Below are 54,823 nucleotides of genomic sequence, written 5' to 3' on the forward strand. Positions count from 1 at the left end.
GGCCAGCTCGAAGAACTTGCGCCTCGCATGGGCGAAGCAGCCTGCCTCGAGCACGGGGCCGGGGTCGCGTCCTTCGCGATAGAGGTCGTTGTAGCCGCTATAGGCATCGGCCTGTAGGATCCCGGACCAGCCTGCGAGATGGGCTTGCGGGTGCTCGCCGCGCCGATCGCGCGAGTAGTGGAACAGCGCCGCCGGTGGATCAGACCCGGCGAACGGCCGATCATCGCGGACGTAGACCCATAATCGGGCCACATCGGTCTTGCCCTTGGCCATGACCGGCACGGTGGTATCGTCGCCGTGGATGCGGTCTGCAGCCAGAACGTGCGCCTCGATCAGCTTGTAGATCGGCATCAGCGCGTGAGCAGCGGCGCCGACCTGATCGGCCAGGGTCGAGAGACTGAGCGGCACGCCTTCGCGAGCGAACCGCTCGGCCTGACGGTTGAGGGGCTGATGCTGCCCATACTTCTCGAACAGCAGCATGGCGAGAAAGCTGGGCCCGGCCCATCCGCGGGGCACCACATGGAAAGGAGCGGGGGCCTGAGCGATCTTCTCGCAGTCCCGGCACGCAAACTTCTCCCGGACCGTCTGGATCACCTTCCACGAGCGCGGGATGACCTCGAGCGTCTCGGTGACGTCCTCGCCGAGCTTGGACAGCCGGTCCCCACCGCAGGCCGGGCAGGAACAGGGGGCAGGCACCACCACGCGCTCGCGGGGGAGGTGCTCGGGGAACGGCTTCCTTGCCGGGCGCTTGCGCTCGAAGGCAGTGACCGTGGTGGTCTTCGCTGCCGCTTCCTCGGCAATCAGATCGTCCTCGGTGGCGTCAGCCTCGAGCTCTTCGAGCTGCAGCTCCATCTGACCCAGCAGGCGTCGGCTGCGCTCGGCGCTGGGGCCATACTGCTCGCGCTTCAGCTTGGCGATCTGCAGCTTGAGGTGAGCGATCAGCGCCTCGATGGCGCTCTGGTGGGCCATGGCGTTGGCGAGCTTGGCCGTGGCAGTGGCAGCGTTCTGCTCGGCCTCCTCGGCTCTGCGGGCCATCGTCGCCACCAGCGCCTTGAGCGCTTCAACGTCGTCTGGCAGGGGCGAGATGGCGGCTTCCACAGGAGAGATGGAATCATGTTCCACCCTCTGCCGCAAGGGCAAAACACCGCCTTGCGACGATTATCCTGCGCTCTGCGGCCGCCACGTATACTGGGGGTTCCTCCAGTCGATCCCCTCCAGCAGGCAGGCCAGCTGCGAGGGGGTCAGCGACACCGTTCCCTCCTTGGCCGACGGCCATACGAACCGGCCCTTCTCGAGCCGCTTGGCGTAGAGCGACATGCCGATCCCGTCGTGCCATATGATCTTGATCAGCGAGCCCGCGCGGCCGCGGAATACGAACAGATCCCCGCCATGCGGATTACGCTTCAGGCCCTGCTGCACCAGCAGTGCCAGGCCCTGCATGCCCTTCCTCATATCCGTGTGGCCCAGCGCGATCCACACCCGCGCGCCGGAAGGGATCATCGCAGAGCCTTCAGCGCGGCAGCGACCAGCGCCGGCGATGCCGCAGCGAAAACGCTCAGCCGCTTGCCGCGTGGCAGGTCGATGATCATCGCCGGGTGCTCGGCAGCGCTGACCGGCACCGCGTCCCCGTCGATCACCGCTTCGGCGAATACCGGCGTGGGAAGCGCATCCGGCGCCTCGGCCTCCTGCGCCGCGCCTGCATCGAGCAACTTGCGCCGCCAAGTGTAGATCAGCGCCGAGGAGATATCGTGCCGCCGACACACCTCGGCAACGCAGGCGCCAGGCGCGAACGCCTCGGAAAGGATCCGCAGCCGTTCTTCCTCGCTCCACCGGCGCCGCCGCTCCGGCCCCGAAAATACCGTCACCTGACCCATCGACCACTCCTAAGCGCGCTCAAAAGAGCACGCTAAAGAGCGCTCGCTACCTACCCGCGCAAGGCGGCCCCGCTAGCGTCCGCGCTCGTGGTGTAATTTCTGGTGTAGATTGAGGTGATCGCATGGGGTGGGGCATGCCCCACCCCATGCGATTTCGATCTCGGTGGCCACCGGGCTCATTGGTAAGGTGGAGTTTCCAGACTTCACACCAACCAAGGAGTTGATCCCGATGACCGAAGACAGACTACCGCTTGCCGAGCTTTTGGCGAAGAGCGGAGATGGAGATTTTCTGCGCACCATTGCCGAGAGCGTATTGCAGATCATCATGGAGGCCGACGTCGAGGGCCTGGTCGGCGCCGCCCGGCACGAGCGCTCCTGCGAGCGCACGACCTGGCGCAACGGCTACCGCGACCGCAGCCTCGATACCCGGCTCGGCACGCTCAATCTGAAGATCCCCAAGCTGCGGACCGGCGCATACTTCCCGGGCTTCCTGGAGCCGCGCAAGACGGTGGAGAAGGCCTTGGTCGCGGTGATCCAGGAGGCATGGATCGCCGGCGTCAGCACCCGGCGCGTCGATGATCTGGTGCAGGCGATGGGCATGACCGGCATCTCCAAATCCTCGGTCTCGAAGCTGTGCAAGGACATCGACGAGCGCGTCCATGCCTTCCTCAAGCGTCCGCTCGCAGGCGACTGGCCCTATCTCTGGCTCGATGCCACTTACCTGAAGGTGCGCCAGGGCGGCCGGATCGTCAGCGTTGCCGCGATAATCGCCGTTGCCGTCAACACCGAAGGCAAGCGCGAGATCGTCGGCCTGCATATCGGCCCTTCGGAGGCCGAGGTGTTCTGGTCGGACTTCCTCAAGGACCTCGCCCGCCGCGGGCTGACGGGGGTCAGGCTGGTCATCTCGGACGCCCACGAGGGCCTCAAGGCCGCGATCACCCGCGTGCTCAGCGCCACCTGGCAGCGCTGCCGCGTCCACTTCATGCGCAATGCGCTGGCCTACGTTCCCAAGGGGCAGAACACGGTCGTTGCCGCCGCCATCCGTCAGGTCTTCCTCCAGCCCGATCATGCCGCTGCGACACAGGTCTGGCGTCAGGTCGCCGACCAGCTGCGCGCCCGCTGGCCGAAGCTTGGCACCTGCATGGATGAAGCCGAGCATGACGTGCTGGCCTACATGACCTTCCCTGAGCAGCACCGGGTCAAGCTCCACAGCACCAATCCGCTCGAACGGCTGAACAAGGAGGTCAAGCGCCGCGCCGATGTCGTCGGCATCTTCCCCAACGAGGACAGCATCATCCGCCTCGTCGGCGCCGTCCTGCTCGAGCAAAACGACGAATACCAGCTCCAGCACCGCTACATGCAGATCGAGGGCATGGCGGCGCTCGCCACACCAACAATCGAGGAGGCTCAGCCGCTACAGGTTACACAAAAGGCCGCCTGAAAATGCCGCCCGCTGGCCACACCCGAATTTACACCACATTGACGGACACGACCGCGGCCCCCGCCGGATGGATACGATACAGGCTCTTAGCCATAAGGACTTCGACACATAACGAAGTCCTTATGTGCGGCGCATGGCCCCTGATTGTGGGTAGGGTGGTGGGCGAATGCCGCGCCGCTATCTCAAGCATCGGTAATGCCGATGGGATCTTGCCGAGTTGGGCGGACGGGGCAGCGAACACATTCAATTCTGGCTATCGAACCGACGTCGATCAGTCCAATCATCTCTCGCGAATGCTGCCTTGTAAGCGTCCGATCGCCAGTGTGTGAGATGATGGCCGCTTTTGGGACCGCGCGCGGGCTCCGCTTATGGCCGCACATGGGTGGTTTGCTGCCGCTTCTAGCGGGAGCGATAGGATTGCACTGCCTCGGCCACCAAGGCTTGCTCGGTCTCTTCCATGTTGGTGCCGATGTAGGCTTCCATGCGCCACGTTCCGTCGAGGTAGTGCTGCCCGACCGCGGAGTCGAAAAAGGCGATCATTTGCCTAAGCTCGTCCTCTGTGAACTCCCAGTTCAGGTGTTCCTCGTATTCGCTCTGGTAGGCGGGACGGTATCTCTCATAGACAGCTTTCAGAGCCTCGATCCGTCCGGCGAAACCATCCAACAGGTTGGATTCTGCCCTGTTATCTGACCCAATCTCGTGCCAGCCAAGCTCGGGCACAAATGCGTATCGTTCCAAGAAGCTGCCGCTGTCCAAGCGGCTCTGGATGCCGACAACTGTCATGAATCGCCGGACCAGCTCAAGCTTCTCCGCAGTCGGGGGAGTTTCAATGCGAGCTGATGGGGCAAGCGAGGTTCTGTGGTTAGGGGCTTCGGCCATTGCTGGTGACAATGGAGCACCAAGTAGCGCGGCTGCCAAGACGATCTTTTGCATCGTGAGAGCTTAGCGCGTGGATGTATGACCACAATGGGGTCGCTTGCTGAAGGGCAGCATTTTTTCGCCGATGGGGCAAAGCGGACATGGACAGAGGCCACCGCCACCCGCCGCTGAACGAATGCCGAAGCGGCTGGCAGGCGACCGGATCCGCGAAACAAGCGGGCCGACCGCGTCCACCAATCGCGTTCGCCGATCAGCGCACTACCTACTTGTATTCGGCCCTTGCAGTGGGATTCGTCGTGTGTCACATGCTGGTCCACACGCCCTTCTTGGCGTGCTGCAACCCGCGGTTTTCCGGGCTTTGCGAGTGGTCGGAAAAGTGGACTCGCATCCTGTCTCCCCGACCATTTTTGCCGCCCGCGTTCGGGCTAGCATTACTTCTCCATAATCGCCGGTGCAGCCGGGATAGGGGTTCCGGTGAGGATTGCGGTCTCCTCGCTGGCGAGCAGCCCGACGACCTGCGTCCACACCGCGACATTCTGGCGCAGCTGGGCGATGTCGATCTTGTCGAGCGTGTCATCCGGCGTGTGGTGGAGATCGAAATAGCGGGTGCCGTCCTGCTGCAAGTCGATCAGCGCCCCCTTCTGGTCGCGCACGATGTTGAGGTCCGCCCCGCCGGTGGCGACATCGCTGCCACTCGACACGCCGAAACGCGCGACGGCAGAGGCGATCTTCTTGTGCAGCGCGGGATTGGTCTCGCGGAAATTGCTGTCGAAGCGCCAGATGCGATCGGCACCGAAATCGCTCTCGAGGCCGACCGCGATCGGCTCGTTGATGTGCGCCGCGCTATAGGCCTTTGAACCCCACAGCCCGGTTTCCTCAGCCCCGGCCAGCAGCACCCGGACGGTGCGCAGCGGGCGACCTGCATTGGCGACCCTGCGAGCAGCGGCGATGATGATGCCGCAGCCTGCCGCATCGTCGAACGCCCCCGGCCCATTCCACCAGCTGTCGAGATGGCACGCGAGCAGCACTGGCGGGAGCGAGGGATTGCGCCCGACGATCTCGCCAACCACGTTGCCGCTCTCGGTCATCCCGAGCCGGCGGGGATTCATCTCGAGCCGCATCGTGATCGGACGCCCACGGGCGCGGACGAACATGCGTTCAAGGTTTGCGGCATCGGGCAGGCTCAACGCGCCTGCCGGTATGGCCGCGACACCATCGGGAAAGCTGGTGCTGCCGGTGTGCGGATTGCGATGATTGTCGGTGCCGACCGATTTGATGACGGTCGCCACTGCGCCCTTGCTCGCCGCAATCCCTGCCCCGACCCAGCGCGCGGGACCGGCAAAGCCATACTGGCTGCCATCCTGCGTGCGCGACATGGCGTGGCTGATGTAAGCGATTTTGCCCTTGAGGCTGCCTTCAGGCGCGGCGCGCAATTCGTCGACCGTGCGGAAGAACACCACCTCCGCCTCGATCCCGCCCGCAGGCGTTGCCGCGCTATCGCCCAGCGGTAAAACCACAAGATCCTGCGCGAAGGGAGCGGTTACCCGCGCGCGCGCAATATCGCCTGGCACCCAGGTGTCCATCATGAAAGGCTCGATCGCGATGTTCTCGAAGCCATACTGCTTGAGCCATTCCACCGCCCATGCCCGCGCCCGCGCCTCGGCCTCGGTTCCGGCCTGACGCGGGCCGACCTCGGTGGTGAGCCCTTCGACGAAGGCATAGGCATAATCATCGCTCGTCAGCGCCAGATCGGCCTGCTGCGCCAGGTCGAGCGGCGGCGGGGGAAGGTTGGCGGCGGCGGGGACACAGAGCGAAAGAGCGGCCAGCGCGGTCAGGGTGCGGTTCATGGGCCGTGTTGCTATCGGGCCAAGGCGCGCAAGTCTAGCCGCTTGCCCTTGCCCCGCCGCTTGCCTATCTGCGCACGCAAACATCCCACCCAATTTCACGATCCCGAAGGACCCATCCGATGGCCGCCCAATACGCCTATGTCATGAAGGGCATGACCAAGACCTTCCCCGGTGCGCAGAAGCCGGTGCTGAACAATATCAACCTGCAATTCTATCAGGGCGCGAAGATCGGCATCGTCGGCCCCAATGGCGCGGGCAAGTCGACCTTGATCAAGATTATGGCCGGGATCGACAAGGATTTCACCGGCGAGGCCTGGCCGGGCGAGAACATGACCGTCGGCTATCTGGAACAGGAGCCGGAGCTCGATCCGACCAAGACTGTGCTCGAAAACGTTCGCGAAGGCGCCAAGGAAATTGCCGACCTGGTCACACGTTTCAACGAAGTCAGCGCGCTGATGTGCGAGCCTGACGCCGATTTCGAGGCGCTCGGCGCGGAGATGGGCGAGCTTCAGGACAAGATCGACGCGGTTGACGGCTGGACGCTCGACAACCAGCTCGAAGTGGCGATGGAAGCCCTGCGCTGCCCGCCGGGCGACTGGCCAGTCACCGACCTTTCCGGCGGGGAAAAGCGCCGCGTCGCGCTCACCCGGCTGCTGATCCAGAAGCCCTCGATCCTGCTGCTCGACGAGCCGACCAACCACCTCGACGCCGAGAGCGTCCAGTGGCTCGAAAATCACCTCAAGGATTACCCCGGCGCGGTGCTGATGATCACCCACGACCGCTATTTCCTCGACAATGTGGTCGACTGGATCCTCGAGCTCGATCGCGGCTCCTACTACCCCTATGAAGGCAACTATTCGACCTATCTCGAAAAGAAGGCCAAGCGTCTCGAGCAGGAGAGCCGCGAGGAAAGCGGCAAGCAGAAGGCGCTCCAGCGCGAACTTGAGTGGATCCGCCAGACCCCGGCCGCGCGCCAGACCAAGTCCAAGGCGCGTATCCGCAAGTTCGAGGAGCTCCAGAACAGCCAGGAAAACCGCCAGATCGGCAAGGCGCAGATCGTCATCCAGGTGCCCGAGCGCCTCGGCGGCAAGGTTATCGAAGCCAAGAACATCTCCAAGGCCTATGGCGACAAGCTGCTGTTTGAAAATCTCTCCTTCACCCTGCCCCCGGGCGGGATCGTCGGGGTGATCGGGCCCAACGGCGCGGGCAAATCGACCTTGTTCAAGATCCTCATCGGCAAGGAAAAGCCCGATAGCGGCACGATCGAGATCGGCTCGACCGTGCGGCTGGGCTATGTCGATCAGAGCCGCGACCAGCTCGATCCGACCAAGAACGTATGGGAGGAGATCTCCGACGGGCTCGATTACATGAAGGTCAACGGGCAGGATGTGTCGACGCGGGCTTACGTTGGGGCGTTCAACTTCAAGGGCGCCGACCAGCAGAAGAACGTCGGCAAGCTCTCGGGCGGCGAGCGCAACCGCGTGCACATGGCCAAGATGCTGAAACAGGGCGGCAACGTGCTGTTGCTCGACGAGCCGACCAACGATCTCGATGTCGAGACGCTGGCGGCGCTCGAAGACGCGATCGAGAACTTCGCCGGCTGCGCGGTTGTGATCAGCCACGACCGCTTCTTCCTCGACCGGCTGGCGACCCACATCCTCGCCTTCGAGGGCAACAGCCATGTCGAATGGTTCGAAGGCAATTTCGCGGCCTACGAGGAAGACAAGCGGCGCCGTCTAGGCGACGCGGCCGACCGCCCGACGCGCCTCGCCTACAAGAAGCTGACGCGATAAATGGCCGGAAAGACGGGCGTTTGTGACAGCGCCCGCCGCTCCTTTACGATCCCCTGACGTGGGCCGTGTCATTCTGCCGCCTGACAGCGGGTTCGCAGGGGACATCGGGGGCGTGATAGCTGGAATCGCAGTGCCGCGCGAAGCGGCGACGACGGCGACTCTGGCGTCTTTGTCGCCCGGCATCCTGGTAGAGCAGGAACGCAAGAGGCGCAGCCTGCCCGATCCGCTCCCGGGCCGGTTCGCCCCGGCCAAGCTCGCACCATCCGGCAAGCACGCCGATCGCCGCTTTATCCGCCGCATCGCCACGCAGGCGGTGCGGCACGCGCAGATCGACCAGATCGCGAGCCTGCGCCCCGGCCGGGACGCGCAAACCCGCGAAGAGGTGCTAAGGCGGATCGCGGGGGGGGTGATACGGGCCGGGATCCGGCGCGAAGACAGCTGTGCCCGGATCGAAGGCGACGCGTTCACCATCGTCATTCAGGGCGCCGACGAGCGCGCCGCAATCGGCGTGGCCGAGCGCTTGCGCCGCGCGCTGGCCCGGTTCAGACTGCCGCGGCCGGGCACGAATAATCCCTTCACCACCAGCTTCGGGGTTGCCGCCGGACGGGTGAATGACAGCCGCGACAATCTCGTCTCCCGCGCCCGCGCCTGAACGTTCGGTCGACTGCGCCTAGTCGAGCGGGTTCAGGGCGCGACCCAGCGCCCTTGCCAGGCTCGGTCAGCGCGAACGAACTGCGCGCGGACATGGCCGGTATGTGCCAGATAAAGCCAGTCGAGCGATTCGATACTGATCAGCAGCACGGCGAAATTCGCGCGCGCGGGGACAAGCTGGGCATCGTCCGGTTCCACCCCTTCGAATTCGGGCGGCAGGCCCGAAGTGGCGACCGGCGAAGCTGCGCCCGGCCCTTCGCCGAGATAGCAGCGCCGGGCGAAATTGGTGCTCGCCGCCCAGGCGGCATCCGCCACCGGCCCGTGCGCCTCGATCCGGCCGCGCCCGCGCACGCGGATCTGGATCTTCGCACCCTTGTCGTAGAACACGCCGGCCACGCGCGGATCGGCGATCACCGCCTGCGCCTTGGGCGCGCGGGTATCGGTGTGCAGCCGCAAGGTCCATGTCGTCGGATCGAAGGCGCGCAGCACCATCACCCGCGCATCGACATCGGCGGTCGCAATCACCGGCGTGTGCATCGGTGACTTGCGATCGCGCGCTGCGCGGATCAGGCGACTGGCACAATCGGCGCAAATCTCGTCGAGCGTTTCAAACATTTCAATCGCCTTTGGCTGCTCTTGGTCCGGCGTCAAGCCAGGGCATTTTCATTCACATTGATCGCTTTTTTTCTGAACGTCGGCAAAGCGGTTCATCCCTGCGACAGTCTGCGGCGGTTAATTCCGTTCTATCAACAAGCCGCTTGTGGTGGGCGGGCGACACTGGAGGCATTGATGACCAAGACCCTGATTGGCAGGGGCGGTGCGCTTTCGGCTCTCGCCCTTGTGCTTGCCCTTGCCGCACCCCTGGCTCCCGCCGAGGCCCAAAGCCGCGGCGAAGCGCGCGCCGAGCGGATGCAGATGCGCGGCGAGCGGGCGCAGGTGCGTTTCGAGCGCCCCGCGCCGCCACCCCGAGCTGAACGCGCCGACCGGGCCGAGTCCCCCTTCCGGGTCGAACGTCCCGCTCACGCTGAGCGGGCGCCGCGGCACGACCGCTTCGGGGCCGAGGTCATCGGCCGGGCCGAGCGTGCCGGCGAACCCGATGCCCGCCCGGTCGGGATGCTGCGCGGCGATGCCCCGGCGCGCCGCGCCGAGCAGATCGATCGTCGCAGCGAACGCCGGGCTGACCGGATCGACCGCGGCAGCGAGCGCCGGGCCGAGACTGTCGAGCGCCGCGGGGAACGCCGCGCCGAGCGGTTTGAATGGCTGGGCCGTGACCGTGCGGCGGAGCGCCTCGAACGCCGGGCCGATGCCATCGAGCGTCGCGGCGATAGCCGGGCCGAAGAAATCGCGGGTCGCGGTGATCGCCGCGCCGACCGCGTCGAACGCCGCGGCGAGCGGTGGGGCGACGGCGTGCGCGAGGCCTATCGCGATAGCCGCCGCGATGGCGACTGGCGCGACGCGCGCCGCGATGGCGACTGGCGTGATGACCGGCGCGACTTTCACCGCGATCGGCGTAACTGGCGGCGCGATGACTGGCGCTGGAACTATGGCGGCTGGGCCGGTTGGGACAGCCGCGACTTCCGCCGCTGGGACCGGCGCTGGCGCAGCAACCGCAACTATGACTGGTGGTATTACCGCAACGCCAACCGCTTCCATTATCGGCCCGGCCCCTATTTCGCCCCCTATCGCAGCCACCGCTACAGCCGGCTGGAGATCGGGTTCTTTCTCGATAGCCTGTTCTTCCAGCCGCGCTTCTTCATCAACGATCCGTGGGACTACCGCCTGCCGCCCGTCTACGGCCCCTATCGCTGGGTGCGCTACTACAACGACGTGGTGCTGGTGGACGTCTATACCGGTGAAGTGGTCGATGTGATCTACGACTTCTTCTGGTGATTGCCGGCGGACGTGCGGTGCGGGATTGCACCGCACGCCCGGCTTGCTAACAGGCAGGGCATGACCGCCGCCGATACCGTTCCAGACCAGCAGGCCCTCGCCCGCGTAGGTAGGCAGGTGCGCGAGCGGCTGGCCGCAGATCCCGGGGTATATCGCATCGAGAACGATCACTGCGAGCTGTTCGCGGTGGGCGATTTCCTCACTCTTGCCGAATGCGCGAAGCTGTGCGCCATGATCGACGCGGTCGCCCGTCCCTCCTCGCTGCACGAGCTCGACTACGCCAGCGGCTTTCGCACCTCCTATTCCGGCGACCTCGATCCTTGCGACAGCTTCGTCAAAGGCATTTCGCGCCGGATCGACGATCTGCTCGGCTTGCCGCCGGAAATCGGTGAGCCGGTGCAGGGCCAGCGCTATCTTCCCGGCCAGCAGTTCCAACCGCATAATGACTGGTTCTACACCTCTGAGAAATACTGGAAGCTCGAACAGGCGCGCGGCGGGCAACGCAGCTGGACGGCGATGGCCTATCTCAACGAGGTCGAGCAAGGCGGCGCAACCCACTTCACCGAAATCGGTATCCAGATCGAACCCAAGCCCGGCGTGCTGCTGCTGTGGAACAACGCCCTGCCCGACGGCCGCCCCAACGAAGGCACGATGCATGCCGGAATGCCGGTGATCCGCGGGGCGAAATACGTCATCACCAAATGGTATCGCACCCGCAAGTGGCGCTAGGATAAACCCAGCGCCCTATTTCTCCTGGGCGGTCCGCACTGTCTCGCAGTCCCGCCTGATCGCCCGCACGTCCTGCGCGAGACGCTCGACGCGGTGCGCCAGCCGCAGGATTTCCAGCTGGGTGCGCAGATTGACCTCGTAATCGTGGCGCGCGGTGATGCGGTCCTTCATCGCCTGCCGGTTCTGGCTCATCAGGATCACCGGCGCCTGCACCGCCGCCAGCATCGACAGCATCAGATTGAGGAAAATGAACGGATAGGCATCAAAGGGCCTGAAGCCCATTGCCTGCAACACCCCGCTGTTGAGCACCGCCCATGTCGCCATCACCAGACCAAAGCCGAGGATGAAGCCCCAACTGCCGCCCACCGCGGCGACCCGATCAGCCAGCCGGTCCTTCCACGTCTCTTGTGCCTGCGCTAGCTCGTCCGCATCGCGCCCGGTAAAGGTGCCCGCCGCCACGCGCTTCAGCACCCGCTGTTCGGCCGGATCGAGCTCGTCGAAGGCACGCCCCAGAAGATCGTGGGCCAGTTTGTGCGGATCGGCCTCGCGGGTCATGCTGGCACCCTAGGCTTTCGCCAGCGCCTCGGCAATCAGCTGGCGGGTGGGCGCGATGCCGTAGAGCGCGATGAAGCTGCCCATGCGCGGCCCCTGCGCGCTCCCGAGCAGGGTCTCGTAGAGCGCCTTGAACCAGTCGCGCAGGGATTCGAACCCGAACTGCTCCTGCTTGCCGATCTCGTAAACGATGGTCTGCAAGTCCTCGGCGCTCATGTCCGCCGGCGCCTCGGCCAGCGCCGCATCGAGCGCCCGCAGTGCTGCCACCTCGCCGCCGACAGGGGCGCGCTTGGCGAGCGTGAGCGCGATGAAATCGCGGTTATAGGCAAGCGCCTTCATCACCAGCACATCGAGCGCGGGGTGCGATGCCGGATCGGCATCGGCGACATAATTGCCGAGATAGGACCACACCGCCTCGCGGGTTGCCCCCGCCCCCAGCACGCCGACCAGATTGAGCAGCAGGCTGAAGGGCACGGGCAGCGTATCGCCCTGCCCTGGCGCATCGGCGCCCTCGTGGTGCCGGTTCGCGCGCAGCAGGTGCCACACCGGATTGCCGAGCCGCTTATCGATATCCTGCGAAGGGATCGCGGCGCGGAACTGCCAGTAATCGTCCACCGCCTTGGGGATCACGCCGGCGTGCAATTGCTTGGCGCTCTTGGGATTGGCGAAGATATAGAAGCCGAGGCTCTCCTCGCTGCCATATTCGAGCCATTGCTCGATCGACAGACCATTGCCCTTGGACTTGGAGATTTTCTCTCCGCGCGCATCGAGGAACAGCTCGTAGATCAGGCCTTCGGGCTTGTTCCCGCCGAGCACGCGGGCAATCTTGCCCGACTGGATGCCGCTGTCGGTCAGGTCCTTGCCGTACATCTCGTAATCGACGCCAAGCGCCACCCAGCGCATCGCCCAGTCGACCTTCCACTGGCACTTGGCCATCCCGCCCAATGCTGATTGTTCGATGATGCTGCCGTCCTCGTCGGTGAAGCGGATGATCCCGGCGGCCGCGTCCACCACCTCGATCGGCACCTGCAACACCGCGCCGGTGGTGGGCGAAATCGGCATCACCGGGGAATAGGTGCGGCGGCGCTCCTCTCCGAGGGTCGGCAGCATGATGTCCATGATCGCGCCGAAATTGGCGAGCACACCCTTGAGCGCTTCATCGAACCGGCCCGAATTGTAACAGTCCGAGGAGCTGACGAATTCATATTCGAAGCCGAAGCGGTCGAGAAAGTCGCGCAACATCGCGTTGTTATGCGCAGCGAAGCTCTCGAACTTGCCGAAAGGATCGGGGATGCGCGACAGCGGCTTGCCGAGGTGCTCGGCCAGCATCGCCTGATTGGGGACGTTGTCGGGCACCTTCCTGAGGCCATCCATGTCGTCCGAAAAGGCCACCAGCCGCGTCGGCGCGCCGCCGGTCAAGGTCTCATAGGCGCGGCGCACCAGCGTGGTGCGCAGCACTTCCTGAAAGGTGCCGATATGCGGCAGGCCCGAGGGGCCATAGCCCGTCTCGAACAGCACCCCGCCCGGCTTGCCTTCGGGCAGACGTCGGGCAAGGCGCTGCGCTTCCTGGAACGGCCAGGCCTTGGAAGTTCGGGCAGCGGCGATAAGGGCGTCTTGGGTAATCGTCATGGCAGGGGGGCTATTAGGGATGGCCGTCAAGCTTGCAAGCCCAATGCCGAGGGTAGGGTTGACAAAGGTGACAGCTTGTCAACTTTGAAATGAAATTACGTTCTGTGAAAAATCAGAAGGTTACATTGCATTTTTGCTCGGTTTGTTGCCCGGACGGACATCACGACTACGCGCAGAAATGGCGCGCGGCCCTGATTGGTGCAGACTTCTAGCGGGCTGGCCGCCTGTAGGACAGACTGCGGGACACAGCCCGATCGCAGTGCGTTTACATCGGCGCGCGGCTCGCGCATCGTTCTGGCTGTGACTCTCCCCGATCCTCTCCCCCTTCCTGCGCTCCATGCCAGCCATGGCGGCCACTGGCTGCGCACCGGATCGGGCGCGACCCAGGCCGTGTCGAAGGGCGATGCGATCATGGCTGCCGCCGATACCCCGGTGTTGCTGATCAACGCCCCGCTGGTGGCCAGCCGGCTGGGATACCCTGACCTTTCCGGGCTCGATCTGCTCGAAGCCTTCGCCTTCATCCACCCCGCGCGTTTCTGCGTGCCCACACCGCGTGGCCTTGCCGAAGCGCTGGGCCTGCCCGTGCCTGAAACCGACGCTGCGGTGCCCGAACTGCTCCAGCGCGCCGCCGGGGCGCTGATCGCGGCGGTGCGCGATCCCGCATGGTTCGCGCGCGAAGGCGCATGGAGCGCGCTGCAATCGCTGGAGCGTCTGCGCTGGCCCTGGGCGCAGGTGCTCAAACCTCACATCGCCAGGCCCGAGAAGGCCGAACGCTGGCTGTTCGCACGCCTGCCCGAATGGGAGGAAGCCGGCGAGCGCCCCGCCCCGCGGCAGGTGGAACTTTCGCCCGAGGCGGTGCAGGCGCAGCTGGCACGGCTCACCGGCGAAGGGGCCGAGATCCGCGAGGGCCAGCGTGCCTATGCGCAGGCCGTGTCGCGCATCTTCGCCCCACGCTCTGCCCCCGGCCGTCCGCATCTGGCGCTGGCGCAGGCGGGCACGGGGATCGGCAAGACGCTGGGCTATCTCGCCCCTGCCTCGCTGTGGGCGCAGCGCAGTGGGGGCACGGTGTGGGTTTCAACCTTCACCAAGAATCTGCAACGCCAGCTGCGCAGCGAAAGCCGCCGGGCATGGCCCGCAAGGCGCCCTGACGGCACCCCGCCGGTGGTGGTGCGCAAGGGGCGGGAGAATTACCTCTGTCTGCTCAATCTGGAGGACGCGCTCCAGGGCGGGTTCGCGGGCCGGGCGGCGGTGCTGGCGCAGCTGGTGGCGCGCTGGGGCGCCTATACCCGCGATGGTGACATGATCGGCGGCGATCTGCCGGGCTGGCTCGGCACGCTGTTCCGCAAGCGCGCGATCGCGGCGCTGACCGACCAGCGCGGCGAATGCATCTTTGCCGGGTGCCCGCATTATCGCAAATGCTTCATCGAGCGCGCCGCAAGGGACAGCGCGCAGGCCGATCTGGTGATCGCCAATCACGCGCTAGTGATGATCAACGCGGCGCGTGCGCGTGACCCGAACCAGCGCCCCACCCGCCTGATCTTCGATGAAGGCCACCACGTGTTCGAAGCAGCGGATGCGACCTTTGCGGCCACTTTGTCGGGGCAGGAGGCGATCGAGCTGCGCCGCTGGCTGATCGGCCCCGAGCGCGAGGCACGCGGGCGGCGGCGCGGGCTTTCGGCGCGGCTCGCGGATGTGGCGAGCTATGACGAGGCGGGCGCAGAAGCGATCGCGGCGGCGTGCAAGGCCGGGCAGCTGCTTCCCACCGACGGCTGGCTCCAGCGGCTTGCCGACAATAGCCCCTTCGGTCCGCTCGAAGCCCTGTTCGCGGCGGTGCGCACCGCCACCTATGCTCGCGACGAGAGCGGCGGGCATGAGGCTGGCTACGGCCTCGAGACCGAGGCTTCGGGCCTGCCAGGCGCGGTAATCGAGGCGGCCAGCGCCGCGGGCGAGGCCCTCGCCAGCATCCGCGTGCCGCTGATCCGGCTGGGCGGGCGGCTTGAGGCCATCCTCGCCGAACCGCCCGACTGGCTCGACGCGCAAGGCCGCGCGCGGATCGAGGGGGCGCGGTTTGCCCTGGCCTGGCGGATCGAGCTGATCGCGGCGTGGGAGGCGCTGCTCGACCGGCTGGGCGGCCCGGCGGACCCGCAATTCGTCGACTGGCTTGCGGTCGACCGCTCCGAGGCGCGCGAATTCGACGTCGCCATCCATCGCCGCTGGCTCGATCCGATGAAGCCCTTCGCCCGCGTGGTGCTCGAACCGGCGCACGGGGTGCTGCTGACCAGCGCCACGCTCACCGACCGCACCCTGGAGGAAGACCGCTGGGCCAGCGCGATCGCGCGTTCGGGAGCGGCGCATATCGAGGTTACCCCGCAGCTCTCCACCGCCGACAGCCCCTTCGACTATGCGAGCCGCGCCGAGGTGCTGATCGTCACCGACATCGCCAAGGGCGATCTGCCCGCGCTGGCGGGGGCCTATGCCCGGATCATCGAGGCGTGCGGCGGCGGCGTGCTGGGCCTGTTCACCGCGATCCGCCGGCTGCGCGCGGTGCATGGCCGCATCGCCGACCGGCTCGCGCGGGCCGGGCTGCCGGTCTATGCCCAGCATGTCGATCCGATCGACACTGGCACGCTGGTCGATATTTTCCGCGACGATCCGCGCGCCAGCCTGCTCGGCACCGATGCCCTGCGCGACGGGGTGGACGTGCCCGGCCACAGCTTGCGCTGCGTGGTGATGGAGCAGGTGCCCTGGCCGCGTCCCGACATCCTGCACAAGGCACGCAGGCTCGCCGCCAGTAAAGCGGGGGGTGGCGGCAGCGCCTATGACGACCGCATCATCCGTGCGCGGCTGGCGCAGGCATTTGGCCGGCTGATCCGCAGCAAGGAGGATGCCGGCCATTTCATCGTGCTTTCCCCTGCCTTCCCCTCGCGCCTGCTGTCCGCTTTCCCGCCCGGCACGCCGGTCTTGCGCGTCCGGCTTGATGAGGCTTTACAACGCGTCGCCAGTGGTGTTCTGGACAGGCAGTCCGATCCCCAGCCAGGAGCCTTGCAGCCTTGAAGATCCTCGGTCTCCTGCGCCACGCAAAATCCGACTGGGACGATATGAACCAGCGCGATTTCGACCGCGGGCTGAACGCGCGCGGCAAGAAGGGCGCGCAGCTGATCGGCGCGCATATCCGCGATCACGGGATCAAATGGGACAAGGTGATTGCCTCGCCCGCGGTGCGGGTGAAGCTGACGCTCGAAGGCGCCCTGCCCGACGTCGCCCCGGAATATGACCACAAGCTCTATCTCGCCAGCTACGACACCATCATCGAGACGATTGAGGCCCATGCTGGCAGCGGCGATGCCGAAGCGGACGCGATCCTCGTCGCCGGGCACAATCCGGGCTTGCAGGACGTGCTGCTCGAACTGGTCGCGCCGGGCAAGGAAAACGCCCTGTTCAAGCAAGCGGTGGTGAAGTTTCCCACCGCCGCCTACGCCGTGCTCGAATGCGATATCGACCACTGGTCGCAGCTCAAGCGCTACTGCGCGGGGCTGGTGCACTTTGCCCGGCCCCGCGATCTCGATCCCGCGCTGGGGCCGGAAAATTAGGCCGCCGCCGGGCGCAGGGCGGGGTTACTCGCCCTTGCCCTCACCCTCTCCGCCTTCCAGCCCGCGCGCCGCGAGCAGCGGCTGGATGTCGGGCTGGCGACCGGCGAAGTTCTGGAACATCTCGAAATAGTCCATCGTCCCGCCGCGGCTCAGCACGGTCTTGCGGTAGTGATCGCCGTTGGCCCTGGTCAGGCCGCCGTTGTCGCGGAACCACTTGCGGCTGTCGTGATCGAGCATCTGGGTCCACAGATAGGAATAATAGCCCGCCGAATAGCCCGCCGGATCGCTGAAGATGTGGTTGAAATAGGTCGAACGATAGCGCGGCGGCACCAGCCCGACTTCCAGTCCCAGCTCCTCCAGCGCCTTGCGCTCGAAGGCATCGACTTCTTCCGGGGTGTCGATCGCGGCGGCGGCTTCGGGGGTGAGCGCGGCCCACTTCATGTCGAGCAGCGCGGCCGCCACGACCTCACCGAACTCGTAGCCCTGGTTGAACTTCGAGGCTGCCTCGATCTTCTCCACCAGCGCCATGGGGATGGTCTCGCCGGTCTTGTAATGCTTGGCGTAGTTCTGGAGCACCTGCGGATCAGTTGCCCACATCTCATTGATCTGGCTAGGATATTCCACGAAATCGCGGGCTGTGGCGGTGCCCGAGATGCTCTCGTAGCGCTGATCGGCAAACAGGCCGTGGAGCGCGTGGCCGAATTCGTGGAAGGCCGTGTTCACGTCATCGAAACTCACCAGCTGCACCTCGCCCGGCGCGGCCTTGGGGATGTTCAGCACGTTGTAGATCACCGGCTTGGTGCCCCACAGGTGGCTCTGCTCGACGAAATTGCTCATCCACGCCCCGCCGCGCTTGGAGGGGCGCTGGAAGGGATCGAAGTAGAACAGGCCAAGCTCCGAGCCATCGGCATCGAACACGGTATAGACCCACACGTCGGGGTGATAGACCGGCAGATCGGTGCGCCGCTTGAAGGTGAGGCCGTAGAGCTTGTTGGCGGCGTAGAACACGCCGTCTTCCAACACCTTGTCGAGCTGGAAATATTGCGCCACCTCGTCCTCGTCGAGGCCGTAGCGTTCGGCCTTGATCCGGCTCGCATAGCGATACCAGTCCCATGGCTGGACGGTGTGATTGCCGCCATCGGCCTTGATCGCCGCGTTGAGCATCGCCGCTTCGCGGCGCTGGGTCGCGGCGAGCGCGGGGACCAACTGCTCCATGAAATCGAGCGCGACCTTGGGGGTCTTGGCCATGCGATCATACATGGTATAGCTGGCCCAGTCCGGCGCGCCGAACAGCGCCGCCTTCTGCGCGCGCAGCGCGGCGATCTTCGCCAGCAGCATGCGGGTATCGTGTTCGGCCACCGTCCCGTCGGCGCGATTGTAACTCAGGCGGAACAGCTTCTCGCGGGTGGCGCGGTTTTCCAGCGCGGGCAGCTGCGGCTGCTGCGTGGTGTTCTGGAGCGCGATGGCATATTTGCCCGGATGGCCCTTTTCCGCCGCCAGATCGGCAGCAGCCCTGATGTCAGCTTCCGACAAGCCTGCGAGTTCGGCGGCGGTATCGACGATCAGCGGCTGGCTGTTGGTCGCCGCGCGCACCTTCTGGGCGAATTCGGTGGTGAGCGTGGAAAGCTGGCTGTTGATCGCCTTGACCTGCTCGCGCTCGGCCTCGGTCAGCAGCGCACCGGCGTGGACCATGCGCTTGTAGGTCTCCTCCAGCAGCCGCGCGTCCTCGGTGCTCAGCGTCATCGCTGCGCGCTTGTCATAGACCGCCTTGACCCGGGCAAAGAGCGCCGGATCGAGAAGGATCGAATCCTGATGGGCCGAAAGCTTCGGGCTGATCTCGGTGTCGATGGCGTCAAGCCGGTCGGTGGTGTTGGCTCCGGTCAGGGCATAGAACACCCGCGCCACGCGGCCGAGCATCCGGCCCGAGGTCTCCAGCGCGACGATGGTGTTCTCAAAGCTCGGCGGTTCGGGGTTGGCGATGATGGCGGCGACTTCGGCCTTCTGGATCGCCATGCCCTGCTCGAAGGCGGGGATGTAGTCGTCTTCCGAAATCTTCGTGAAATCAGGAGCGAGGAAGGGCAGCGTGCTGTCCGCGGCGAAATAGCCGGTGCCCTGCGGGATCGTGGGCGCGGCGGCGGGCATGCTTTCGCCGAGCGCGGGCTGCGCGGCAGGGCCAAGACCGATCACCAGCGCGGCAGCAGAAACGGTGGACAGGACAGGGATAAGGTTACGCGGGATCATGTCGTGGCTTTCTCTCGGTTCGGTGTCGCAGGCCTCGGCTGGGGGCAGCGGTGCGACAGGCTCATGCATGGGCGTCCTTGAACAGTGTCTGACCGGGAATTGCAAGGTCACCGGTCGAAAGCCCCCGGCCGATCAGCTTGCGTAGCCCCTGCCCCTCAGCGCCGATCCGGCCCTGCGGTGTCGCGGTCGGGAAATACGCAAGGCTGCGGCAACCGCAACCGGGCGGTGAGACGCTCCCTTTCGGCAATGAGCGGGACGACATCGCGCGCGACACCAAGCGCGCTTCTGCGTCTTCGCCTCGGACTGGATCGCGTTCGAGAAGGTGAGCCAGGCTCAAAGCAGCCCCGGCTGCCAACTTGCGCCTTTGGCCCAAGGCTCGTCGGTGCGGTCGATGGCGATCGACCCGTTCCACGGACGGCACAGCGCCAGCGCATCGCCAGGCGGGCCGCCAGTCCAGCTTGCGTAGTCGTCAGGCGCAAGCAGCACCGGCATGCGTTCGTGGACATCCGCCGCAGCGGTGCCGGCGCTGTCGGTCATCACCATCGCAAAGCATGCGCCCCATTCGTCCGATTGCCGCCAGACCCCAGCGGCGGCGAAGATCGGCGTTTCGGGGAGCGAGAGCCACGTGCGGGTCATGCGGCCTTTGGCTCCCTGCGCCTCGGCCCAGCCGGTGAGCGGGATCAGGCAGCGGCGCTGCGCGAAGGACGGGCGCCAGAAGAAGGTCTCCAGCTTGTCAGCCCGTGCGTTGTTGACCGGCTTGGGCTTGAGCTTCTGGCCCTGCTTGCCGGTCAACACCAGCGGGAAGCCCCAGGTCATGGCGCGCACCTGCCCTTCGGCGACCACGAGGCCGGGATAGCCGGGATAGACCTCCTCGGCGAAATTCGCGCCCTGTGTGGCTTCCACCGCATCGAACCACGCCGCCACTTCGGCCGCGTTCTTCGTCATGCGGTAGAGGTTGCACACCGGCTAGGCTCCCGCGTTGCCGACCACGAAGCACGCCGCCGCCATCAGCGCCCCCGCCCAGCGGTTGGAGCGGAAGCGGGCGAGGGGGTTCATCGGATCATCGGTGTCGAGCGTTGCCACCTGCCACGCCAGATGCCCCGCCACCGGCACCAGCGCGGCGAGCGCGACAGGATCGGCGCGGTAGAGCCAGAAGCCCAGCCCCCACAGGCCGACAGCCGCGAGATAGAACCCCGCGATGCCTGCCTGCACCCGCGCCCCCAGCGCCAGCGCCGAGGAGCGGATGCCGACCATTGCATCGTCCTCGCGGTCCTGCAGGGCGTAGATCGTGTCGTAGCCGATCACCCAGCACACGCAACCGGCGTAAAGCGCCGCGAGCGCATCCCAATTGTCCCAGCGCAGCTCGGCCCAGGCGACCAGCAGACCCCAGTTGAACACCATCCCGAGCCATGCCTGCGGCCACCAGGTGATGCGCTTCATGAAGGGGTAGGCGGCGACCAGTGCCAGGCTGCCGAGCGCCACGACCTGCGCCTCCCCGCGCAGTTGCAGCAGCACCACCAGCCCGACGAGGCACAGGCTGACGAGCCACGCCCACGCCGCGCGCTTCGACACCCGCCCGCTCGCGACGGGGCGCAACGCGGTGCGCGCCACCTTGGCGTCGAGATCGGCATCGACGATGTCATTATAGACGCAGCCCGCCCCGCGCATCGCGATGGAACCGAGCAGGAGCCAGCCGAGCAGCGCGAATTGCGGGCCGGACCCTGCCAGCCATACACCGAACACACAGGGCCAGAACAAGAGCCACCAGCCGATCGGCCGGTCGAAGCGCGCCAGCAGCGCAAGATCGCGCGGGAATTGCGGCAGGCGGGCAACGATGCCGCGATGCTCGCTGTCGGGGACGATGTGCTCGCTCACGCCCGTCCCTCCCGCAGCCGCAGAAACACGGCGGCGATCAGGAATTGTGCCGCAACGGTCAGGCGGCGCGCAGCAAGCCCGCCCGGGGCACAATCGGTGGAAGTAGAGGCAGTCACCCGCCCCCACTAACCGACCGCAATCAGAAATTCATTACCGAAACGCTGAGCTGGTAGGGATAGGCCTTGCCCGAGGTTTCGGCGGCGCCCATCAGGTAGACGCGGATGGTGTAGTCGCCCTTGACCGTCTTGATCCCGGTCGCATCGCGTCCTTCGACCGAGCTGTTGAACACGGCCTCGCCCTTGCTACCGGGCGGCAGGATGTTGAAATTGACCGAGTTGCTGCCCGTCAGCGACACCGCCATGGTCTGACCATTGCCGACACCCAGCTTGTAGTCGCGATAGGCCTTGCCCTTGATCGTGCCCTTGACCGATGCGTTGTCGTTGCCCTTGGCAAAGGTGATCCGCGACACGCTCTGCGCCAGCAGCGGCGCAGCAACCACACCCCCCACGAGCGCAAGGCAGGCCAAGGGCATCAGGAACTTGTTCTTCATAAGATTTCTCTCCCCCGTCAGCGAATGCGAATTGCCTTGGCAGGACTATAGACGTGCTCCTTGTGGCGACCTACAGCTTTGACCTGAAAAGAATGACCGAGCCGCCCCGCCCCCGCACCCCCGCCTGGCCACCCAGGAGCGCCCCGCGCCTGTTTGTGCCTGACGAACTGGCCGAGGGCCGCACCGTCGCGCTCGAAGGGCCGCAGGCGCATTACCTCGGCAAGGTGATGCGAATGCGCACGGGCGACAGCGTGATCCTGTGCGACGACGTGAACGGCGAATGGGCCGCGTGGGTGATCGCGGCGGGCAAGCGCGACATGGTGCTCGAGGTGGCGGAACTGCTCCGGGAGCGCGAGGCCGTGCCCGATCTGTGGCTGTGCCCCGCCCTGCTCAAGAAGGACCGCTTCGATTTGGTGCTCGAAAAGGCGACCGAACTCGGCATTGCCCGGATCGCCCCCGTCATCACCCGCCGCTGCGTCGCCGACCGGCTCAATCCCGAACGCGCCCGCGCGATCACTATCGAGGCCGCCGAGCAATGCGCCCGCACCGCCCTGCCGGCGCTGGCCGAGCCGGTAAAGCTCGACGCGCTGCTGGCCAATTGGCCTGAGGCCCGCGCGCTGTATTTCGCCGACGAGGCGGGCGGCGAACCGGCGGCGGCCAGCTTCGCGCGGCATGAAGGCCCCGCCGCGATCCTCACCGGCCCCGAAGGCGGGTTCGACGATGCCGAGCGCGCCGCCATCCGCGCCCATCCGGCGACGCGCCCGATCAGCCTCGGCCCGCGCATCCTGCGCGGCGAGACCGCCGCCATCGCCGCGCTCGCGGTGTGGATGGCGCAAGCGGGCGACTGGTAACCGCGGTTCGTCCACCCCAAGGCGTTTTCGCTTTCCACCGCCAATTCGGTTTTCTATGGCAACCGGCCAGAGAAGGGCCCCCTTGCAATGAGCACACGCGAAGCATCCAGCGCCGATGATCCGGTGATCGAAAGTTTCGACCAGCTGGTCGCGCCGATGATCAAGGGCGAGAAGCCGCCCGAGCGCTGGCGCATCGGCACCGAGCACGAGAAGCTGGTCTACAAGCGCGACGATTTCCGCGCCCCCTCCTATGCCGAACCTTGCGGCATCCGCGATCTGCTCAAGGGTCTCGAAGCCTTCGGCTGGACCCCGATCGAGGAAGGCGGCAATGTCATCGCGCTGAAAGGCGCGGACGGGGCTGTGAGCCTCGAGCCGGCCGGCCAGCTCGAACTGTCAGGCGCGCCGCTCGAAAACCTGCATCAGACCTGCGCCGAAACCGGCCGTCACCTGGCGCAGGTGAAGGAAGTGGGCGAGAAATGCGGGGTGGGCTATCTCGGCCTCGGCATGTGGCCCGACAAGACCCGCGAAGAGCTGCCGATCATGCCCAAGGGCCGCTACGACATCATGCTGCGCCACATGCCGCGCGTCGGCTCGATGGGGCTGGACATGATGCTGCGCACCTGCACCATCCAGGTCAACCTCGACTATTCCTCCGAGGCCGACATGGTGCAGAAGTTCCGCACCAGCCTGGCGCTGCAACCCCTGGCGACCGCGCTGTTCGCCAATTCGCCCTTCACCGAAGGCAAGCCCAATGGCTACCTGTCCTACCGTTCGCACATCTGGTCGGATACCGATCCGGCGCGCACGGGGATGCTGCCCTTCGTGTTCGAGGATGGCTTCGGCTATGCGCGCTGGGCGGAATATATGCTCGACGTGCCGATGTATTTCGTCTTCCGCGACGGGAAATATATCGACGCGGCGGGTCTTTCCTTCCGCGACTTCCTCGACGGCAGGCTCAGCGTGCTGCCCGGCGAACGCCCGACCCAGAGCGACTGGTGGGACCACCTCTCGACCGCCTTCCCCGAAGTTCGCCTGAAGAGCTTTCTCGAAATGCGCGGTGCCGATGGCGGGCCGTGGAGCCGCATCTGCGCGCTGCCCGCCTTCTGGGTCGGGCTGCTCTACGACCAGAGCGCGCTCGATGCGGCCTGGGATCTGGTCAAGGGCTGGTCGGTGGAGGAGCGCGCACGGCTGCGCAACGAAGTCCCGCGCCTCGCATTGGCCACCAAATCGCCCAGTGGCGGCACCTTGCAGGATCTGGCGCGCGAGGTGCTCAAGATCGCGCACGCGGGGCTGAAGGCGCGCGCGCGGCTCAATGCGGCAGGCGACAACGAGACCGGCTATCTCGATACCCTCGACGAAATCGTCGCCAGCGGCAAGGTGCCGGCCCAGCGCCTGCTCGATGCCTATTATGGCGAGTGGAACGGCGACATCACGCGGGTCTATGAACAGTCCTTCTGAGAAAGGACAATGATATGCTGATCGTTCTGGCCAAGGCTAGGCTGGGTGGGGGTGTGAGCGTGGCGGCGCGCGCCGCGATTGCCGCCATGGTGGCCGCTTCCAATGCCGAGGAAGGCTGCATCGCCTATGCCTTCACCGAGGATTTGCTGGAGCCGGGGGTGATCCACATCGTCGAGAAATGGCGGGACGAAGCCGCGCTCGTCGCGCATTTCGCCACCCCGCACATGGCCGCCTTCCAAGCCGCGCTGGCGGGGCTCGATTTCCAGGTGATCGAGGCGCTCAAGTATCACGCCGATGATGGCGCGCCGGTGATGTAATCCCTATTCGGCGGGGAAGGCGTGAAGGCTGTCGCCCTGCGTCGTTCCGCCGCCGCCGGTGATCATCCGCTTGAGCCTCGCCAGCGGCGCGGTGATGAGGCCGTGCTGCTCCATCCATGCGTGATAGGCGGCATATTTCGGATCCTCGGCGAGCAGATGCGCCTCCTCGGTGCGCGCGCGCCAGTAGTAGATGCCATTGACCACCGCGAGGAACACCGTGTTGCGCACCGCGTCGACGGTGGTGCCGCTGGTGACGAGGAAGGGCAGCACGCTCGCCCACCAGAACAGGTTTTTCGACAGATAGGCGGGGTGGCGGGTGAGGCGATAGGGCCCGTGGGTCAGCACCCCGCGATAGGTGAGGTTGGAAAAGCGGATGCCGAACACCACCGTCGCCCAGGCATAGATCGCGGTCAGCAGCACCAGCAGCGCGCCCCACGCCCACAGCAGCACCGGCGATCCGGCAAACCAGTGCGACCAGCCGGGGGTGCCGAACTCGTAGCCGAGCACGAGATTGTCCGGCCCGATCAGCCCCCACACGAAAGGCGGATAGCACAACAACGCCGCCAGCCAGCCGGCGAGGAAGGGATTGCCCGAACGGATGTGCGAATCCAGCGGGCGCAGGGTCAGCAGATAGCCCACGGTGCCGATCTGCACGTCGATCACGAACAGCAGCGTCACCAGCATCATCGCCAGATCGACCGGATTGGCAAGCAGGCGCACAGGGTCTGCCTCGACCACCTGGGCAAAGCCGGGGGGCAGGATCGAGATCATGAAGGCGCCGAAAAAGCCCTTGATCGTCCACGCCCGCCAATGCTTGGCGATTTCCTCGTTCCGCCAGCCTTCGCGCCCGATCACGCCGAAGCCGAGCACGAAGGCGCCGAAATGCCAGCTGCCGTCACGCGGCTCCACCATGTGCCGATCAAGCCAGATGACATAGGGGATCGACAGCGCCACCAGCGGCGCGACAGCGAAGCTCAATACCTCCATCGCGAACAGGTAGGATCCGGTCCAGTACCAGCGCGCAAGCCCGTAAAATGCCGCGAGGATCGCCCAGGTCGCCCACAGGCCCGACAGCTTGACCACCGAGATCGGCAGGGATTGATCGAGCGGACGCTTGAGGCTCCAGTCGATCCCGGTCGAGGGGCGGCGGTGGACCTTGTCGACCAGCACCGACCACAGCGCCATCGGCACGGCGGTGAACAAGAGCGCGGCAAGCGCGGCATATGGCCCGGACAGCACGCCGCGTTCGGGTGAAAGCGGGCCGCCCAGCCCGATCATGGCAGCGATATCGGGATAGGTTCGGCACACGGCGATCCACGCGAACAGCCCCGCAAGGCCCGCAAAGCCAACGCCCGCCGACACGTCGCTCGGCGGCGGGGCGGGTCTAGCAGCGGGACGGGGCGAAGCGGCGGGGCACATCAGACCTGCCGCCTTAGCGCAAAAGGGTTAACGCCCTGCTCAGCGCCGCAAGCCTCTTACGGGCGCCTCAGCGCCAGGCGTGCACCGTGCCGCTGTCGTCGAGGATATAGAGATAGCCGTCGGCCACCACCGGCGCGAGGCTGACCGGCTGGCCAAGATCGGCGAACAGCGCGGCCGAACCCTCGCCCACGCTGACCTTCCACACTTCCCCGCGCGAGCTGGCCACCCACAGCTGGCCGCCCGCAAGCACCGGGCCGGTCCAGAAGATCGGGCCCTTCTTGTCTTCCTCGTCCTTGTAGCGCTGGAGCTGGGTGATCCAGCGCACCCGTCCGCTCGAGCGGGCGATGGCGAGCAGGCGCGCATCGTCGGTGAGCGTGAAGATCCACTCACCCGCGATCGCCGGGGTGGAGATGCCCGCGAGGTTCAATTCCCAGATGCGCTGGCCGGTAAGCAGTTCGTAGGCGGCCATGCGCCCGCCCTGCCCGAGCGCATAGACGCGGCCGGAATCGATGATCGGATCGGCGTCGATATCGGTGATCGAGCCGACCGTGGTCGAGATATTGGTGCGCGCCAGCGCGTCCGACCACAGCGTGCGGCCGTTCTCGTAACGGTAGGCGCTCAGCTCGCCGCTCGAATAGCCGGCGATCACCGTGCCTTGCCCGGCGGCGGGCGCGGCGACGCCGAACACGCCCGACTGCGTGGCCGAGCCGCTTTCGTCCCACACGAGCGAGCCATCAGCGATGCTGAGCGCGATGATCTGGTTGTCCTGCGTCATCACGAACAGCTGCCCGAAGGCGATCGTCGGCGAACCGCGCAGCGGGCCGGCGGGCGTCACCTGCCACAGCACCTCGCCGGTTTCGGCGTTGAGCGCCTTGACCATACCCACCCCGTTGGTGGCGTAGAGCTTGCCCGCATCGTAGCTGACCCCGCCGCCGAAGGCCGACGGCGCCTGGTCCTTGGTGATGTCGTCATCGCCGCGGGTCCACAGCCGCGCGCCGGTGTTCTTGTCGAAGGCGTGGATCACCCCGTCGGTGCCCTCGACGAACAGCTTGTTGCCGCCGATCACCGGAGCAGCGGCAAGGCGCCGGCGGTTGTTCGAACCGGCGATCTGCGCGGTCCATACCTTGCTCGGGTTCTCGGCCAGCGCGAGGTGGCCGTAGGACTTGCTCGCCGAGCCGCCGGCCTGCGACCATTCGGGATTGAGCCGCGCGGGCGGCAGGACCACGGCGATCGCGGCCAGCGCCGGATCGACCTCGGTCCCCCTTTCGATGCGCGAAAGGATCGGCATCCGGTTGCCCACGGTTGGCGTGGTCTTGTCGCCGCCGCCGAACAGGCCGCCCTTGCAGCCGGTCAATCCGGCCGCCATGATCCCGGCCAGCAAGGCAGCGCGCGCGATCTTCGTGTGTCTCATACCCGTCCGTTTCAAGCTCTCATCCTCATTCGGCGCTAGCAGTAGCCGCTGCCGTTGCAGCCGTCCCTCCAGCGCGCATGCCGGCGGACGAGACCCCTTCATCCTCCAACAGCTTCTTGACATCGACAACCGCATCAACCCCAAGCAGGCCCGCCATCTGCCGCGCGCGCGAGCGCAGGGTGTCGGGCTGTTCCTCGTCCTTGGCGATCTGCGCGAACAGCTTGCCGGCCTCGGCCCGGTTGCCCGATTCCAGATATGCCATCGCCACCAGCTCGCCGGCGCTGCCGAACCATGGGTTGTCCGGCTTGGCGAGCGGGCCGAGCTTTGCGATCACATCGGCGGGCTTCATGCGGTCATAGCGGGCAGCGACATCGCGGATCGTCGCCAGATCGCGCAGCGCCGGCGGCGCATCGGCATCCGCTGCAACCTGCTGGTAGAGGCCCGAGGCCTTGTCCACCTCACCCTGTTCGAGCGCGGCGGCCGCCTGCAACATCCGCGCCGCGGTGCGCGCGCCGGCCGAGCCATCGTCGAGCAGCGGCGCGACCTTCTCGCTCGCGCCTGCAAAATCGCGCTGGTTGGCGGCATCGAGCGCGGAGATCAGCGTTTCGGACTGCGTCTCAAGCTGGCCTTCGCGGTAATTGTCCCACACCATATAGCCGCCCAGGCCCGCGATCAGGGCGATGATGCCGCCCAGCAGCTTGGGGCCGTGGTTGCGCAGGAATTCCAGCGCATCGTCCTGCCGCACCGCCTCGTCGATCTCGCGGATCAGGATGTCGTCCTCGGCCGGAACCGCAGGCGGTGAGGAAGGGGTGGTCGGAATGCGCGCCATGCCGGCTGTGTATCCTTTGTGCGTGTAGGGCCTTGCGTTTGCCGCAGGCGGAACCTGCCGCGCTCTTTAGGCAGGTGTGCGGCCTTCCGCAATGGCGCGCGCAGCCCCGTCTGCCAATCTGCGCAGATCTGTGCAGCGCCTCGGTTGAACCGTCGATGAAGCGCGCCCGCCCACCACCGACCGTCACAATGGCCGGCCCAGCGCCCCGCTATAGGCCGCGCGATAGGCGGCGATCATCTGCGCCGCATCGTAATGTGCCACAGCGCGGGCGCGGTTGGCCGCGCCGATCCGCGCGCGCAAGGCCGCGTCTCCGGCCAGTTCCTCCAACATCATCGCGAGCGCGTGCGGATCGTGCGGCGTGGCGATGAAAGGCCGGTTTTCCTCGGCCACCATCTGGCGCACATCGCCGACATCGGGCGCGGCCACCGGCAGGCCAGCGGCCATCGCCTCGATCACCGAAAGCGGGAACTGCTCGCTCGCCGAGGAGAGGGCGAAGATGTCGAACAGGCCGATGATCTTCGCCGGATCGGCGACCGCGCCGGGCAGGTGGACGCGGTGGCTGACCTCCAGCGCGTCGGCCCGCGCGGCGATCGCCTCGCGCTCTGGCCCCTCGCCGCAGATCACGAGATGCCATGCCTCGGGCAGGCCAGCCATCGCCTCGACCAGCATCGGCAACTGCTTGACGGGACGCAGGCCCGCAAGCGTGCCGATCCACCGCTCGCCCCCGCGCTTGATGAGCCGCAGCGCACCCGGCTGGGGCGGGGCGGCGAAGGCGGCAGTGTCGATCCCGTTGGCGATCCGCAGCACCTTTTCGGGCGGCTGCCCCCAGGGGCCGGTGGCAATCGCCTCCAGCCCGGTCGAAGGCACGATCACCCGCGCCGCGCCGCGCAGTGCCGCGCGGCGATAGAGGTTGCGACGGGTCTTGAGACCGCCTGCCTCGTCCTCGTTGAAGCCGTCCTCGTGATGCACCAGCGGCGGCAGGCCGAAAACCTTGGCGAAGGCGGTGTGCGCCATGGCCACATCCATCGCGCCCCAGTTGTAGGTGAAGATCAGATCATAGGGCTTGAGCGCCTCGGCCATCGCCGCCAGCCGCCAGGGCGTGGGCAGGCCCTTGAGCGGGGGGAAATCCTTGGGGAAACGCACCTTGATGCCGGGGGCGATCAGGCCGCGCGCGCCCGTGGCCTCGGGTTCGGCAGAGACGATGGTGTGCTCCATCGCCGCCCCGAAAGCGTTCATCAGCCGAACGCTGCGCACTTCCTTGCCCCCGGCGGAAAAGGTGGAATGACAGTGAAGGACGCGCAAGGGTGCCCCGGCGTGCGCGCTCATGCAATCCCGTCCAGCAGCGCGTGGATCGCGGCGCGCACCTCCGGCTCGTCGAGCGTGGGTGCATGACCGACCCGCGGCACGGCGATCGTGCGCATCGCCGGGTTGCGCGCGCCCATCTGACGCACGGTTTCCGCGCTGAGCAGATCGGACAGCTCGCCGCGCACCAGCAACATCGGCACATCACGCAGCGCCTCGAAGGCGAGCCACAGGTTGGGCGGCGCCGCATTGCCCGGCTTGGCGAAAGGCTCGGCAATCGCCATGTCGTAATCGAACCCGATCCGCCCGTTCTGCGTGACCACCATCGTGCGCTTGGCCATGTCGAGCCACTGGTCGAGATCATAATCGGGAAAGGCCGCGCCGTGGATCGCCTGCAACCCGCGCGCGGCGTGGACCCAGGTCGGATAGGAGCGGCCCTGTCCGACATAGCTGGAAATCCGCTCCAGCCCTGCGGCTTCAACCTCCGGGCCGATATCGTTCATCACCACCGCCGCGATCCGCCCCGGCTGGTTGGCCGCCATCAGCATCGTCATCAGCCCGCCCATCGAGGTGCCGATCGCGATGAAGCGGGTGATGCCTTGCTCGGCCAGCAGCTTTTCGACATCGCTGACATAGACCAACGGATTGTAGGTATTGGAATCGGGCGCATAGTCGCTGAGGCCGCGCCCGCGCATTTCCGGCACGATCACGCGCCGGCGGGCGCACAGATCATCGGCGAGCGGGCCGAAATCCCGGGCATTGCGGGTGAGACCGTGCAAGCACAGCACCGGCAGCGCGGCGGTGCCTTCGGGGCCGGGATAGTTGCGGTAATGGAGGTTGAGGCCGTCGCTGCTGGTCCAGTAGCGATCTTCGTAATGTGCAGCCATGAACGGCGATATTCCCTTGGTGCGAAAGGCAAGCGCCCGAAGTGCGGTGAAGCCGCCTTGCGCGCTTGCGTGCTTGCGCCCACTATCGCGGCATGAGCTTGGCCATGCAACACCCGACATCAGCCGTCCCCTATCGCGGCGATCCCGCCATTCTTGCGCTCGCCGACTGGCTGGCCAGCCCGGTCGCCGCGGCGGATTTTCCCGAGGCGCGGCTGCGGTTTCGCAATGATCGCGCCGCCGCGAGCGTCGGCCTCGCGAGCCTTGAGGATGATGTATGGACCGCGCATTTCGGACGCTTCGTCCCGCTCGAGGCCAATCTGCCGCAGCCGCTGGCGCTGAAATATCATGGCCACCAATTCCGCGTGTACAATCCCGAAATCGGGGACGGGCGCGGGTTCCTGTTCGCGCAGCTGCGCGATCATCGCGGGCGGCTGATGGACCTGGGCACCAAGGGTTCGGGCACCACGCCTTACAGCCGTTCGGGCGACGGACGGCTGACGCTGAAGGGCGCGGTGCGCGAGATCCTCGCCACCGAGATGCTCGAAGCGCTCGGGGTGAACACCTCGCGAACCCTGAGCGTAATCGAGACCGGCGAGCAGCTGTGGCGCAACGACGAGCCCTCGCCCACACGCTCGGCGGTGCTCGTGCGGTTGAGCCATTCGCATATCCGCATCGGCACCTTCCAGCGGCTGCTGGCGATCGAGGATAGGGATGCCATGGCGGCGCTGGTCGACTATTGTCTCACCAACTTCCCCGGCCCGCTCCCCCCCGCCGACGCTCCGGGGCGTGATGAACCGGCGGTTATCCTGATGCACCAGGTGACCGAACGCATGGCCGATCTGGCCGCCAGCTACATGGTCGCAGGCTTCGTCCACGGGGTGCTCAACACCGACAACATGAACATTACCGGCGAGAGCTTCGATTATGGCCCGTGGCGCTGGCTGCCTGCGTGGGATCCCTCCTTCACCGCCGCCTATTTCGACCACGCGGGGCTTTATGCCTTCGGCCGCCAGCCCGAGGCGCTGCACTGGAACTGCGGCCAGTTCGCCGTGGCGCTGCGGCTGCTGGCCGACTCCGCGCCGCTGATCGCTGCGCTCGAACGTTTCGGCCCGCTCTACATGGAGAACGTGGCGCGCCGCTGGTGCTGGCGGCTGGGCGTGGAGCCGCGCGGGATCGAGGAGGACACCCGCCTCGTGGCGCTGTGCGAGCAGGCGATGCGCGAGGGCCGCCTTCAGCCAGATGCCTTCTTCTTTGCCCACCGCGGCGGGCGCGGCGCAGCGCAAGGCGCTTTGGCAGAGGCGCTGGCAGACTACACGCCCTTGCCCTCGGCACATGCCTATTGGAGCGATGCCAAGCCGCAATCGCTGCTGATCGACGAGGTCGAGGCGATCTGGGCCGCGATCGACCAGAGCGATGACTGGCGCCCGCTTTACGCCAAGGTGGAAGCCCTGCGTCGGATGGGAGCGGCCCACGGCCCCGCACCGCTCGCCGCGGGCCACAGGGCTAACACCTAGACAGAGGCCGAAAGGCGTTCACCCTATCTTTTTGTCCTCAGGCACATTACCTCTCGCGCCCGCCAGACGGATCATGCAGTTCAAGAGGGAGGAGAGGCACCGTGACCGACAATATCCTCGTATCCTTCGAACCTGCCAGCGGCGAGGAAATCTGGCGTGGCATGCACGGCGATGTCGAAGCTGCCGTTGCCAGCGCGCGCCGGGCCTGGCCGGCATGGGCCGCACAGCCGCTCACCAACCGCATCGCCCTGCTGCGCGCCTTCGCCAACGAAGTGCGGCGCGAGAGCGAACCGCTCGCCGAGCTGATCGCACGCGAGTCAGGCAAGCCCCTGTGGGAAGCCCGCAGCGAAATCGATGCGGTGGTGAACAAGGTCGATATTGCGGTGCAGGCCTATGCTGAACGCACCGGCAAGAAGAAGTTCGACGCCGGGATAGGCGCGAGCGCGGCGGTGCGCCACAAGCCGCACGGGGTGATGGTGGTACTCGGCCCCTACAACTTCCCCATGCATCTGCCCAATGGCCACATTGTCCCCGCACTGATCGCGGGCAATGCGGTGCTGTTCAAGCCTTCGGAAAAGACCCCGGCCGTGGGCGAGGCGCTGGTCGCCTGCCTGCACCGCGCCGGCGTTCCGGAGGATGTGGTGCAGCTTGTCATCGGCGGGCCGGAAGAAGGCAAGGCGCTGGTCGCCCATCCTGGGATTGACGGGGTGCTTTTCACCGGCTCGGTCAATGCCGGCATCGCGATCAACCGCAAGCTTGCCGCCAATCCGGGCAAGATTGTCGCGCTGGAGATGGGCGGCAACAATCCGATCGTGGTGATCGACACGCCCAAGCTGACGGATGCCGCGACACTTATCCTCCAGAGCGCCTTCACCACCGCCGGGCAGCGCTGTACCGCCGCGCGGCGGCTAATCGTCAAGGACAGCGTTTATGACGACCTGATGGCCGAGCTGGTGCCGCTGGCGCGCAAGCTGATGATCGGCGACCCGCTCGGCGAACCGCAACCTTTCATGGGGCCGGTGATCGACAACGAGACCGCAGACCGCCTGTCGGTAAGCTTCGTCGCGCTGATGACAGCGGGCGGTCGGCCCCTGCTGCACATGCGCCGCACCATCCCCGATCTGCCCTTCCTTACCCCAGGCATCATCGATGTCACCGATATTCCCGAACGTCCCGATATCGAGCTGTTCGGACCGCTGCTGCAAGTGATCCGGGTGCCCGATCTCGATGCCGGCATCACCGAGGCGAACAACACCCGTTTCGGCCTTTCGGCCTCGCTGATCGGTGGGACGCCGGAGGATTACGGGCGGTTCTGGGCCAATATCCGCGCCGGGATCATCAACTGGAACGGGCCGACCAACGGCGCCTCGTCCAAGGCCCCCTTCGGCGGGATCGGCCTTTCCGGCAATCACCGCCCGGCAGCCTATTACGCGGCCGACTACTGCGCCTATCCCGTCGCCAGCACCGAGATGGATCAGCCGCGCGCCACGATCGGGGTCGGCCTGCGGCCCTAGCCTGCCCTATAGTAGAGATCGACGGCAGTAAGCCCGCCCGCGGCCTTGCGCACCGTCACCAGCAGCGCCTCGCCCGAGGCACCACGCGCCGTGATGCTCGCGCCCGGGCCTTCCCCGGCGCGGCGATGGCGCTGCGGCGCAAGCCCGGCACGCCCCGCGCGGACATAGTGATATTGCAGCACGTCCTCGTCCGGGGCAGCGGTGTAGTAGCGGATTACCCGCAAACGGCAGCCGGCGGCATCGCGCCCACCAGCCTGCACCACCATGCCCTGCGGCATGATCGCGGCGGCCTGCGGCAGCTTCGCGGCCCAGCCGAAACCCTCCTCAAGACCGGCGATGCAGGTTTGGGGTGCGCCGATGGCGGCAAGCGCGTCCTGCGCCTTGGCGCCCGGCACCGGGAGCGCGAAAGGCGCGGCAACGGGCGAAGGCAGCGGCATGATCGGCCCCTCCGATAGCAGTTCGAGCCGTCCCGCCTCGCGCGCCGCCTGGGCGGCCTCGGGGGTCGCGGGAAGCAACGGCAGCGCGGTGTCGGAAAAACCGAGGAGCGCATTGGCCTCGTTGCGGGCCGACAGATCGGGATCGCTCATCAGCGGATCGTGGAGCACGGCGGCGACCAGCGGGTCGGTGGCGAAGGGCTCGTCCGGGACGCCGGCCGACGGCGCATCCGAACAGGCAGCGGCCAGCAAGGCAGGCAGGAGAGACAGGGCAGCGCGACGCATATGCCGAAGATGGCACAAGATGGTTAACAAAGGCCGCGCGCGTCCGGTTGGAGGCGCCCCCGGCAAGCCCGAAGACTGCCGGAGGCGCTTCCCGCGAAGCCCGAAGGATCCGCGCCGGCGACCGCTTGGTGGGAACGGCCGCAAGGGACAGGAAAGCCGCGTCAGAGAGAGGGGAGAATCGGCGGCCCCATTGTCTTTGTTCATTTATAGATGGATCTACATGAACGAATCCGCAGCGCGCGTGACAGCAAGCGTTCATCGGCGGTGCGCGGCCTTGCCGTGTGCCGGCCGCTTGCGCAGGGATGGCGCGGGGCCTAACGGCAGCGCTCCATGACTGCCCCGGCTTCCTCCTCGCATCCCCCCTCCGGCCTGCTCCCGGCGGTCGGAGCCTACCTCATCTGGGGGTTCCTGCCGCTTTACCTGATGCTGGTAGAGACCGTGCCGGCCTTCGAGTTCGTCGCCTGGCGAATCATCTGGACGCTGCCGCTGTGCCTCGTCATCCTCGCCTTGCGCCGCCAGTTCGCCGACCTGTTCCGCGCGCTTCGCAGCCCGCGCGCGATGCTGGCCCTGATGGCTTCGGCGGTGCTGATCGGGATCAACTGGTTCGTTTACATCTGGGCGATCATGGCGGGGCAGGTCTATGCGACCTCGATCGGCTATTACCTCAACCCACTGATCAACGTGCTGCTCGGCACGCTGCTGCTGGGCGAAACCCTCTCGCGCCGCCAGTGGATCGCCGTCGCGATCGCTGCGGCGGCGGTGGCGCTGCTGGCGGCAGGGGCGCTCACCAGCCTGTGGATCAGCCTCACGCTCGCTTTCACCTTCTCGCTCTACGGTCTTGTCCGAAAGCAGGTGGCTGTCGATTCGCTGCCCGGCCTGACGATCGAGAGCGCGATCCTGCTCGTGCCCGCCATCGCCATCGCCGGGTGGTATGCGATCGGCCCGCAAGGCTCGTCCTTCGGGCAGGAGTGGGGGATGAGCGCCCTGATCGTCTTCTCGGGCGTGGTCACGGCCGTGCCGCTGCTGCTGTTCGCCATCGCCGCGCGGCGGATGGATTATTCGGCGCTGGGCTTCATCCAGTATCTCTCGCCCACGATCGTGTTCCTTCTCGGCCTGTTCGTCTTCGGCCAGCCGCTCGCACCCGCCAAACTGGCCAGCTTCGTGCTGATCTGGATCGCGGTGGGGGTGTTCGCGTGGGATCTGTGGATGAAACGACGGACGGCGTCAGCCTAGGAACCGCCACCCCAGCGTCTGCCCGGCGTGCCACGGCACGATCTCCTCGCCGGTTACGTAGAGGCAGGCAGGCACCGCCACTTCGGCGCGTTCGAGGGTCACCGTCGTCTCGTTCACGGGCAGCCTGTAAAAGGCCGGACCGTGCAGCGAAGCAAAGCCCTCGAAGCGGTCGAGCGCGCCTTCCTCGTCGAACACGGTGACATAGCTTTCGAGCGCAAAGGGCGCGCCGAAGATGCCCGCGCAGCCGCAGGCCGATTCCTTGGCGCTGCGCAGATGCGGCGCCGAATCCGTGCCGAGGAAGAATTTCGGGCTACCACTGGTGGCGGCCTTGCGCAGGGCCAGCCGGTGGCTCTCGCGCTTGGCAACCGGCAGACAGTAATTGTGCGGCTGGATCCCGCCCACCAGCATCGCGTTGCGGTTGATGTGCAGGTGTTGGGGGGTGATGGTCGCGGCAACCTGCGGCCCTGCCGCCAGCACGAAAGCGACCGCATCGGAGGTGGTGATGTGCTCGAACACGATCCGCAGCTTGGGAAAATTCGCAACAATCGCCTGCAAGTGCCTGTCGATGAATTCTTTCTCGCGATCAAACACGTCGACCGCATGATCCGTCACCTCGCCGTGGATGCACAGCACGATGTCCTCGGCCTCCATCCGCGCGAGCACGGGATAGAGCTTCTCGACATTGGTGACGCCCGCGGCCGAATTGGTGGTGGCATTGGCCGGATACATCTTGGCGGCGGTGAACACGCCCGCGGCCGCGCCGCGCGCGAGATCATCGGCATCGGTGTCGTCGGTGAGGTAGCAGGTCATCAGCGGGGTGAAGTCCATGCCTTCGGGCACCGCCGCGAGGATGCGGTCGCGATAGGCAGCCGCAAGCGCCGCGGTCGTCACCGGCGGGGTGAGATTGGGCATAACGATCGCCCGCGCGAACTGGCGCGCGGTGTAGGGCACGACTTCGCGCATCACCGCGCCGTCACGGAAATGCAGGTGCCAGTCATCGGGGCGGCGGATGGTGAGGCGGTCAGTCATGGCTTCCCCTTAGCGAGGCCCGTGCCTATCTGTCACGCATGATGGCAACGCAATTGACTGAGCGGACGATCATCCGCCTCTCGCCTCTCGACAAGGCCGAGGATGTGGCCGCTTTTCTGCAAGGCCTCGTCACCAATGACGTGAAGGGGCCGCTGCCCTGCTACGCCGCGCTGCTTTCCGCCCAGGGCAAGCATATGTTCGACTTTCTGGTTTGGGCAGACGAGGCCGACCTGCTGCTCGACTGCGAGGCGGCCCATGCCGACGAACTCGTCAAGCGGCTGTCGATGTATCGGTTGCGCCGCAGGATCGCGATTGCCCGCGACGACAGCCTTGCCGTCCACTGGAGCCGGCAAGCGCGCGAAGGCGCCCTGCCCGATCCGCGCCTGTCCGAACTCGGCTACCGCTGGCTCGCGGCGCCTGGAGGCGAGCCTGCCGACGCGGCATGGCGCGCTCACCGTCTCTCGCTCGGCGTGGTCGAGGGCCGCGCTGAGCTGGGCGATGTCCTGTGGCTCGAAACCAATGCGGTCGAGCTGAACGGGGTCAGCTTCACCAAGGGCTGCTACGTCGGGCAGGAGAACACCGCGCGCATGAACTGGCGTCAGAAGGTCAACCGTCGGCTGGTGGTGGTTCCGCTGGCGGAATCGGACGAGGCACGGCGGCAGGCGGCCTACCCTGACCTCGGCCTCGCGGTCGATCACTTACGGGTGGAAAGCCTCGATCCCGCCCGCCTGCCCGCCTGGCAGCGCGCCGGCGTGGTGGCGGGCACGCCCTAGTCGGCGGCGGCGTAATCGGCGAGGCTGGCTTCGAGCATTGCGGTCGCCCGTTCGCGCGCCGCATCCCGCGGCAGGCCGAGCGACTTCGCCAGCGCCGCCCCGATCAGCGCATCGCCGAGCGCCATCAGCACCAGAGTCAGCGTGTCGCGGTGGATATTTTGCGCCCCGCCGGATGGCCCGGCCTCGCCTGGCGCGAGTTCATCGACCAGATCGTGGATGGTCGAGATGATCGGATCGAGCGCGTCCTCGTTGCCGGTCAGCAGCATCCAGCTGGTGAGCGCGCCCGCCCCCTCGCGGTCGAAGGCGTCGAAGGCGAGATCCACCACCTCGCGCGGCGAACCAAGCCCGGCACGGCTGGCATGGACCGCCTCGATTATCGTCTCGCACACCGAGCGCGCCAAATGTTCGGCAAGCGCCTTCTGCAAGCCCGAAGCCGAGCCGAAATGATGCAGCAGATTGGCATGGGTGCGCCCGATCCGCGCCGCGACAGCCTTGAGCGTGACCGATTGCGGCCCTGTCTCGATCAGCAGGGCGCGCGCCGCCTCCAGTGCGGAATTGCGCGACTCCTCGGGGGATAGCCTCTTGCGAACGATCATAGGCGCCTTGCCCTAGGGCTTTTTGGAGGCGTGAACAAGCCGCGCGCCGCAACGGCTCATGCGGCGCGCTGGCTTATCCCGACGCTCGCATCAAGCAGCTTGCGATACTGCACCGCATCCGCATAAGCGCCCCGCCCGCACGACCAGCGCGGAGCGATCCGCCCGGTCGGCTCGAAGCCGAGCTTGCGCAGCACCCGGCCCGAGGCGGGATTGTCGAGGAAGTGGGAGGCAACCAGTTCGCGGTGGCCCAGCGCCGCCGCGATCTCGAGTACCGCCGCGGCCGCCTCGGTGGCATAGCCCTGACCCCAATGCGGGCGCGCGACCCAGTAGCCCAGTTCGGGCGTCCCGCAATCATTCGCGGCCTCGCCAAGGGGGCCAAGGCCGATGCAGCCGATCGCCCGCGCGTCGGCGGCGCGGGTGATCAGGAAGCGGGGGTGGAGCGGATCGACCGGCAGGGCGGTGAAATCGCGCGCGTCCTGTTCGCGATAGGGCCACGGGATGCCGGCAAGATTGCGCACCACCCCCTCGTCGGCGATGCCGTCGAGCAAGGCCTGCCAGTCTTCCGGCCAGATCGGCCTGAGCAACAGTCTTTGGCTCCGATGGAACACGGGTTCTCCCTTCCTCGCCCCGCGCCTGCCCCTAGGGCAGACGCATGACAATTTCATGGCCGCGAAACTTTGTAATTCCGCGAATTGCGAGGGAGAACGCAAAAAGGGAGACGGACTCCCTCTGGCGAGGACAGTCCCGTCTCCCTCATATGGCGGGCCTTTCACCCACCGGGACCATCCTTGCCGGACGATCCCTTTAGCGAATCGTCGGCCTATTCGGCGGCTTCGGCCATGGCATCGACCGACACATATTTGCGGCCGAGCTTGCCCGAGTGGAAGCGCACCACGCCTTCGGCGAGCGCGTAGAGGGTATGGTCCTTGCCCATGCCCACGTTGACGCCCGGGTAGACCTTGGTCCCGCGCTGACGAATGATGATGTTGCCGCCGACCACTTCCTGGCCGCCAAACTTCTTCACGCCAAGGCGACGGCCGGCCGAATCACGACCGTTGCGCGACGAACCGCCTGCTTTCTTGTGTGCCATGGTTCACTCGCTCCTTATTCTGCAGCCGCTTCTGCCGCAGCATCGGCCTTGGTCTTCTTGGCAGCGGCCTTCTTCGGCTTCGCCGCTTCGCCCGCGCCCACGGCGGTGATGCGCAGCAAGGTCATCTGCTGGCGGTGGCCGTTCTTGCGGCGATAGTTGTGACGGCGACGCTTCTTGAAGACGATCACCTTCTCGCTCTTGGCCTGGGCGATAATCTCGGCCGAAACCGTCACCGACTTGGCATCGGCCAAGGTATCGCCTTCACCGGCCAGCAGGACATCGCCCAGCGTAATCGTATCGCCGGCCTGGCCTGCGAGCTTTTCAACGGCAATCTTGTCTCCGGCGGCAACCCGATATTGCTTGCCGCCCGTGCGCACTACAGCGAACATGGCTTTTTACTCTCGATCTTGAGCTGTGTCCGGCAGAGAATGGCGAGCCATGCCAACCGAACGTCAGTGCGAGGCTGACAAAGGTGCAGCCCCGGAAAGATGGGTGCCGTTAGGGGAAAGGCGCGGCCAAGTCAACGCCCTCGCCCAGCAAAAATCATGCGTCGGCCGGTCGCGGCGCGATTTGAGGGGTGGCTTTGCCATTGGCGCGGGTGCATGGTAACGAGACGTGGGGTCAATATGGTTGTGCCATCAAAATTCCGGGTTTTGCTGCCGCTGATGGCGGGCCTTGCGGCCTGCGCCAGCGGTGAGCCGCGCTATCCGTCGCTGGCGCTACGCCCGTTCGAAACCGCGCCGCCCGCCACCACGCCGTCCTCCCCCGCCGAAGCGACTCGCCCGCTAGCCAGCCCCGCCGCGCTTGCGCAACTGGCCGCCCGGGCGATCGCCGCCGACGCGGCCTTCACCAGCCAGCAACCCACTGCATCCCGGCTCGCCCGCGCGGCCTATCGCCAGCCGGTCGAAAGCGATGCGCGCGCCCGCGCGCTGGTGGCGATGGCCGATCTGGCGGCGCAGCGCGCGGCGACATCGGCGGTGCTCGCCGAGCTGGACCAGCTCGCGGCCGACAGCGCCATCAGCTTCGCACCGGGGCAAGAGATCGAGGCCACCCGTTCGCGGGTGCTGACGCTCGTTCAAGCGCAAGACGCAGCGATGGCGCGTCTGTGGGAGGAAATGGGACAATGAACCTCACCTGCAGCACCTGCCCGGTGAAGGAACATGCGGCCTGCGCCGTGCTTACCCCGGAGGAACGCGATGCGATGGCCGCCGCCGGGCGCACCCGCACGCTCAAGCGCGGCGAGATGTTGTTCGCCGCCGGTGACGAGGACGCCGCCTGCGCCACGCTGCTCAGCGGCGCGCTCAAGGTGTCGGCGGTGGACGTGGAGGGCAACGAGCAAATCCTGGCACTGGTCCATCCCGCTGGCTTCATCGGCGAACTTTTCGCCCCCTTTGCCCATCACGACGTGGTCGCGCTGACGGAGAGCCGGCTGTGCACCTTCGCCAAGGCCGATATCGAGCGGGCGATCGAGGATTACCCAGCGCTTGCACGGGCATTGCTGCGCCGCAGCCAGGCCGATCTGCTGGCAACCCGCACGCTGCTCGAACTCACCGGCCATGCCAGCGCCGAGGCGCGGCTGGCCGCGCTGCTGCACGATTTCGCACAGGCCGCAAGCGACACCTCGTGCCATCCGGCCAAGCGCTTCGACCTGCCGCTGACGCGCGGCGAGATCGCCAACATGCTCGGCCTGACGATCGAGACGGTGAGCCGCAAGCTGGGCGAACTGGAAGGCACCGGTGCGATCCAGCGCGAGGGCAAGCGCGGGATCATCATCCGCGATCTGGAACTGCTTCAGGACATCTCGGGACGATAAGGAAGGCGGGGCGGCAAGCGCGCGCCTGCCGCCCCGCCTTCGGTAAGATGTCCCGTCAAGCGGTGATCAGGCGACAATCGCGGCGATCACCGCGACCGCAATCCCCCAGCACACCAAAAGCACCGGCAGGATCAGCACCTGTGTGGCGGCATCGCGCGCGCTCAGGCGACCGGTATTGGTCATCACTCCGCGGGCCTCGAATTCGCCCAGCGTTTCCGGCTCGGACGCATTGTCCTTGAGGCGCGTCCAGATCGCCGGGACGCCGAAGGCGGCGGCGATCAGCAGCACGATGATCGCCAGCGGGATCGCCAGCACAGGATTGGCGAAGGCGCTGCCGACGACTGCCAGAAAGCCGAGATAGCAGGCGATGGTCGTCGCGTAGAGCGCGGTCGGCAGGCCGAAATTGCGGTCCGCCTCGACCTGATGGCGCACCGGGGCAACAGCGCGATGATCGACAACCCGCGCCTCGCCGCGGGCGATGAGATCGTGGACAATATGGCTCATGGGTGATCCTCCGGATGTGCACAGGGAGATTATCCCCGTCCGGCCCGATGTGCTTTGACCCGGATCAAATCAGGCCCGCCAGCGCGCCAGATCGGCGTGGTCCTGTTCGCGCGGCTCGATCCAGTGCCACACACCGCCACGCTTCTCGCGCTTCCAGAACCAGGCGGCGCCTTTGAGATGGTCCATGCAGAAATCGACCGCGTCGATCGCGTCGCGGCGGTGGATCGCGGCGGCAGAGACGCAGACGATCGGCTCGCCGGGCCGCATCAACCCGACGCGGTGAACCATCAGCAGGCCCATCAGTTCAAAGCGTTCGAACGCCCGGTCAGCCAGATCATGCATCCCCGGCAGGGTCAGCGGTTCGTAATGGGTCAGCTCGAGCGCCTCGACCCCGTGATCATGGCGCACCTCGCCCACGAAGGTGCATACGCCCCCAAGCCCCGGATTGGCCTGCGTGAACGGGCCGATCAGCGTGCCGGGAATGAACATTTCGTGGAGCAGGCGGATGTCGCGCATCGGCATGGGTCACCCCCCCGACACCGGCGGCAGCAGCGCGATCTCGTCGCCTGAGCGCGCCTGCAGGCCCGCCTTGTCGGCCAGCAGCGCGCCGTTGAGCGCGACGCGGTTGCGCGGATCTTGGATGGCTTCGGCCAATGCGGGCGGCAGCGCGGCCCTGAGTCCGGTCCAGTCGAGCGGGGCTGCAAGCTGGAGCGATGGCGCCCCGGCAAGGTCGGCGAGCTTGCCGAGCAGGACGATGGTGATCACCTCACCCCCCCGTCATCGACATGTGGCGCGCAACAGCCGGGGCCGCGCCGCGTGCGTCCATGCGGAAGTGGTGCTTTTCCGGCTTGATCCGCAGCGCCTCGTCGAGCGCAGCGGCAAGGTTCGCTTCGGGTGCCTCGGACCGCAGCGCGGCGCGCAGATCGACCCGCTCGCCCCTGCCAAGGCAGGGGTAGAGCTGCCCCGTTGCCGTCACCCGCAGCCGGTTGCAGCCCGAGCAGAAATTGCCCGTGTGCGGGGTGATGAAGCCGAGCCTGCCGCCGGTTTCGGCGATCTCGACATAGCGTGCCGGACCGCCGGTGGCGTAGGCAATGTCCTTCAGCGTCCAGCACGCTTCCAGCGACCGGCGCACTTCATCGAGCGGGAGATACTGGTCGAGCCGCTCCTGCTCGACATCGCCCAGCGGCATCACCTCGATCAGGGTGACATCGTGGCCCTGGGAATGGCCCCAGGCGATCAGATCGGGCAGCTCGTCCTGGTTGACGCCCTTGAGCGCCACCACGTTGAGCTTGACCTTCAGCCCTGCCGCCTTGGCCGCCGCGATCCCCTCAAGCACCTGCGGCAGGCTGTCGCGGCGGGTCAGCGCGGCGAACTTCGCCCGGTCGCGCGTGTCGAGCGAGACATTGACCCGCCTGACACCCGCCTTGGCCAGCGCCTCGGCATGGGTGGCGAGCTGCGTGCCGTTGGTGGTCAGCGTCAGTTCCGCCAGATCATGCCCCAGCCTGCGGCCCAGCGCGCTGAACAGGTCGATGATGTCGCGCCGCACCAGCGGCTCGCCCCCGGTGATGCGGATCTTGGTGACCCCGCGGGCGATGAAGCCGGTCGCCAAGGCGTAGAGTTCCTCAAGGCTGAGCACCTCCTTCTTGGGCAGGAAGCGCATACGCTCGGGCATGCAGTAGGAACAGCGCAGGTCGCAGCGATCGGTGACCGAGAGGCGCAGATAGGTGATACGGCGCTGGAAGGCGTCGATCAGCGGACGTGCCGCGCCCGCTTGGGCAAGCGGGATCGGCTGGGGTTGGCGAGGTAGGGGCGCGCGCACGGCATCATTCATGGCACATGAGATAATGGCCTGTCACCCCGGGGGCATCTGCCAAAAAGCGTAAGGCCGCCGCGCGGGCCGCGCCCGGCTTACCGGCAAGCACATTGACCCGCCTGGGAGCCGCCTCGCGCGCCAGATCGCGCGCCAGCGCGAGCCGCCAGTCGCGGTGGTCATGTCCTGCTGGCGGCAGGAGGATGACGAGCGCAGTGGTCGCGGGATCGGCCAGCGCGGTGCGGGCGGCTGAAAGATAGAACGCCATGAAGGCCCCGGCCGCATCGAGCGGGGCATCGGGCAGCGTTTCGATCTCCAGCTGCCGCATCATCGCCTTACGCCCCGTGATCGGCCGGACGTTCGCGGTGGAGCGTGATGCCGATCTGCTCGCCGGCCTCGGCAATCGCCAGCTTGACGATCTTGACCGTCACGGCCTCGACCCGGGCATCCTGCACGAACAGGGTCTGGCAGATATGGTCCGCCACCGCCTCGATCAGCGTAAAGTGCACGCCTGGCGGCAGGCCTTCGGAAGCGGCGAACTTCAGATCCATGTAGTTCTTGGAGGCATCGAGCGGCGTGTCCGGATCATAACGCTCCGCCACCTTGTAGCGCGCCGCGACCGAAATGCGCAGCGGCTGGGGCCTGCCGGTCTCCTCGGAATAGATGCCGGTGAGGACATCAACGACGAGATCGTTGACTTCGAGGGTAAGCGAATCACTCATGCGCGCGGGCCTTAAAGCATTGCACCGCAAAGTGGGCAGCGGTTTTCGGCCTTGCGCGATGCGACACGAACTAGCGGGGATTTGACCAGCGCGCGAAAATGGCGGTGGGCAGCAGCCGCCCGCCCTCGCCCTCCTCGCGCACGGCAAGGTCGCCGTGCTCGATAATGCCCGGCAGCGCGGCAAGTGCCTCGGCCAGCAGGCCGGCGATCGCAAGGCTGCTCATGCGCACAGCATAGACGGTGAGGAACAGAAAACGACTGTCCGCATCGAGCAGCTTGGCGCAATCGGCGATCAGGCCGGGCAGGTGCTCTTCCAGCCGCCAGACCTCGCCCTCGGGGCCGCGCCCGAACTTGGGCGGATCGAGAATGATCCCGTCATAGCGCCTGCCGCGCCGCACCTCGCGCGCCGTGAACTTCGCCGCATCGTCGGTCAGCCAGCGGATCGGGCGCCCGGTCATGCCGGAAAGCGCCGCATTGGCGCGCGCCTGGGCGACGGACTTCTTCGAGGCATCGACATGGGTCACCTTGCCGTGGCGCGACAAGGCGAGCGTGCCCAGACCGGTATAGCCGAACAGGTTGAGGGTTTCGGCCGCGTCCATCCCTTCCAGCTGCAAGCGCATCCAGTCCCACACCGGGGCCATGTCGGGGAAGAATTGGAGATGGCGAAAGGGTGTCGGGCGCGCGGTGAAGCGCACCTCGTTCCATGCCAGCTCCCAGCCCTCGTCGGGCAGGCTTTGGGTGAATTTCCAGCGGCCGCCGCCATCTTCGTCCGAGCCGGGGATGAACTCGCCCGCCGCCGGCCAGTCCACCGCGCGCGGCTGCCACAGGGCCTGCGGTTCGGGACGGATGAAGGCGTGGGGCCCGAAGCTCTCCCACTTGCGCCCCGCCCCACTGTCGAGCAGGCGATAGGATTTCCAGCCGGCACATTCCATCACCAGCGGTTGCTGGAGGAGGCGCGCCATCAGCCTTGCGATCCGACCGCTTTGTCAAGCACGTGATCGCGGGTGGCGGCATAGTCGCCCGCCAGATGGGTGACGCTCTCCGCGCGGCCGAACAGATCGCCCACGCGCGCTGGCAGCGCGGGCCGAACCCCGATTGCACGTTCGACCGCGTCGGGGAACTTGGCCGGATGCGCCGTGGCGAGCGTGACCAGCGGAATACCGGCCGGAACAATTCCCGCCGCCGCCACCGACAGCGCGCCATGCAGGCCGACCCCGGTGTGCGGGTCGATCACCTGTCCCGCCGCACGATAGGCCCATTGCATGGCCCGCGCGGTTTCGACCTGATCGGCGCGCGCGCTGGTGAACAGGGCCGAGGCTGCTTGCGCCTGCGCCTCGGTCAGCCGCATCGCCTTGGTCGCTTCGAAAGCGCGCATCTGCTCGGCCAATGCCGCCCCGTCGCGCCCGCCGGCATCGAACAGCAGCCGCTCGAAGTTGGAGGAAACCTGAATGTCCATCGAGGGGGTGATCGTCGGCGTCACCCCACCCGCCGAGTAATCGCCGCAAGACAACGCGCGGTGGAGAATGTCGTTGATGTTGGTGGCGACGATCAGGCGCTCGATCGGCAGTCCCATCCTGGCCGCGATATAGCCCGCGAACACGTCGCCGAAATTGCCGGTGGGCACGCAGTAGGCCACCGTCCGCTCGGGCGCGCCGAGTTGCAGCGCGGATGCAAAATAATAGACCACCTGCGCCATCAGCCGCGCCCAGTTGATCGAATTGACCGCGCCGAGGTTGAGCCGGCCCGTCACCTGCGGATCGGTGAACATCAGCTTCACATGGGCCTGTGCGTCATCGAAGCTGCCGTCGATCGCGAGATTGTGGACGTTGGGGCTGAGCACTGTCGTCATCTGACGACGCTGCACTTCGCTCACCCGGCCTTTGGGGTGGAGCATGAAGATTTCGACCCGCTCCAGCCCCGCGACCGCCTGGATCGCGGCAGAGCCGGTGTCGCCGCTGGTCGCGCCGACGATGGTGAGGCGCTCGCCCCGGCGTTCGAGGAAGGTTTCGAACAACCGTCCGAGCAGTTGCAGCGCAACATCCTTGAACGCCAGCGTGGGGCCGTGGAACAGTTCGAGCAGCCAGTGCTGCGCATCCAGCTGCACCAAGGGGGTGACGGCAGCGTGGCCGAAATCGCCATAGACATTGTGGCAGATAGCGAGGAGTTCCTCCTCTGTCAGGCTGCCGGCAACGAAGGGTGCCATGATGCGCGCTGCGAGATCGGGATAGGCAAGCCCGCGCAGGGCGCGGATCTCGGCCTGGGTGAAACGCGGCCATTCGGCCGGCACATAAAGGCCGCCGTCGCTGGCTAGGCCTGCGAGCGTTACCCCTTCGAAATCGCGCGCGGGTGCGCTGCCCCTGGTCGATACGTATTGCATAGGCGCGCGGGTTAGCGCCCTCGCCGCCTTAATGCCAGCACGTAGATGACAAGGGCAGTGGCGGCGAAGAAGAACCACTGCACGGCATAGGCGAGGTGGTTGTTGGGCAGACCGCCGGGGTCGGGCGCGGCCATCGGCTGGAGCCCGGCCACCGGCGGATCGGCGACAAGGCGCGGGCCAGGCGCGATGATGCCGGTGATGGTGCCGCCCGCAAAGTCGGGCGGGGCGATATCGCGGGCATAGCCGAGATCGACACGCACCCCCGAACGGCAGGTCGCCCGCTGGATCCACCCTTTCTGGCCCGTGGCCGAAGTGCCCGACACGGGTTCGATCGCGGCAAGGCCGGCGCAGTCGATCTGGCTGCGACGAAACAATACGTCCTCGCCCTTGCCCGCGCGCGGGAAGATTACCGGGGCGCTGTTCCCGGCCGCTGCCTCGTAGCGTGCGATCAGCGCTTCCTTTTCGGCCTTGCGTCCGAGCTGCCACACGCCAAGCGCGATCATCGTCACGACCGCCGCCAGCACCAGAATGGTGGGAATGACCGGCCAGCGCGGCTTCACCACCGGCGCTCCCTATATCCGCGATAGACCCACATCGCCTTGTAGAGCCGCAAGGCCAGGACAACGCTGCCCACGGTCACCGGCCCCCAGATCAGCAACGAGGCCCACAATGGCGGCCCGAGCCACTCGTCCACGGCGAGCGCGGCGAGGATCAGCACCAGCGCCAGCAGCATCGTCACCACCCCGACAAACCGCCCGCCGCGTTCCAGCGCGAGAAAATCGAGCCCACAGACGCGGCAGGCATCGGCCAGCTGCGAAGCGGCATCGAACAATGTCTTGGCGCCGCAGTGGGGGCACAAACCGGAAAGGGCAGCCGGAACGAATCCCGACTGCCCCTTGTGTTTCCTTGGCCGTTCATCCGGCGTCATCAGTGGTATTCGGCGCCCCATCCACCCCAGACGTAAACGGCAACGAACAGGAACAGCCACACCACGTCGACGAAGTGCCAATACCACGCCGCTGCCTCGAAACCGAAGTGCTGGCGCGGGGTGAAGTGGCCGAGATAGGCGCGGTAGAGGCACACGGCGAGGAAGATCGTGCCGACCAGCACGTGGAAGCCGTGGAAGCCGGTCGCCATGTAGAAAGCGCTCGAATAGGTATTGCCACCGAAGCCGAACGGCGCAGCCGAATATTCATAGGCTTGGATCGCGCTGAACAGCACGCCGAGCGCGATCGTCGCCCACAGGCCCTGCTTGAGCCCGGTGCGGTCGCCATGGATCAGCGCGTGATGCGCCCAGGTCACGGTCGTGCCCGAGCACAGCAGGATGAGCGTGTTGAGCAGCGGCAGCGAGAAGGGATCGAGCACCTCCATGCCTTCGGGGATGAAGCTGGCGATCGCGCCCTCGGTGCCGAACAAGCTCGTGGTCGCGCCGGTCTCGTGGTCGAACTGGAGCGCGGCCGGGAACAGGGCGAAGTCGAAGAAGCTCCAGAACCAGCCAACGAAGAACATCACTTCCGAGGCAATGAACAGGATCATGCCGTAGCGCATGTGGAGCTGCACCACCGGGGTGTGATCGCCGCGTTCGGCCTCGATCACGATGTTGCGGAACCACATGAAGAAGGTCGCCAGCAGACCGGCAAGACCCGCCCACATCACGAAGGAGGCGGCCTTGCCGAACAGATCGGGGTGCCAGCTCAGCACCATGCCGCTGGTGAAGGTGAGCGCCGAGATCGAGCCGACCAGCGGCCAGATATCGGGTTCAAGAATGTGGTAATCGTGATTTGCGGTGCCAGCCATGTGGTCGTTCCCGTCCCTGGGTTGCTTTGATCGTCAGTTGGTGCCTGCAAGCGCCGGTTGTACCGGGTCTGCGGCGCGGTGGAAAGTGTAGCTCAGCGTGATCTGCTCGACCCCCTTCATGCCCGGATCATCCAGCATGGCCGGATCGACAAAATAGAGCACCGGCATGGTGACTTCCTGACCTGGTTGCAGGGTTTGCTCGGTGAAGCAGAAGCACTGGATCTTGTTGAAGTATTTGCCAGCCTGCTCGGGCTCGACATTGAAGGTCGCCACACCGGTGATCGGCCTGGAGCTTTCGTTGCGCGCGACATAGGTGGCGATGTCGCGCTCGCCGATGGTGATGGTGTCGGTCACCTGCGAGGGGCGGAAGGTCCACGGCACATCACCGGCGGTCGAGGCATCGAAACGGATCGATATGGTTTGCCCCGTGGCCCTTGCCGCCGCACGCGCGGCCTGGGTTTCGGAGGCGATCATGGTCGTGCCACCGAAGCCGGTGACCTGGCAGAACAGGCGGTAGAGCGGTACCGCAGCATAGCCGAGGGCGAGCATCGCCAGCGCGCCGGCAAAGGCCATCAGCCCGACACGCAGGTTGCGGCGCGCAGTCTGCGCATCATGGCTGACGGGCGGCAAGGTAGCCATCAGCTGCCCCCACCAATGCGTACGATGGTGATCGCGTAGAACAGCAGCACGAAAAAGATCAGCACACCGGCCACGACATAGTTGCGGCTTGTGCGGCGGCGCTTGAACTCGGCCTCTTCCTCCGGGGTCATGCGATCCACCCCTGATAGGCTGCCAACCGGTCCACCACCAGCGCCGCGAACAGTGCGAAGAGATAGGCGATCGAGAACTTGAACAGCCTCTTTTCGGGCAGCATCTTGTCGTCCTCGGGCGCGGCGAGGCGGCCAACGACCGGCCAGGCGAGCCAGAGAAACAGGCCCGAGAGCGTCACCGCGGTCATGCCGTAGATCCAGCTCGTGCCACCGATATACCACGGCGCAATCGCCACCGGCGCGAGCAAAACGGTGTACCACCAGATCTGGCGACGGGTTGACTTCTCGCCCGCGACCACCGGCATCATCGGGATGCCGACCTTGGCGTAATCGGCTTCGACGAACAGGGCGAGCGCCCAGAAGTGCGGCGGAGTCCACATGAAGATGATCGCGAACAGCAAAATCGGCATCGCGGTCAGCTCGCCGGAGACAGCCACCCACGCGATCAGCGGCGGAAAGGCCCCCGCGCCGCCACCGATGACGATGTTCTGCGGGGTGCGCGGCTTGAGCCACATGGTGTAGATCACCGCATAGTAGATGATGGCCACCAACAGCAGCGCGGCCGCCAGCCAGCCGACCGCAAGGCCCATCAGCACGACCGAAGCCGCCGACAGGAAAATCCCGAAATCGCGGGCATCCTCGCGGCGCATACGGCCGCCGGGCAGGGGCCGGTTCCTGGTCCGCTTCATCCCGGCGTCGAGATCGGCCTCCCACCACTGGTTGAGCACCGCCGACCCGCCCGCGCCCATCGCGATGGCGAGGATTGCGGTGAAGCCCAGCACCGGATGGATCGTGCCGGGTGCAGCGAGCAGGCCGCAGACCGCGGTGAAGATCACCAGCGTCATCACCCGCGGCTTGGTCAGCGTGAAGAAATCACGCCATTGCGCAGGCATCGCCGTGCCGGTTTGTGATGCGGTGCTTGCCATCGTCTCCTGCGTTCCATCGGCAAGGAGCGCAGGCCCGCGCCTACGCTCCCGCCAGCTTTCTCATGCCCCTGCCAGGGGGCCGATCCCGTCCGGTGCCCTAAGCCGTGAGCGGACGGTGATCGTGATAGTCGTGCGCGTCGGTGATCACCGGCAGCGTTTCGAACTGGTGGTAGGGCGGCGGGCTCGGCAGGGTCCATTCGAGCGTCGTCGCGCCTTCGCCCCACGGGTTGGCTTCGGCCTTCTTGCCCGCAACCAGCGCGTAGAGAATGTTGACGAAGAAGAACACCATCGAACCGGCCATGATGTAGTAGCCGTAGGTGCTGATCTCGTGCCAGAAGGCGTAGGCCTCCGGATAGTCGGGATAGCGACGCGGCATCCCCTGCATCCCGAGGAAGTGCTGCGGGAAGAAGATCACGTTCACGCCGACGAAGAAGGTCCAGAAGTGGATGTGGCTCAGCAGTTCGGAGTGCATCCGCCCGCTCATCTTCGGAAACCAGTAGTAGAAGCCGGCGAACATCGAGAACACCGCCCCCATCGACAGCACGTAGTGGAAATGCGCCACCACGTAGTAGGTGTCGTGCAGGTTGTCGTCGATCCCGCCGTTGGCGAGCACCACGCCGGTCACCCCACCGACGGTGAACAGGAAGATGAAGCCCAGCGACCAGACCATCGGCGACTTGAAGGTCAGGCTACCGCCCCACATCGTCGCGATCCAGCTGAAGATCTTCACGCCGGTGGGCACCGCGATCACCATGGTCGCGGCGGTGAAATACATCTTCGTGTTCACGTCGAGCCCCACGGTGTACATGTGGTGCGCCCAGACGATAAAGCCGACCACGCCGATCGCGACCATGGCGTAGGCCATGCCGAGATAGCCGAATACCGGCTTTTTCGAGAAGGTGGCGACGATCTGGCTGATCATGCCGAAGCCCGGCAGGATCATGATGTACACTTCCGGGTGGCCGAAGAACCAGAACAGGTGCTGGTAGAGCACCGGGTCACCGCCGCCGGCCGGATCGAAGAAGGTGGTGCCGAAGTTGCGGTCGGTCAGCAGCATGGTGATCGCCGCGGCCAGCACCGGCAGCGCCAGCAGCAGCAGGAAGGCGGTGACCAGCACCGACCACACGAAGAGCGGCATCTTGTGCAGGGTCATGCCCGGCGCGCGCATGTTGAAGATGGTGGTGATGAAGTTGGTAGCACCGAGGATCGAGCCGGCACCCGAAAGGTGCAGCGAGAAGATCGCGAAGTCCACCGCCGGGCCGACCGAACCGCTGGTCGAAAGCGGGGCATAGACCGTCCAGCCGGTGCCCGCGCCGGGGCCGGAACCGCCGGGGACGAACAGCGAGAAAAGGAGGCTGAAGAAGCCCGCCACGGTCAGCCAGAACGAGACGTTGTTCATGCGCGGGAAGGCCATGTCCGGCGCACCGATCATGAGCGGCACAAACCAGTTGCCGAAGCCGCCGATCATCGCCGGCATGACCATGAAGAACACCATGATCAGGCCATGGGCAGTGATGAACACGTTCCACATGTGGAGCGCGGTGTTCAGATCATTGCCGCCCCCCATGAACTGGGCCCACCATTGCAGGTACTGGATGCCAGGCTCGGCGAGTTCGATCCGCATGATCCCCGAAATCGCACCACCCACGATCCCCGCGATGATCGCGAAAATCAGGTACATCGTGCCGATGTCCTTGTGGTTGGTCGACATGAACCAGCGGGCGAAGAAGCCCGGCTTGTGATCCGCGTGATCATGGGTGTCGTGCCCATGACCGTGGTGGATGTCGAAGCCTTCTGCGGTGGTTGCCATGATCAGCTACTCTTTTCTGGTCAAATCTCGTTGGTTCAGCCGACGGTGGTCGCGGCGGCGGGCTCGGCAGCAGCGGCAGCCGCAGGCGCCGCAGCCTCGCCGGGCATCGTGCCGCCCTGCGCCTTCACCCAAGCGGCGAATTCGGCCGGAGGCAGCGCCTCGACCACGATCGGCATGTAGGCGTGACGCGCACCGCACAATTCCGAGCACTGGCCGTAATAGACGCCCGGCTCCTTGATGGTCAGCATCTTTTCGTTGAGCCGCCCCGGCACCGCATCCATCTTGAACCACAGCGAAGGCACCGCGAAAGCGTGGATCACGTCTGTCGCGGTGGTCTGAATGCGCAGCGGCACGCCGGCTGGCACCACCATGCGGTTGTCCACCGCCAAATGGGTCGGCTCGCCGCGCTTCAAGGCTTCGGCATTATCAAGCATGTTGGAGATCACTTCGATCTCGCCGTGATCGGGGTAGGTGTAACCCCAGTACCACTGATAGCCGGTCGCCTTGATCGTCACGGCATCGGCCGGCGGGGTCTCGTACTGGCGCGCCAGCAGCGTGATCGAGGGCACCGCGATCACCACCAGGATGATCACCGGAACGATCGTCCACACCACCTCGATCATGGTGTTGTGCGTCGTTTTCGAAGCGACCGGATTGGCGCGGCGGTTGAAGCGCACGATCACCCACAGCAACAGGCCAAGCACGAACAGGCTGATCGTGGTGATGACGGGCAACAAGACGTAGTTGTGCATCCCCAGCGCATATTCGCCGTTGTCGGTGTACTGGTCCTGGAAGGTCAGGCTCTTGGCCATCGCGCCCGGCTCACCGGATCGCGGATCGGTCGGCATGCCTTTGCCCTCAGTCGGGGCCATCGGGGTGTAAGTGCTCGCCGGCGCCTCGACCGCGGCCGCAGCATCGGCCGGCGCCGCGGCGACATCAGCCGCCGGCGCGGCGGCGGCAGGAGCAGGCGCATCGACAGCGACCGCAGCAGGAGCGGACGCGGCCGGATCCTGTGCGGCAGCCGCCATCGGCGCAATCGCCGCCAGCCCAGCGGCAATCGCCGCGAGGAAAGCCAATTTCATACGGGTGTGCCTTTGACCCATGTCTGTGCCCAAGTGGTTCGATTCTGATCCCGTGCCGCCCGCCGCGCGCCCCTTGAGGCTGATGGCTGACAGCGTCTGGCCTACCCCTTAGGGTCGGCATGTTCTCCGCCCTTAGCGATGCTTGCCGAGGGCCTCAAGCGCTTCTAGGGAGAATTTTATGCAAACCCCCATGTTGCCCGCGCAAGTTGGCGCTTTGCGCCATATTTTTGCTGGAGTTCGCGCGTGACCGAAGATGAAGTGTTGGATGAATTCCGTGCTGCCGGCGCCCTGCTGGAAGGCCATTTCAAGCTTTCCTCTGGCCGCCACAGCGGTCATTACCTGCAATGCGCAAGGGTGCTGATGAACCCCGCGCGGGCCGCGCGGCTGGCCGAGGCGGTGGTCGCGGGCATCCCCGCCGCGGTGCGCGAGGCGGTGGATGTGGTGGTGTCCCCGGCGATGGGCGGGATCATTATCGGCCATGAAGTCGGCCGGGCGCTGGGCAAGGATGCGCTGTTCCTCGAACGGCCCGACGGTGTCTTTGAGCTGCGCCGCGGCTTCGCGCTGGAACCGGGCGCGAAGGTGTTGATGGTCGAGGACGTGGTCACCACCGGCCTGTCCAGCCGCGAAGCCATCGCCGCCGTGACAAGGCAAGGCGGCCAGGTGATTGCCGAATGCGCCATCATCGACCGATCCTGCGGCTCGGTCGATCTCGGCGTGCCCTTCTATCCGCTGCTCGCCATTGATTTTCCCACCTATGGCGAAAACGACATCCCGCCTGCGCTGGCTGCCGTAGAAGTGACAAAGCCCGGTAGTCGCAAGGAATGACCCTGCCCTCCTCCCGTCTCCGACTCGGCGTCAACATCGATCACGTCGCCACCATCCGCAACGCGCGCGGGGGCGACCATCCCGATCCGGTGCGCGCGGCGGCGATCGTCGCAGCGGTCGGCGGGGACGGGATCACCGCGCACCTGCGCGAGGATCGCCGCCACATCCGCGACGCGGATCTCGCGCGCATTCAGGCCGCGACCGACCTGCCCTTGAACCTCGAAATGGCCGCGACCCGCGAGATGCTCGCCATCGCCTTGCGCCACCGGCCCCATGCCGCCTGCATCGTCCCCGAAAGGCGCGAGGAGCGCACCACCGAGGGCGGGCTGGACGCGGCGGGGCTGCACAACACGCTGGTGCCGATCATCGAGGAACTGAAGGGCGCGGGCATCCGTGTCTCGTTGTTCATCGAAGCCGACGAGCGCCAATTGGATGCCGCGCTGCGGCTGGGCGCGCCGGTGGTCGAGTTCCACACCGGGGAATATGCCCATGCCTGTCTCGATGGTGACCGCGAAAGGGTCGCCCGCGAGTTGAAGCGCATCACCGACATGGCCGCGCTCGCCGCCAAGAACGGGATCGAGCCGCACGCCGGCCACGGCCTGACCTTCGACAACGTCCAGCCGATCGCCGCGATTCCCCAGATCGCCGAGCTCAACATCGGCCACTTTCTGATCGGCGAGGCGGTGTTCGTCGGCCTCGCGGGTGCGATCCGCCGGATGCGCGAATTGATGGATGCAGCCCGATGAGCAAGCCCGATCTCCCCGCCCTGTCGGCCGAACAGAAGCGCTGGGCGCTGGGCGCGGCGGCGCTCTTCCTGCTGGCGGTGGGCTTCCTCGGACTCTCGCTCGGCACCGGGGTGATGCAGGTCTTCGCGGTTGGCTGGCTGATGCTGATGATCTTCGGCTTCGTCGGCGCGATTCGCGTCGCCAAGGGCGATTTCGCGCATCCGCTGTTCAAGGCGCAGGTGATGCTGCACCTGGTGGCTGTCGGCCTGTTGGTGGCCGTCATCATACGGGCATTCAAATGATTATCGGCATGGGCTCAGACCTCTGCAATATCGAGCGCATCGGCCAGTCGCTTGCGCGCTATGGCGAGCGGTTCGAGAACCGCGTGTTCACCGCGGTCGAGATCGCCAAGGCGCGCCGCCGGCCCTACACCATCGCCGGGACCTATGCGAAACGCTTCGCCGCCAAGGAGGCCTTTTCCAAGGCGGTCGGCACGGGCTTTCGGCGCGGGGTCTTCATGAAGGACATCGGGGTCGTCAATGGCCCTTCGGGCGCCCCGACACTCGCGCTGACAGGCGGGGCGGCTTTGCGGCTTGAAGAAATCACGCCGAAGGGCCATGAGGCGCGCATCCACCTCACCCTGACCGACGATCATCCCTGGGCGCAGGCCTTCGTGATCATCGAAGCCCTCCCCTTGGCCCTGAACAGCAGCGAAACCACACCTTGAACCATTCCGAGCCCCCCCGATCGCCCGAGGATGAAACCACCGCTCTGACGCGCGCGGAGCACGCTGCGCCCGTGCGCGAGGCGCAGGACCACCTGGCCAAAGGCGAGGTCGCCAATGGCGCATCGGCCGCTGCGGCGGGTGACAAGCGTGGCGGAGCGGACAAGATCGACTGGATAGCCGAGATCCGCGGGCTTGCGCTGATGCTGCTGGCGGTGCTCGCATTCCACAGCCTTGTCGCCAAGCCGTTCTACATTCCCTCGACCTCGATGATGCCGACCCTGTGGGTGGGCGACCGGCTGGTGGTGAGCAAATATCCCTATGGCTGGTCGTGGGCCTCGGCGAGCTTCCACCTCCTGCCGCGTTCCAGCACCCGCATCTGGCCCGCGACCCCTGAATATGGTGACATCGTCATCCCGGTGCACCCGACGCGCGACGAGGATTACATCAAGCGCG

General features: G+C 66.3%; 60 protein-coding genes (1 of these 60 cut by a window edge). 21 read left to right on the plus strand and 39 right to left on the minus strand.

Annotation, left to right across the window (positions count from 1 at the left end):
* The 3 genes from tnpC to tnpA form a co-directional block, all read right to left on the minus strand.
* Positions 1–1,098 (minus strand): IS66 family transposase (tnpC, locus tag BZF61_RS11410; RefSeq protein ID WP_086617424.1); only part of this gene is annotated, 1,098 nt, incomplete at its 3' end.
* A 60-nt stretch (positions 1,099–1,158) separates the two neighbouring features.
* On the minus strand, positions 1,159–1,500 hold the full coding sequence (tnpB, locus tag BZF61_RS11415) for an IS66 family insertion sequence element accessory protein TnpB (protein ID WP_086616938.1): 342 nt from the start codon (positions 1,498–1,500) through the stop codon (positions 1,159–1,161).
* Positions 1,497–1,874, minus strand: a complete 378-nt coding sequence (gene tnpA, locus BZF61_RS11420) for an IS66-like element accessory protein TnpA (RefSeq protein ID WP_086616937.1) — start codon at positions 1,872–1,874, stop codon at positions 1,497–1,499. Before tnpA ends, tnpB begins: the two co-directional genes overlap by 4 nt.
* 229 nt (positions 1,875–2,103) lie before the next feature.
* Between tnpA and BZF61_RS11425 the strand changes: the two genes are divergently transcribed.
* On the plus strand, positions 2,104–3,315 hold the full coding sequence (locus BZF61_RS11425) for an IS256 family transposase (protein WP_086619578.1): 1,212 nt from the start codon (positions 2,104–2,106) through the stop codon (positions 3,313–3,315).
* 399 nt (positions 3,316–3,714) lie between these two features.
* On the opposite strand, the gene BZF61_RS11430 is transcribed toward BZF61_RS11425, so the two are convergent.
* Both BZF61_RS11430 and BZF61_RS11435 read right to left on the minus strand, forming a co-directional pair.
* A complete protein-coding gene (locus tag BZF61_RS11430; RefSeq protein WP_143737031.1) occupies positions 3,715–4,248 on the minus strand; it encodes a DUF2059 domain-containing protein in 534 nt (177 codons plus the stop codon).
* A gap of 377 nt (positions 4,249–4,625) precedes the next feature.
* Positions 4,626–6,041: a M20/M25/M40 family metallo-hydrolase gene (locus BZF61_RS11435; RefSeq protein WP_086619384.1), complete on the minus strand. Its 1,416-nt coding sequence runs from the start codon at positions 6,039–6,041 to the stop codon at positions 4,626–4,628.
* Between the two features lie 119 nt (positions 6,042–6,160).
* On the opposite strand from BZF61_RS11435, the gene ettA reads away from it, so the two are divergent.
* Both ettA and BZF61_RS11445 read left to right on the plus strand, forming a co-directional pair.
* Complete coding sequence (gene ettA / locus BZF61_RS11440) at positions 6,161–7,834, plus strand: energy-dependent translational throttle protein EttA (RefSeq protein WP_086619385.1); 1,674 nt, start codon at positions 6,161–6,163, stop codon at positions 7,832–7,834.
* Positions 7,835–7,892: 58 nt separating this feature from the next.
* Positions 7,893–8,486 carry a GGDEF domain-containing protein gene (locus tag BZF61_RS11445; RefSeq protein WP_158094098.1) on the plus strand — a complete coding sequence of 198 codons (594 nt, stop codon included), beginning with the start codon at positions 7,893–7,895 and terminating at the stop codon, positions 8,484–8,486.
* A gap of 32 nt (positions 8,487–8,518) precedes the next feature.
* Here BZF61_RS11445 and BZF61_RS11450 read toward each other — a convergent pair whose 3' ends face one another.
* A complete protein-coding gene (locus BZF61_RS11450; protein ID WP_086619388.1) occupies positions 8,519–9,100 on the minus strand; it encodes a PNPOx family protein in 582 nt (193 codons plus the stop codon).
* Positions 9,101–9,274: 174 nt separating this feature from the next.
* On the opposite strand from BZF61_RS11450, the gene BZF61_RS15905 reads away from it, so the two are divergent.
* Together BZF61_RS15905 and BZF61_RS11460 are read left to right on the plus strand one after the other, a co-directional pair.
* Positions 9,275–10,375: an RcnB family protein gene (locus tag BZF61_RS15905; RefSeq protein WP_245804607.1), complete on the plus strand. Its 1,101-nt coding sequence runs from the start codon at positions 9,275–9,277 to the stop codon at positions 10,373–10,375.
* Between the two features lie 60 nt (positions 10,376–10,435).
* Positions 10,436–11,104: a prolyl hydroxylase family protein gene (locus BZF61_RS11460; RefSeq protein WP_086619390.1), complete on the plus strand. Its 669-nt coding sequence runs from the start codon at positions 10,436–10,438 to the stop codon at positions 11,102–11,104.
* A gap of 15 nt (positions 11,105–11,119) precedes the next feature.
* Here BZF61_RS11460 and BZF61_RS11465 read toward each other — a convergent pair whose 3' ends face one another.
* Both BZF61_RS11465 and BZF61_RS11470 read right to left on the minus strand, forming a co-directional pair.
* Positions 11,120–11,659, minus strand: a complete 540-nt coding sequence (locus BZF61_RS11465) for a DUF1003 domain-containing protein (RefSeq protein WP_086619392.1) — start codon at positions 11,657–11,659, stop codon at positions 11,120–11,122.
* 9 nt (positions 11,660–11,668) lie between these two features.
* Complete coding sequence (locus BZF61_RS11470; RefSeq protein WP_211276769.1) at positions 11,669–13,285, minus strand: lysine--tRNA ligase; 1,617 nt, start codon at positions 13,283–13,285, stop codon at positions 11,669–11,671.
* 411 nt (positions 13,286–13,696) lie between these two features.
* On the opposite strand from BZF61_RS11470, the gene BZF61_RS11475 reads away from it, so the two are divergent.
* Positions 13,697–16,339 (plus strand): ATP-dependent DNA helicase, encoded by a 2,643-nt coding sequence (locus BZF61_RS11475; RefSeq protein WP_425429627.1) that lies wholly within the window; start codon positions 13,697–13,699, stop codon positions 16,337–16,339.
* A complete protein-coding gene (locus BZF61_RS11480; RefSeq protein WP_086619394.1) occupies positions 16,336–16,875 on the plus strand; it encodes a SixA phosphatase family protein in 540 nt (179 codons plus the stop codon). Before BZF61_RS11475 ends, BZF61_RS11480 begins: the two co-directional genes overlap by 4 nt.
* 24 nt (positions 16,876–16,899) lie before the next feature.
* Here BZF61_RS11480 and BZF61_RS11485 read toward each other — a convergent pair whose 3' ends face one another.
* From BZF61_RS11485 to BZF61_RS11500, 4 genes are all read right to left on the minus strand, one after another.
* Complete coding sequence (locus BZF61_RS11485; protein WP_245804608.1) at positions 16,900–19,185, minus strand: M3 family metallopeptidase; 2,286 nt, start codon at positions 19,183–19,185, stop codon at positions 16,900–16,902.
* Positions 19,186–19,449: 264 nt separating this feature from the next.
* A complete protein-coding gene (locus BZF61_RS11490) occupies positions 19,450–20,079 on the minus strand; it encodes an SOS response-associated peptidase (RefSeq protein ID WP_086619395.1) in 630 nt (209 codons plus the stop codon).
* A 3-nt stretch (positions 20,080–20,082) separates the two neighbouring features.
* Positions 20,083–20,991, minus strand: a complete 909-nt coding sequence (gene ubiA, locus BZF61_RS11495; RefSeq protein WP_086619397.1) for a 4-hydroxybenzoate octaprenyltransferase — start codon at positions 20,989–20,991, stop codon at positions 20,083–20,085.
* A 139-nt stretch (positions 20,992–21,130) separates the two neighbouring features.
* Positions 21,131–21,541: a hypothetical protein gene (locus BZF61_RS11500; protein WP_086619398.1), complete on the minus strand. Its 411-nt coding sequence runs from the start codon at positions 21,539–21,541 to the stop codon at positions 21,131–21,133.
* A gap of 92 nt (positions 21,542–21,633) precedes the next feature.
* Between BZF61_RS11500 and BZF61_RS11505 the strand changes: the two genes are divergently transcribed.
* The 3 genes from BZF61_RS11505 (at position 21,634) to BZF61_RS11515 (ending at position 24,167) form a co-directional block, all read left to right on the plus strand.
* Positions 21,634–22,392 carry a 16S rRNA (uracil(1498)-N(3))-methyltransferase gene (locus BZF61_RS11505; RefSeq protein ID WP_086619585.1) on the plus strand — a complete coding sequence of 253 codons (759 nt, stop codon included), beginning with the start codon at positions 21,634–21,636 and terminating at the stop codon, positions 22,390–22,392.
* 87 nt (positions 22,393–22,479) lie between these two features.
* Positions 22,480–23,850: a glutamate--cysteine ligase gene (locus BZF61_RS11510; RefSeq protein WP_086619400.1), complete on the plus strand. Its 1,371-nt coding sequence runs from the start codon at positions 22,480–22,482 to the stop codon at positions 23,848–23,850.
* Between the two features lie 14 nt (positions 23,851–23,864).
* The gene (locus BZF61_RS11515; RefSeq protein WP_086619401.1) at positions 23,865–24,167 is read left to right on the plus strand and encodes a putative quinol monooxygenase; all 303 of its coding nucleotides are present in this window, start codon (positions 23,865–23,867) and stop codon (positions 24,165–24,167) included.
* A 3-nt stretch (positions 24,168–24,170) separates the two neighbouring features.
* On the opposite strand, the gene BZF61_RS11520 is transcribed toward BZF61_RS11515, so the two are convergent.
* The 5 genes from BZF61_RS11520 to BZF61_RS11540 all read right to left on the minus strand — a co-directional run bounded on the left by BZF61_RS11520 (position 24,171) and on the right by BZF61_RS11540 (position 30,015).
* On the minus strand, positions 24,171–25,586 hold the full coding sequence (locus tag BZF61_RS11520; protein ID WP_086619403.1) for a methyltransferase family protein: 1,416 nt from the start codon (positions 25,584–25,586) through the stop codon (positions 24,171–24,173).
* Positions 25,587–25,653: 67 nt separating this feature from the next.
* Positions 25,654–26,997, minus strand: a complete 1,344-nt coding sequence (locus BZF61_RS11525) for a PQQ-binding-like beta-propeller repeat protein (protein WP_086619404.1) — start codon at positions 26,995–26,997, stop codon at positions 25,654–25,656.
* A 25-nt stretch (positions 26,998–27,022) separates the two neighbouring features.
* Complete coding sequence (locus BZF61_RS11530; RefSeq protein WP_086619406.1) at positions 27,023–27,826, minus strand: tetratricopeptide repeat protein; 804 nt, start codon at positions 27,824–27,826, stop codon at positions 27,023–27,025.
* Positions 27,827–28,009: 183 nt separating this feature from the next.
* Complete coding sequence (locus BZF61_RS11535; RefSeq protein ID WP_086619408.1) at positions 28,010–29,152, minus strand: glycosyltransferase family 4 protein; 1,143 nt, start codon at positions 29,150–29,152, stop codon at positions 28,010–28,012.
* A complete protein-coding gene (locus BZF61_RS11540) occupies positions 29,149–30,015 on the minus strand; it encodes an alpha/beta fold hydrolase (protein ID WP_086619409.1) in 867 nt (288 codons plus the stop codon). Before BZF61_RS11540 ends, BZF61_RS11535 begins: the two co-directional genes overlap by 4 nt.
* Before the next feature lie 92 nt (positions 30,016–30,107).
* Here BZF61_RS11540 and BZF61_RS11545 point away from each other — a divergent pair, with 92 nt between their 5' ends.
* Positions 30,108–31,529 carry a protein adenylyltransferase SelO family protein gene (locus BZF61_RS11545; RefSeq protein WP_086619411.1) on the plus strand — a complete coding sequence of 474 codons (1,422 nt, stop codon included), beginning with the start codon at positions 30,108–30,110 and terminating at the stop codon, positions 31,527–31,529.
* 161 nt (positions 31,530–31,690) lie between these two features.
* On the plus strand, positions 31,691–33,043 hold the full coding sequence (gene astD, locus BZF61_RS11550) for a succinylglutamate-semialdehyde dehydrogenase (protein WP_245804615.1): 1,353 nt from the start codon (positions 31,691–31,693) through the stop codon (positions 33,041–33,043).
* On the opposite strand, the gene BZF61_RS11555 is transcribed toward astD, so the two are convergent.
* The gene (locus tag BZF61_RS11555; RefSeq protein ID WP_086619414.1) at positions 33,040–33,762 is read right to left on the minus strand and encodes a hypothetical protein; all 723 of its coding nucleotides are present in this window, start codon (positions 33,760–33,762) and stop codon (positions 33,040–33,042) included. The genes astD and BZF61_RS11555 overlap by 4 nt on opposite strands.
* A 330-nt stretch (positions 33,763–34,092) precedes the next feature.
* On the opposite strand from BZF61_RS11555, the gene rarD reads away from it, so the two are divergent.
* The gene (gene rarD / locus BZF61_RS11560) at positions 34,093–34,995 is read left to right on the plus strand and encodes an EamA family transporter RarD (RefSeq protein ID WP_086619416.1); all 903 of its coding nucleotides are present in this window, start codon (positions 34,093–34,095) and stop codon (positions 34,993–34,995) included.
* Here rarD and pyrC read toward each other — a convergent pair.
* Positions 34,987–36,024: a dihydroorotase gene (pyrC, locus tag BZF61_RS11565; RefSeq protein ID WP_086619417.1), complete on the minus strand. Its 1,038-nt coding sequence runs from the start codon at positions 36,022–36,024 to the stop codon at positions 34,987–34,989. The genes rarD and pyrC overlap by 9 nt on opposite strands.
* 38 nt (positions 36,025–36,062) lie before the next feature.
* Here pyrC and ygfZ point away from each other — a divergent pair, with 38 nt between their 5' ends.
* A complete protein-coding gene (ygfZ, locus tag BZF61_RS11570; RefSeq protein ID WP_086619419.1) occupies positions 36,063–36,797 on the plus strand; it encodes a CAF17-like 4Fe-4S cluster assembly/insertion protein YgfZ in 735 nt (244 codons plus the stop codon).
* On the opposite strand, the gene BZF61_RS11575 is transcribed toward ygfZ, so the two are convergent.
* From BZF61_RS11575 to rplU, 4 genes are all read right to left on the minus strand, one after another.
* Complete coding sequence (locus BZF61_RS11575; protein WP_086619420.1) at positions 36,794–37,393, minus strand: TetR/AcrR family transcriptional regulator; 600 nt, start codon at positions 37,391–37,393, stop codon at positions 36,794–36,796. The genes ygfZ and BZF61_RS11575 overlap by 4 nt on opposite strands.
* Positions 37,394–37,449: 56 nt before the next feature.
* A complete protein-coding gene (locus BZF61_RS11580) occupies positions 37,450–38,001 on the minus strand; it encodes a GNAT family N-acetyltransferase (RefSeq protein ID WP_086619422.1) in 552 nt (183 codons plus the stop codon).
* Positions 38,002–38,213: 212 nt separating this feature from the next.
* A complete protein-coding gene (rpmA, locus tag BZF61_RS11585; RefSeq protein WP_086619423.1) occupies positions 38,214–38,483 on the minus strand; it encodes a 50S ribosomal protein L27 in 270 nt (89 codons plus the stop codon).
* A 14-nt stretch (positions 38,484–38,497) separates the two neighbouring features.
* The gene (gene rplU, locus BZF61_RS11590) at positions 38,498–38,872 is read right to left on the minus strand and encodes a 50S ribosomal protein L21 (RefSeq protein WP_086619425.1); all 375 of its coding nucleotides are present in this window, start codon (positions 38,870–38,872) and stop codon (positions 38,498–38,500) included.
* A 276-nt stretch (positions 38,873–39,148) separates the two neighbouring features.
* Here rplU and BZF61_RS11595 point away from each other — a divergent pair, with 276 nt between their 5' ends.
* On the plus strand, positions 39,149–39,610 hold the full coding sequence (locus BZF61_RS11595; protein ID WP_143737033.1) for a hypothetical protein: 462 nt from the start codon (positions 39,149–39,151) through the stop codon (positions 39,608–39,610).
* The gene (locus tag BZF61_RS11600) at positions 39,607–40,296 is read left to right on the plus strand and encodes a Crp/Fnr family transcriptional regulator (RefSeq protein ID WP_086619428.1); all 690 of its coding nucleotides are present in this window, start codon (positions 39,607–39,609) and stop codon (positions 40,294–40,296) included. The genes BZF61_RS11595 and BZF61_RS11600 overlap by 4 nt, the downstream gene beginning before the upstream one ends.
* Before the next feature lie 66 nt (positions 40,297–40,362).
* On the opposite strand, the gene BZF61_RS11605 is transcribed toward BZF61_RS11600, so the two are convergent.
* The 16 genes from BZF61_RS11605 to coxB all read right to left on the minus strand — a co-directional run bounded on the left by BZF61_RS11605 (position 40,363) and on the right by coxB (position 52,093).
* Positions 40,363–40,800 (minus strand): hypothetical protein, encoded by a 438-nt coding sequence (locus BZF61_RS11605; protein ID WP_086619429.1) that lies wholly within the window; start codon positions 40,798–40,800, stop codon positions 40,363–40,365.
* 69 nt (positions 40,801–40,869) lie between these two features.
* On the minus strand, positions 40,870–41,322 hold the full coding sequence (locus BZF61_RS11610; RefSeq protein ID WP_425429624.1) for a molybdenum cofactor biosynthesis protein MoaE: 453 nt from the start codon (positions 41,320–41,322) through the stop codon (positions 40,870–40,872).
* 3 nt (positions 41,323–41,325) lie between these two features.
* Positions 41,326–41,565, minus strand: coding sequence for a MoaD/ThiS family protein (locus BZF61_RS11615; protein WP_086619431.1), 240 nt, complete (start codon positions 41,563–41,565; stop codon positions 41,326–41,328).
* Position 41,566: 1 nt separating this feature from the next.
* A complete protein-coding gene (gene moaA, locus BZF61_RS11620) occupies positions 41,567–42,631 on the minus strand; it encodes a GTP 3',8-cyclase MoaA (RefSeq protein ID WP_086619432.1) in 1,065 nt (354 codons plus the stop codon).
* Positions 42,624–42,941, minus strand: a complete 318-nt coding sequence (locus BZF61_RS11625; protein ID WP_086619433.1) for a Rossmann fold domain-containing protein — start codon at positions 42,939–42,941, stop codon at positions 42,624–42,626. The genes moaA and BZF61_RS11625 overlap by 8 nt, the downstream gene beginning before the upstream one ends.
* Positions 42,942–42,945: 4 nt before the next feature.
* On the minus strand, positions 42,946–43,332 hold the full coding sequence (locus BZF61_RS11630) for a dihydroneopterin aldolase (RefSeq protein ID WP_086619435.1): 387 nt from the start codon (positions 43,330–43,332) through the stop codon (positions 42,946–42,948).
* A 70-nt stretch (positions 43,333–43,402) separates the two neighbouring features.
* The gene (locus BZF61_RS11635) at positions 43,403–44,293 is read right to left on the minus strand and encodes an RsmD family RNA methyltransferase (protein ID WP_086619437.1); all 891 of its coding nucleotides are present in this window, start codon (positions 44,291–44,293) and stop codon (positions 43,403–43,405) included.
* Positions 44,293–45,708 carry a threonine synthase gene (gene thrC, locus BZF61_RS11640; protein WP_086619438.1) on the minus strand — a complete coding sequence of 472 codons (1,416 nt, stop codon included), beginning with the start codon at positions 45,706–45,708 and terminating at the stop codon, positions 44,293–44,295. Before thrC ends, BZF61_RS11635 begins: the two co-directional genes overlap by 1 nt.
* Positions 45,709–45,719: 11 nt before the next feature.
* Entirely contained in the window at positions 45,720–46,268 is a 549-nt protein-coding gene (locus BZF61_RS11645) for an SURF1 family cytochrome oxidase biogenesis protein (protein ID WP_245804609.1), read from the minus strand.
* A complete protein-coding gene (locus BZF61_RS11650; RefSeq protein ID WP_245804610.1) occupies positions 46,265–46,540 on the minus strand; it encodes a DUF983 domain-containing protein in 276 nt (91 codons plus the stop codon). The genes BZF61_RS11645 and BZF61_RS11650 overlap by 4 nt, the downstream gene beginning before the upstream one ends.
* Before the next feature lie 95 nt (positions 46,541–46,635).
* Positions 46,636–47,505, minus strand: a complete 870-nt coding sequence (locus BZF61_RS11655) for a cytochrome c oxidase subunit 3 (RefSeq protein ID WP_086619441.1) — start codon at positions 47,503–47,505, stop codon at positions 46,636–46,638.
* A 33-nt stretch (positions 47,506–47,538) separates the two neighbouring features.
* Positions 47,539–48,144 carry a cytochrome c oxidase assembly protein gene (locus tag BZF61_RS11660; protein WP_086619443.1) on the minus strand — a complete coding sequence of 202 codons (606 nt, stop codon included), beginning with the start codon at positions 48,142–48,144 and terminating at the stop codon, positions 47,539–47,541.
* Complete coding sequence (locus BZF61_RS16070) at positions 48,144–48,275, minus strand: hypothetical protein (protein WP_281251532.1); 132 nt, start codon at positions 48,273–48,275, stop codon at positions 48,144–48,146. Before BZF61_RS16070 ends, BZF61_RS11660 begins: the two co-directional genes overlap by 1 nt.
* Entirely contained in the window at positions 48,272–49,201 is a 930-nt protein-coding gene (locus BZF61_RS11665; RefSeq protein ID WP_086619445.1) for a heme o synthase, read from the minus strand. Before BZF61_RS11665 ends, BZF61_RS16070 begins: the two co-directional genes overlap by 4 nt.
* A gap of 97 nt (positions 49,202–49,298) precedes the next feature.
* Positions 49,299–51,011 carry a cytochrome c oxidase subunit I gene (gene ctaD / locus BZF61_RS11670; RefSeq protein WP_086619447.1) on the minus strand — a complete coding sequence of 571 codons (1,713 nt, stop codon included), beginning with the start codon at positions 51,009–51,011 and terminating at the stop codon, positions 49,299–49,301.
* A 35-nt stretch (positions 51,012–51,046) separates the two neighbouring features.
* Positions 51,047–52,093: a cytochrome c oxidase subunit II gene (gene coxB, locus BZF61_RS11675; RefSeq protein ID WP_086619449.1), complete on the minus strand. Its 1,047-nt coding sequence runs from the start codon at positions 52,091–52,093 to the stop codon at positions 51,047–51,049.
* Positions 52,094–52,336: 243 nt separating this feature from the next.
* Here coxB and pyrE point away from each other — a divergent pair, with 243 nt between their 5' ends.
* The 5 genes from pyrE to lepB all read left to right on the plus strand — a co-directional run.
* The gene (pyrE, locus tag BZF61_RS11680; RefSeq protein WP_086619451.1) at positions 52,337–52,918 is read left to right on the plus strand and encodes an orotate phosphoribosyltransferase; all 582 of its coding nucleotides are present in this window, start codon (positions 52,337–52,339) and stop codon (positions 52,916–52,918) included.
* Positions 52,915–53,664, plus strand: a complete 750-nt coding sequence (locus tag BZF61_RS11685) for a pyridoxine 5'-phosphate synthase (RefSeq protein ID WP_086619452.1) — start codon at positions 52,915–52,917, stop codon at positions 53,662–53,664. The genes pyrE and BZF61_RS11685 overlap by 4 nt, the downstream gene beginning before the upstream one ends.
* On the plus strand, positions 53,661–53,945 hold the full coding sequence (locus BZF61_RS11690) for a pyridoxal phosphate biosynthetic protein (RefSeq protein ID WP_086619454.1): 285 nt from the start codon (positions 53,661–53,663) through the stop codon (positions 53,943–53,945). The genes BZF61_RS11685 and BZF61_RS11690 overlap by 4 nt, the downstream gene beginning before the upstream one ends.
* Positions 53,942–54,370: a holo-ACP synthase gene (gene acpS, locus BZF61_RS11695; RefSeq protein WP_086619455.1), complete on the plus strand. Its 429-nt coding sequence runs from the start codon at positions 53,942–53,944 to the stop codon at positions 54,368–54,370. The genes BZF61_RS11690 and acpS overlap by 4 nt, the downstream gene beginning before the upstream one ends.
* Before the next feature lie 164 nt (positions 54,371–54,534).
* Positions 54,535–54,823: the 5' end (the start) of a signal peptidase I gene (gene lepB / locus BZF61_RS11700; protein ID WP_245804616.1), read on the plus strand. The gene runs 542 nt beyond the window's last position; 289 of the gene's 831 nt are visible here — the first part of the coding sequence; its start codon is at positions 54,535–54,537; its stop codon lies off the right edge, out of view.

Source organism: Erythrobacter tepidarius, assembly GCF_002155695.1.
In the GTDB taxonomy this organism is placed as follows: domain Bacteria; phylum Pseudomonadota; class Alphaproteobacteria; order Sphingomonadales; family Sphingomonadaceae; genus Erythrobacter; species Erythrobacter tepidarius.

Coding starts and splice junctions, on each gene's coding strand:
- tnpB (WP_086616938.1), bottom strand. CDS start 1,500: ATGATCCCTTCCGGCGCGCGGGTGTGGATCGCGCTGGGCCACACGGAT.
- tnpA (WP_086616937.1), bottom strand. CDS start 1,874: ATGGGTCAGGTGACGGTATTTTCGGGGCCGGAGCGGCGGCGCCGGTGG.
- BZF61_RS11425 (WP_086619578.1), top strand. CDS start 2,104: ATGACCGAAGACAGACTACCGCTTGCCGAGCTTTTGGCGAAGAGCGGA.
- BZF61_RS11430 (WP_143737031.1), bottom strand. CDS start 4,248: ATGCAAAAGATCGTCTTGGCAGCCGCGCTACTTGGTGCTCCATTGTCA.
- BZF61_RS11435 (WP_086619384.1), bottom strand. CDS start 6,041: ATGAACCGCACCCTGACCGCGCTGGCCGCTCTTTCGCTCTGTGTCCCC.
- ettA (WP_086619385.1), top strand. CDS start 6,161: ATGGCCGCCCAATACGCCTATGTCATGAAGGGCATGACCAAGACCTTC.
- BZF61_RS11450 (WP_086619388.1), bottom strand. CDS start 9,100: ATGTTTGAAACGCTCGACGAGATTTGCGCCGATTGTGCCAGTCGCCTG.
- BZF61_RS15905 (WP_245804607.1), top strand. CDS start 9,275: ATGACCAAGACCCTGATTGGCAGGGGCGGTGCGCTTTCGGCTCTCGCC.
- BZF61_RS11460 (WP_086619390.1), top strand. CDS start 10,436: ATGACCGCCGCCGATACCGTTCCAGACCAGCAGGCCCTCGCCCGCGTA.
- BZF61_RS11465 (WP_086619392.1), bottom strand. CDS start 11,659: ATGACCCGCGAGGCCGATCCGCACAAACTGGCCCACGATCTTCTGGGG.
- BZF61_RS11470 (WP_211276769.1), bottom strand. CDS start 13,285: ATGACGATTACCCAAGACGCCCTTATCGCCGCTGCCCGAACTTCCAAG.
- BZF61_RS11475 (WP_425429627.1), top strand. CDS start 13,697: ATGGCTGCCGCCGATACCCCGGTGTTGCTGATCAACGCCCCGCTGGTG.
- BZF61_RS11485 (WP_245804608.1), bottom strand. CDS start 19,185: ATGCATGAGCCTGTCGCACCGCTGCCCCCAGCCGAGGCCTGCGACACC.
- BZF61_RS11500 (WP_086619398.1), bottom strand. CDS start 21,541: ATGAAGAACAAGTTCCTGATGCCCTTGGCCTGCCTTGCGCTCGTGGGG.
- BZF61_RS11505 (WP_086619585.1), top strand. CDS start 21,634: ATGACCGAGCCGCCCCGCCCCCGCACCCCCGCCTGGCCACCCAGGAGC.
- BZF61_RS11510 (WP_086619400.1), top strand. CDS start 22,480: ATGAGCACACGCGAAGCATCCAGCGCCGATGATCCGGTGATCGAAAGT.
- BZF61_RS11515 (WP_086619401.1), top strand. CDS start 23,865: ATGCTGATCGTTCTGGCCAAGGCTAGGCTGGGTGGGGGTGTGAGCGTG.
- BZF61_RS11520 (WP_086619403.1), bottom strand. CDS start 25,586: ATGTGCCCCGCCGCTTCGCCCCGTCCCGCTGCTAGACCCGCCCCGCCG.
- BZF61_RS11525 (WP_086619404.1), bottom strand. CDS start 26,997: ATGAGACACACGAAGATCGCGCGCGCTGCCTTGCTGGCCGGGATCATG.
- BZF61_RS11530 (WP_086619406.1), bottom strand. CDS start 27,826: ATGGCGCGCATTCCGACCACCCCTTCCTCACCGCCTGCGGTTCCGGCC.
- BZF61_RS11535 (WP_086619408.1), bottom strand. CDS start 29,152: ATGAGCGCGCACGCCGGGGCACCCTTGCGCGTCCTTCACTGTCATTCC.
- BZF61_RS11540 (WP_086619409.1), bottom strand. CDS start 30,015: ATGGCTGCACATTACGAAGATCGCTACTGGACCAGCAGCGACGGCCTC.
- BZF61_RS11545 (WP_086619411.1), top strand. CDS start 30,108: ATGAGCTTGGCCATGCAACACCCGACATCAGCCGTCCCCTATCGCGGC.
- astD (WP_245804615.1), top strand. CDS start 31,691: ATGCACGGCGATGTCGAAGCTGCCGTTGCCAGCGCGCGCCGGGCCTGG.
- BZF61_RS11555 (WP_086619414.1), bottom strand. CDS start 33,762: ATGCGTCGCGCTGCCCTGTCTCTCCTGCCTGCCTTGCTGGCCGCTGCC.
- rarD (WP_086619416.1), top strand. CDS start 34,093: ATGACTGCCCCGGCTTCCTCCTCGCATCCCCCCTCCGGCCTGCTCCCG.
- pyrC (WP_086619417.1), bottom strand. CDS start 36,024: ATGACTGACCGCCTCACCATCCGCCGCCCCGATGACTGGCACCTGCAT.
- ygfZ (WP_086619419.1), top strand. CDS start 36,063: ATGATGGCAACGCAATTGACTGAGCGGACGATCATCCGCCTCTCGCCT.
- BZF61_RS11575 (WP_086619420.1), bottom strand. CDS start 37,393: ATGATCGTTCGCAAGAGGCTATCCCCCGAGGAGTCGCGCAATTCCGCA.
- rpmA (WP_086619423.1), bottom strand. CDS start 38,483: ATGGCACACAAGAAAGCAGGCGGTTCGTCGCGCAACGGTCGTGATTCG.
- rplU (WP_086619425.1), bottom strand. CDS start 38,872: ATGTTCGCTGTAGTGCGCACGGGCGGCAAGCAATATCGGGTTGCCGCC.
- BZF61_RS11595 (WP_143737033.1), top strand. CDS start 39,149: ATGGCGGGCCTTGCGGCCTGCGCCAGCGGTGAGCCGCGCTATCCGTCG.
- BZF61_RS11600 (WP_086619428.1), top strand. CDS start 39,607: ATGAACCTCACCTGCAGCACCTGCCCGGTGAAGGAACATGCGGCCTGC.
- BZF61_RS11605 (WP_086619429.1), bottom strand. CDS start 40,800: ATGAGCCATATTGTCCACGATCTCATCGCCCGCGGCGAGGCGCGGGTT.
- BZF61_RS11610 (WP_425429624.1), bottom strand. CDS start 41,322: ATGCCGATGCGCGACATCCGCCTGCTCCACGAAATGTTCATTCCCGGC.
- moaA (WP_086619432.1), bottom strand. CDS start 42,631: ATGAATGATGCCGTGCGCGCGCCCCTACCTCGCCAACCCCAGCCGATC.
- BZF61_RS11625 (WP_086619433.1), bottom strand. CDS start 42,941: ATGATGCGGCAGCTGGAGATCGAAACGCTGCCCGATGCCCCGCTCGAT.
- BZF61_RS11630 (WP_086619435.1), bottom strand. CDS start 43,332: ATGAGTGATTCGCTTACCCTCGAAGTCAACGATCTCGTCGTTGATGTC.
- BZF61_RS11635 (WP_086619437.1), bottom strand. CDS start 44,293: ATGGCGCGCCTCCTCCAGCAACCGCTGGTGATGGAATGTGCCGGCTGG.
- thrC (WP_086619438.1), bottom strand. CDS start 45,708: ATGCAATACGTATCGACCAGGGGCAGCGCACCCGCGCGCGATTTCGAA.
- BZF61_RS11655 (WP_086619441.1), bottom strand. CDS start 47,505: ATGGCTGGCACCGCAAATCACGATTACCACATTCTTGAACCCGATATC.
- BZF61_RS11660 (WP_086619443.1), bottom strand. CDS start 48,144: ATGGCTACCTTGCCGCCCGTCAGCCATGATGCGCAGACTGCGCGCCGC.
- BZF61_RS16070 (WP_281251532.1), bottom strand. CDS start 48,275: ATGACCCCGGAGGAAGAGGCCGAGTTCAAGCGCCGCCGCACAAGCCGC.
- BZF61_RS11665 (WP_086619445.1), bottom strand. CDS start 49,201: ATGGCAAGCACCGCATCACAAACCGGCACGGCGATGCCTGCGCAATGG.
- ctaD (WP_086619447.1), bottom strand. CDS start 51,011: ATGGCAACCACCGCAGAAGGCTTCGACATCCACCACGGTCATGGGCAC.
- coxB (WP_086619449.1), bottom strand. CDS start 52,093: ATGAAATTGGCTTTCCTCGCGGCGATTGCCGCTGGGCTGGCGGCGATT.
- BZF61_RS11685 (WP_086619452.1), top strand. CDS start 52,915: ATGACCCTGCCCTCCTCCCGTCTCCGACTCGGCGTCAACATCGATCAC.
- BZF61_RS11690 (WP_086619454.1), top strand. CDS start 53,661: ATGAGCAAGCCCGATCTCCCCGCCCTGTCGGCCGAACAGAAGCGCTGG.
- acpS (WP_086619455.1), top strand. CDS start 53,942: ATGATTATCGGCATGGGCTCAGACCTCTGCAATATCGAGCGCATCGGC.